Source organism: Actinoplanes sp. NPDC023936 (assembly GCF_040639325.1).
In the GTDB taxonomy this organism is placed as follows: domain Bacteria; phylum Actinomycetota; class Actinomycetes; order Mycobacteriales; family Micromonosporaceae; genus Actinoplanes.
Genome location: NZ_JBEZZR010000057.1, coordinates 1 through 41596 on the forward strand (window position 1 = coordinate 1; position 41596 = coordinate 41596).

Consider the following 41596-nt stretch of genomic DNA (forward strand, 5'->3'; position numbering starts at 1 on the left):
ATACCACTTCGCCACCCCTAAATGATCACAAACATGGATCAAAGTGGCTAGTCACCCGTAACCACCGTAGCCAAAAAGCAACAGGCTCCCTGGCGCGGGTGAGGGCGCACGGTGTCGTTCTGTGCGTCCTCATCCACGCTCACCCAGCCGATCGTGGACGGCCGTTGGGCCAGGGGCGGGCGCGGCAGGACGCGGGCACAGCAGGAGGGCGGGCACGGCAGGACGCGGGCGCGGCAGGACGCGGGCACGGCAGGACGCGGGCGCGGCAGGACGCGGGCGCGGCAGGACGCGGGTGCGGCAGGGGTGGGCGCGGTGGAGCCCCGGCCGCGTCACCCGGCCGGGGCTCCGTGATCGCTGGGGTCAGATCTTCAAGCCGTGCCCGTACGGGAACAGCGGCGCCACCGTGTCGTTCGGGACGTCCTCGCGTGACGCCTCCACGGCGGCCATCGACGACGGCAGCTCGAACGGCAGCGTGCCCGACGACGGCGACCGCCCGAACAGCACGTCCAGCAGCGCCTCGTCGCTGGACCCGAACGTGCCGGTCAGCGCGGCGGCCTCGGCGGCGAGCGGGGTGAGCACGGCCGGCCGGTCCAGCATCACGTCGATGACGGTCGGCAGCGATGTGGCGAGCGAAAGGATCGGCGCCAGCTCCTCGGCGGTCCACTCCAGGCGTCCCGCGTGGAAGAAGGCCTCGAAACCGCCGCCGCGTGGTTCGAACGGCGCGGCCCGGCGGACGATCGCCACGTCGGCCAGGGCCGGGTCGTCGACGACCTTGGCGTAGGCGGACGCCACCGCCGGGTCCACCCCGTCGAGGTAGACGGTGATGCCCTCGATGAGCGGCAGGTTCGACGCGGTGAGGACCACGACCGCGCGGCGCTGCGCCTCCAGGCCGGCGGTCCGGAAGGCGGGCTTGCCGGCGGTCGTCGCGGTGGCGGAGGGGTCGACGTACCGGCGGTCGTCGAACAGGCCCAGCCGGAACTTGTCGCGCAGGATCCGGCGTGCCGAGACGTCGATCCGGGCCTCGCTGATCCGGCCCTGCTCGACCAGATCGACGATCAATTCCGGGCAGTGCTCGCCGCCGAGTTGATCAGCGCCGGCCTCCAGGATGCGCAGGACCCGGGTGTGCCGGTCCAGGTGCTCGACACCCCAGGCGCGGGCCGGCATCGGGGTGCCCATGATCTCGGCGTCGGTGACCAGTCCCCAGTCGGTGCAGATCACGCCGTCGAAGCCGTACCGGCCGCGGAGCAGGCCCTCGAGGACCGCCTTGTTGAAGCCGAAGCCGACCTCCTCGTGCTCGGTGTCGACGGGCATCCCGTAGTACGGCATGACCTGCGCGGCCCCGGCCTCGAACGCGGCCGCGAACGGCTTGAGGTGGTACTCCCACATGCCGCCCGGGTAGACCTGCTCGCGGCCGTAGGCGAAGTGCGCGTCCTCGCCGTCCTTCTGCGGGCCGGCGCCCGGGAAGTGCTTCACCATGGCGGCCACCGAGTCCGGGCCCAGGTCCGCGCCCTGGAGACCGAGAATGTAGGCCTTGAGCAGCGCGGCGACGGTGTCGGCGTCGGAACCCAGCGTTCCGCTGGTGCGGGCCCAGCGCGGCTCGGTGGCGAGGTCGGCCATCGGGTGCAGGGCGACCCGGATGCCCGCCGCCAGGTATTCCTGTCGTGCGATGTCGGCGAATTCCCGTACCAGGGAAGGGTCTTTGGTGGCGCCCAGGCCGATCGGCTCCGGCCAGGCCGAGAAACCGCCGGCCGCGGCCGAGGTCGCGGGGTTGTCGATGACGCCGTGGCGAGGGTCCGTCGAGACGGTGACCGGGATGCCGAGCCGGGTGCCCGCCGCGATCTCCTGCACCCGGTTGTGCCACTCGGCGATCTTGCGGGGCGTGACCGGGCCGAACGTCAGGATGTTGACGTGGTTGATCAGCTTGTCCTGGATCAGCTCACCGGTCGACGGGATCATCGCGTCACCGGGCGGGAGGGTGCCGTCCGGGCTGACCCCGGCCATGGTGTGGAACATCAGTCCGGCCTTCTCGGCCAGGGTCATCCGGCCGAGCAGATCGGTGACCCGCTCCTCGATGGGGAGTTCAGGGTTCTGGTAGGGGTGCATGAGTTTCTCCTTTACCGGGCACCGCGGATTTACCGGGCGCCGCGAACCATGCGGACCAGGACCGATCCGGCGACCGCGACGACCGCGCCGAGCAGGAAGAGCAGGCTGTAGTTCGAGTTGTCACTGCTGCCGATCGCGAGGATCGGCGCGGCCAGGATCGGCACGAGTGACTGCGGCAGGGCGTTCGCGATGTTCATGACGCCCATGTCCTTGGCCGCGTCGTCCGGGTTCGGCAGCACGTCGGTGGCGAGCGCCAGGTCGACAGCGAGGTAGGCGCCCTGTCCGAGACCGAAGAAGGCCACCGCGATCAGGAAGACGGTGAAGTTGTTCGCGAAGGCGATCAGCGCGAGAGCGGCGGCGACCACGACACCGGCGCCGAGCACGAACGGCTTGCGGCGGCCGATGCGGTCGGAGAGCGTTCCGCCGAAGGACGAGCCGACGACCAGGCCGACGGTGCTGATCAGGGTGGCGACCAGGATGCCGTTCGCGACGTTGTCGGTGGTGTAGCCGTAGCGGTCGATCAGCAGGTAGCTCTGGTAGGTGCTGACGCTGGCCAGGCCCATCCAGATCAGGAACCGGCTCACGATGTTCCACGCGAAGTCCGGGTGGCGGCGCGGGTTGATGTAGAAGGTGCGCAGGAAGTCAGTGAACCGGTACGGCCCGAAGTGGCCCTTCTCGGCCGGCCGGTCCTTGAGGACGATCACCAGCAGCACCACCGTCGCCACGCCGATCGCCGAGGGAACCGCGAACATCAGCAGCGCGCTGCCGGCCAGGGCGGCCGCCAGGGCGCTGCCGACCAGGATGGCGACCGAGGTCATCAGGCCCAGAATCCCGCTGACCTTGCCGCGCTGCTGTGCCGGGATCTGGTCGGGCAGCAGGGCGGTCAGCGTGGAGAGGGTCGCGTTCACGCCGAGCTGCGCGATCGCCCAGCCCGCGGTCAGCACCGGGATGCTGGTGCCGAGCGCGACCACCATGAGCCCGGCGAAGCCGAGCAGCATGCCACCGAGCAGCCAGGGGCGGCGGCGGCCGAGCCGGGAGGTGGTGCGGTCGGACATCGCGCCGAAGAACGGGTTGCCGATCAGCGCCAGCACGGCGCCGACGCTCAGGACGGTGCCGAGGGCGGAAGCCTTGTTGTCCGGGGCGATCTGCGCCACCCGGATCGACATGGTGACCACGACCGGGGTGAGAATCGTGAGGTAGGCGCCGAGTTGCGCGAGAGCCATCGCGACGATCAGCCGGGTGGGCGCGTCCGGTGCCGGATGAGCCGGCGGCGGCGTCGCCTGCGTCGCCGAACGGGACTGAAGAGTGGTCATAGCGCACCTCGATCGGGGCTTTTGTTAACACCTTGTTTTCTGAAGGTATCGACTTGATTTGCGGTAAACCAGATACCAAAAGGCCTGCTCAGCGCCATGATTCACCTGTGTCTCACCTTTTCGGCGCGGCGATTTGCGCCGTTTGTAGCTCGGTGCGTGTGACGCCGGTCCCACTCCGGGGCGGATTATGTCCAGCTCCGGCAAAAGGCCTAGGTTGATTGCCATGACGCCCGTCGGCCGGACTCCCGTCGGCCGGCGCATCCATCTGGTGCGCCGCGACCTGATCCTCGCGGCGGTCCGCGAGGCCGGCCGGATCAGCCGTGCCGATCTGGTCCGCCGTACCGGCATGGCCCGGGTGACCGTCAACAGCCTCGTCACCGATCTGCTCGCCACCGGCGTTCTCGCCGAGGAGGCCGCCGCGCACACCGGCGATCGGGCCGGCCGGCCCGCGCGTTCCCTCACCCTGGGACCCGCCGCCGGCGGCGTCGTGGGCGCGGTCATCGGAGCCGATGGGGTACGGGTAGCCGAGGCTGACCTGGCCGGCGGGATACTCCGGGAGCACCACCACGACATCGACACCTCCGATCCGAACACCGCACTCGACGCCATCGCCGCAGTGATCGCCGGAACCGGCCGGGTCTGGTCGACAGTGGCCGGGCTCTCCGCGCCGATCAGCGGCGGCGTCGTGCAGAGCAGCAGCGTCCTGCCCGGCTGGGCCGGGATCGCCCCCGCCACCGAGCTGAGCCGCCGCCTCGGCCACCGGGTCATCGTCCGCAACGACGCCGACCTGTGCCTTCTCGGCGAGGTGGAGTACGGCGTCGCCGCCGGGCACCAGGACGTCTGCTATCTGCGGGTCAACTCCGGCATCGGCTGCGGCCTGCTGCTCGGCGGGGTGGTGCACCACGGCGCCACCGGGGTCGCCGGCGAGATCGGGCACGTCCAGGTCGACGAGACGGGCGTGCTCTGCCACTGCGGCAACCGGGGATGCCTGGAGACGATCGCGTCGCCGCGGCAGATCCTGGCCGCGCTGTCGGGCAGCTACGGATCGCCGGTCACCGCGGGCCACGCCGTCGAGCTGGCCCGCAGCGACGCCACCGCCGAGCGGGTCATGGCCGACGCCGGGCGGATGATCGGGCGGGTCGTGGCCGCCATCGCCAACGGCATCAACCCGTCCCTGGTCGTCCTCGACGGGCCGCTGATCGAGCCGGGCGGCCCGGTCGTGCTGGGCGTCGTCGAGTCGCTGCATCGGTACGCGCAGCCGGAGGTCGTGGAGAACACCGAGGTACGGGTGAGCGCGCTCGGCGGCCGGGCGGCGCTGCTCGGGGCGCTGGCGGTGGCGTTGCGGGGCACACCGGTGGCGCGGGGGAGCAGGGCTCTGCCCGACCCGGCGGTGCTCGCGGCGCCGGGCGGGGCGGATGTGGTTCCGGCGGGCGCCGAGCCGTCGCCCGGCCCCCTGTCGCCCGGCCCCTCGTCGCCCAGCCCACTGTCGTCCGGCCCACTGTCGTCCGGCCCTTCGTCGTCCGGGCGGGTCCTCGGGCCGCCGGCGAAGCGGGAACGGGCCGTGCGGCGGGACATCCTCGTGGCGGCGTTGCGGGGACGCGGGCCGACCGCCCGCAGCGACCTCGTGAAGATCACCCGGCTTCCGCGCGCCGCCGTCGTGGAGATCCTCGGCGAGCTGCGGCAGGACGGGGTCGTCGAACTCTGCACGCCCGCCGAACCGCGTTCCGGCCGGCCCTCCCCGCACTTCCGGCTCGCCGTCGGCGCCGGCCGGCTGATCGGGCTGGCCCTGGCCGAACCCGGCATCCGCGCCGTGGTCGCCGACGAGACCGGGCACGTCGAGGAGGCCCGGAGCGTTCCGTTCCCGATGGCCAACGACTCGCACCCGGCGCTGCGTGCCGCCGGTGATCTCGCGGCTGAGCTGCTCGAACGGTACGGTTCGGACGCGCGGATCGCGGTCAGCGTGCCGTCACCGGTTCACCCGGGCACCGGACGGTTCGGGGCGCGCAGCGTGCTGCCGATGTTCTCCGGCTTCGACCCGGCCGAGGAGATCGCCGCCGCGGTCGGCCGCCCGGTCCGGGTCGAGAACAACGCCCAGCTCGCCGCGCTCGCCGAGGTGCGGCGCGGGGCGGCCCGGGGCGCCCGGGACGTGCTCTATCTCAAGGCCGACCAGCACACCGGCGCCGGCATCATCGCGGGCGGGCGGATGCACCGGGGCGCGATCGGGTACGCCGGCGAAGTGGGTCACCTGAACGTCCGGGAGATCGGCCCGCTCTGCATCTGCGGGAGTCGCGGCTGCCTCTCGGCGTTCCTGGCGCCGGCGTACTTCGGCGCGCTCCTGGGGAACCGCCCCGGCCCGAGGCCGCCGTCCTCCGGGCCCCCGCCCGCCGCCCGGCCGGGGAACCCGGGTGCGGACCGGTTGGCGGCCGGGCCGGCGAGGCCGGGTGAGGACCGGTTGGCGGCCGGGCCGGCGAGGCCGGGTGAGGACCGGTTGCTGATGCTGGCCGCCGGTGGGGACCGGCCGGCTCAGCGGGCGCTGCTGGACGCGGGACGGTTGATCGGCCGGACCGTCGCGCCGCTCTGCGACGTGCTCAACCCGGGCGTCGTCGTGGTCGGCGGGCGTTTCGTCGAGCCGGGACCGTACGTGGTGGACGGCGTCCGCGAGGCGCTGCAACGCCACTGCGCCCCGAGCGCCGCCGCCGGGCTGACCGTGGTCGCCGCCGAGCTCGGCGTGGAGGCCGAGGCCCTGGGCGCGATCGAGCTCCTCCTCTGACGCCGAGCGTGACGCCGAGCGTGACGCCGAGCCTGACGCCGAGCGTGACGCCGAGCGGCTGACCGGGAAGGGCGACGGCTCGCGCGGGTGGGTCTGCGGGATGGGGACTGATCGGGATGGGGACTGACAGGAGAGGGGCGCAACCACGCACGCAGGCCGCGCGGTGTGTGGCTCGCGTTTCGGACGCGCCAGCGGCCGGCGAGCAACGCCGCGCCCTCGGCGGGAGCGACGGTCCGTACCCCCGACCCGCTGCGACATGGGTCGGAATTTCCGGGGTAAGGGGTGTGGCATGAGTGAACAGGAGCAGCGGGACAAAGTCCGGAAGATGGTGTCCGACGCCCGGATCTGCATGGTCACGACGATGACCGAGGACGGGCGGCACGTGAGCCGGCCGATGGCGTTGCAGGACGTGGAGTTCGACGGTGATCTGTGGTTCTTCACCTACTCCGATTCGGATCTGGTGGAGCAGATCAACCGGCATCCGCAGGTGAACGTCGCGTTCAGTGATCCGAAGCAGCAGAACTGGGTCTCGATCGCCGGTGCGGCGTCGCGAGTGGAGAACCGGGGCAAGGCCGAGGAGCTGTGGAGCGCGCCGCTGAAGGCGTGGTTCCCGGACGGGCTGGAGACGCCGAATCTGACGCTCGTCAAAGTGACAGCGCAGACGGCCGAGTACTGGGAGGCGGCGCACAGTTCGAAGGTCGTCACGATGCTCGGATATGCGAAGGCCGCGGTTACCGGAAAGACCCCGGATGCGGGGGAGAACGAAACAGTCAGGCTTTAGCGGGGCGCGTTCGACCGGGGTGAGGGCGGCGACTAGAGTTCGGTTGCGGCCCGCCCCCGGGCCCGGCAACGCTGCCGACGTGTTCGTCCCTGGGGCCATGACGGGCTATCCGCATCTCGCTACCCGATCCAGGGGGAAGAAAAATGCGTATCGGCGTGCTGACCGGCGGCGGCGACTGCCCCGGCCTCAACGCGGTCATCCGGGCCGTCGTCCGCAAGGGCGTCACCGCTTACGGCCACGAGTTCGTCGGCTTCCGCGACGGATGGAAGGGCCCGCTGGAGGGTCTCACCAAGCCGCTGGGTATCGCGGAGGTGCGTGGCATCCTGCCGCGCGGTGGCACGATCCTCGGCTCCTCGCGCACCAACCCGTTCAAGATCGAGGGTGGCGTCGAGAAGATCAAGGCGAACCTGGCCGAGCAGGGCGTGGACGCGCTCGTCGCGATCGGCGGCGAGGACACCCTCGGCGTCGCCACCAAGCTGCACGACCTGGGCGTGAACGTCGTCGGCGTGCCGAAGACGATCGACAACGACCTGAACGCGACCGACTACACGTTCGGCTTCGACACCGCTGTCAACATCGCGATGGAGGCCATCGACCGGCTGCACACCACCGCCGAGTCGCACCACCGCACCCTGGTCGTCGAGGTCATGGGCCGGCACGCCGGCTGGATCGCCCTGCACGCCGGTCTCGCCGGTGGCGCCAACGTGATCCTGCTGCCCGAGCGCAAGTTCGACGTGGAGCAGGTCGCGACGTACGTGACCAAGCGCTTCCAGGTGGAGTACGCGCCGATCGTCGTGGTCGCCGAGGGCGCGCAGCCGCTCGACGGCCAGATGGTGCTGGCCAACCAGGAGCTGGACAGCTTCGGTCACGTCCGCCTCGGCGGCATCGGCCAGTGGCTCGCCGAGCAGCTGGAGGCGAAGACCGGCAAGGAGGCCCGCACGGTCGTCCTCGGTCACATCCAGCGCGGCGGCACCCCGACCGCGTTCGACCGGGTGCTCTCCACCCGCTTCGGCCTGCAGGCGATCGACGCCGTGCACGAGGGCGACTTCGGCAAGATGATGGCGCTGCGCGGCACCGACATCGTCCGGGTTCCCCTGATCGAGGGCACCGGCGAGCTGAAGACCGTTCCGCTGGAGCGCTACGAAGAGGCTGAGGTCTTCTTCGGTAACTGAGTTTGTTAGAAAGGGGCCGGGGTTCTCCCTCGGCCCCTTTTTCCATGTGGAGGAGTCGCGTTGCCCAAGCACACCGTCGCGGTCATCGGCGCCGGCAAGATCGGTGAACTCGTCATCTCCGGGTTGCTCCGGTCCGGCTGGCCTGCTGATCGTCTGCTGGTCACCACCCGGCGTGCCGCACGGGCAGCGGATCTGTCGGATAAATACGGCGTCTCGGCGGTCGACAACGCCACCGCGGTGGCCAAGGCTGACATTCTGGCTGTCGCGGTCAAACCGCAGGATGCGGCGGCCCTCTTCGACGAGATCGGCGCGCAGATCCCGGCCGGCAAGCTCGTGGTGTCGCTCTGCGCCGGGCTGACCACCGACTTCTTCGCGGCCCGGCTGCCCGAGGGCACTCCGGTCGTGCGGGTCATGACGAACACCCCGGCTCTCGTCGATCAGGCCATGACCGCCATCTCGGCCGGTCCGCACGCCACCGAGGAGCATCTGGACATCGCCGAGGAGATGTTCAAGCCGCTGGGCGCGACGATCCGGGTCCCGGAGTCGCAGCAGGACGCGGTGACCGCGCTGTCCGGGTCCGGGCCGGCGTACTTCTACCTGCTCGTCGAAGCGATGATCGATGCCGGGATACTGCTCGGCCTGCCCCGGCAGACCGCGCACGAGCTGATCGTGCAGACCGCGATCGGCTCGTCGGTGATGCTGCGCGACTCCGGCGAGCACCCGGTGAAGCTGCGCGAGGCGGTGACCTCCCCGGCCGGGACGACGATCGCGGCGATCCGGGAGCTGGAGAGCCACGGAGTGCGGGCGGCATTTTTGACGGCATTGGAAGCGGCGCGGAATCGGGCCAGGGAGATCGCCAGCGAAATGCGCTGATCGTAACTTTTTCCCGCATTTGGAAGTTACCGTGAGGAAGGGTGTTCGTAGCGTCGCGTGACGGGCACATGATGGTGTAGGGGCATCCTGCATTTGGGTGTCGCGGCGACGCTCAGCATGCGTTTACGCTTGCGCGGCCCGGCATTCGTTATTCCAAAAGCGACTGTGGTGATTTCGATGATGAGGCGGCAGCCGAAGATCCGTCCGATCGAGCACATCGAGGAGCTCGAGCAGGCGGTCGATGTGCTGTGCCGGGTCTGGGCGGCCAAGACGCCGGTCGATCTGATCAACGCCTCGACGCTGTGGGCGATGGCGGAGGCCGACAACTACGTGGTCGGGCTCTTCCTGGTCGACGAGGACGGCGCGGAACCCGACGAGATGGTCGGGGCGGCGGTCGCGATCCGCGGCCGCAAACACCTCCACTCGCACATCGTCGGGGTGCTTCCCGGGTTGCAGGGCCTCGGGCTCGGCTCGCTGCTGAAACGGCACGAGGCCGATTGGGCCGGCCGGGAGGGCTTCGAGGTCATCCGCTGGACCTACGACCCGCTGGTGCGCCGCAACGCCTACTTCAACCTCGCCAAGCTGCACGCCCGGGTCGAGAAGTATCAGGACAACCTCTACGGCAGTCTGAACGACGGGCTCAACGACGGTGACGAGACCGACCGGCTGGTGATCGAGTGGGACTTCCGCGCGGACCCGCCGGCCGTCGCACCCGACAGGGTCGTCACGCCGGGGCCCCCGGACCGCTGGGACGTGACCGGCCGTCCCGAGGCGGTCGTCTTCCTGGAGGACGGGGTGCACTGCCTGATCCCCACCCCGGCCGACATCGAGAGCCTGCGCAGCACCGATCAGGATCTGGCGAAAGCCTGGCGGTTCGGCGTCCGGGCCGGTTTCAGCAAGGCCGAGGCCAATGGGTACGCCGTCACCGGGTTCAGCCCCGACGGGTGGTATGTGCTGCGGCACCGGTGAACTGGAGAACCTCTTCGGCGCAGCCCCAGGAGAGGGTCACGCCGCCGCCACCGTGCCCGTAATCGTGGATGACGTGGGGATGACGCTCGTCCGGCCCGATCCGGACCTCGTCGCGGACCGGGCGCAGGCCCACCCGGTGCTCGATGAAGCGGGCGCCGGCGAGTAGCGGCTCGGCCTCCGTGCACCGGTCCAGGATGGCCTGCCGGATCACCGGGTCCTCGGCCGTCGACCATTCGCCGTCGTAGAGGCTGCCGCCCAGCATCACCCGGTCACCCTGCGGCAGCACGTACGTGGTGAGCCCGTCGGCCGGTCTCGCGCCGGCCGGGGTCTCGTCGGCCTCGACGAAGAACGTGGTGATGCCGGGGTTGTCGAGCACCAGCAGGTCGCCGCGGACCGGCCGGATGGTCTCGCCCGGCACCAGTTCGCGCGCGCCCAGCCCGGTGCAGTTCACCACGATCGGCCCGAGGCCCGGCAGTTCGGCCGGCGTGATCAGCCGGTCCACCGTGATCTCGCCGCCGCTCCGGAGCAGCCGGGCGGTCAGGTAGGCCAGGTAGCGCGTCATGTCGATCAGCGGCACCCGGTACCGCCAGCCGTTGGTGTAGCCCGGTGGCAGCGCCGCGCTGTCGCACTCGCGCACGCCCTCCGCGCCCGGACCGGGCGGGGGGATCCGGCCGGCGCCCCGCCCGGCCTCGACGCCCCAGAGCATCCGGACCCCGGTGACGCCCGGGTCCTCGGCGAGCTCGCGGAAGACCTCGAGCGACTGGAGTGCCCAGTCCTCGGCTCGATCGTGCGCCACGAGATGCGGGCCCCAGATCGCTCCGGCGGCGCAGGAGGTGGTCCGGGCGGAGGAGAGGTTGCTCCGAACGAGCACCCGAAGGCCCGCCTCGGCGAGGCGCACCGCGCAGGTCAGACCGGACACTCCGGCGCCGAGCACGACCACGTCCGTCTCGCGGATCATCTAGACATATTAATCGAACCGGGCCGGTGATCGAAGATGATGAACATGAGATGAATGCGGAAGGTGACAATACGGGGACGTTGCGCTATCGAGAGCGGTGCGGTCCAATCGACTCTTGGAATGATTCTCAGACGGGAGCGGGCACGGGGCGATGCTGGTTCTGGGTGAAGTGCTCACGTCCCTGCTGCCGTCTTCCGCAGCGCTGCCCGCCGACGCCGGGGAGCGGCTGCTCGCCCTCACCACCGGCGCTCAGGTGATCCGCTCGGACCGTCCGATGTCGTACGTGATCTCGCCGGAACGGCTGACCGGCGTGGACTGTCAGGTGCCGACCGGGCCGCACGGCAGCGCCCGGGCGATCGGCACGGTCACCACCCGCGCGGTGCTGACCGGCGGGCACGTCCTGCAGTCGTCGGCGCGGACGACCGCCGTGCGCAGCTCGTACAACCGGCGGCTGCCCTGGTCGTACTATCTGGCCCGGCCGAGCAGCATCGAGATCATCGGGAAGTACCGGGAACGCGCGCTGACCGACGCCTTCCTCGCCGCGGCGCCGGCCTCGCCGATGCTGAACCTCGCCGCCATCGCCGGGCACACCGCCGACCGGGTGCGGAGCAGCGCGATGGTCGACTCGCGGGTGCCGTTCCGCAGCCGGCAGACCACCCTGCGCTGGGCCGCGGCCCTCGGCGCCGAGGGTGACGCGCTGACGTTCACCGTGGAGGGCGCCGACCACCGGACGGTACGGCTGCAGACGCACGGCGCCGAGCTCGGCGACGTGGTCGCCCTCTGCGAGGACCTGGCCCTGCACGACTGGCTGCTGACCACGCTCACCGGGTTGGTGACCAGGGCCGGGCTGACCGGGCCGAAGCCAGCCGTGGCCGTCGACCGGATCCGGCCGGCCGTCGACCATCTGCTGCATCTGTGGATGCCCGGCGCCCGGCTGGAGGTGCGGACCCGGCGGTTCTGGGAGGAGATGGAGCAGCGTGCCGGCTTCGGCCGGCAGTGGGCCGCATCGGTGCAGCGCATCCGTGACCATCTCGCGCTCAGCACCCTGCGGGAGCTCGGCCGGCTCGCCGGACCGGCGTCGTGAGCGGGCTGACCGTGCCGGCCGGGAACTCAGGACGCCGCCTCTCCGAGGTGCTGCGCAAAGTCCTGATCGCACTCGTCACCGGCGGCATCGCGTTCACCCTGACCAACCTGGCCCAGAAGGACCCGCTACTGTCGGTGACGCTCTCCGTGCTGGTCGGCGGATCGGCGCTGGTGGTCCAGTTCCTGGTGGAGTTCGAGACCCGGCTGCGGGAGGTCCAGATCGGTCAGGAGGACCAGGCCGTGCAGATCAAGGCCTGCGTCGACGAGCGGTTCCGGGCGATCAGCGAGGCGACCGAGCTGTTCGGCCTGATCGAGGAGTCCGCCGTGCAGACCGATCTGCTGAGCCAGCTCGTCCGGCACTCCACCAAGATCGGTACGGATTCGCCGCCGCTCGCGCACCGGCTGGCCCAGCGGGAACTGGCCCGGATGTCCGAGTTCCTCAAGGAGCTCGGCGACGGCGCCGAGGCGATCTACGACGGCGAGGACCGGGACTGGCTGCTCAGCCTCGCCAACTCCGCCGGGACCAGCATCGACGCGACGAGCCTGACCACTGTCGACGGCGGCGGGATGTGGTCCACCGACCTGGGGCAGCGATACCTGGACTCGCAGCGGGACGCCGTGCAGCGCGGCGTCAAGATCCGCCGGATCTTCATCCAGGACCGGCCCGAGCCGGGCGGGCAGACCGCGCTCGACAAGATCTACCGCCAGCACACGGACATCGGCGTCGACGTGCGCGTCCTCGACCTCTCCACCGCCACCGACCTGCGCCGGACCTCGCTCTTCGACTTCGTGCTCTTCGACGGCGTGATCAGTTACGAGGTGACCACCGGCACCTGGCTCGACGAGAACAACCCGCCGATCGTGGTGAACACCCGGCTGGTGCTGCGGCCCAGCCGGGTCGAGGAGCGTGGCGAGCGGTTCCGGGAGCTGTGGGAGGCCGCCCGGCCGCGGGTTTCCTAGCCCGGGACCGGACGCTAGAGAATCTTGGTGGTGTCGCCGTCGAAGACGTACGAGATGCGCTGCACCAGGTCGTCCGGGAGGCCGAAGCCCTCGCCCTCGGCACGCCGGCGGAGCTGGCGCTGCACCTCCTCGTCGACGTTCACCTGGCTCAGCACGACGCCGACCGCCGCCTCGATGTTCTGGAAGCGCCGGGCCAGCATGGAGAGCGTGCGGTACGCGCTGAACGGCTGCGCCGCCGGGTTGAGCCGCAGGATCGGCGGCATCTCCGCCCACGTCGCCGGCAGCCGGTCGCCGGCCGGCTGCGGCGGGGCCACCGGCCGGCCCTCGCACCGCAGCATGCCCAGCCGCAGAAGCTGCCAGACCGACGCCAGGTAGGGGCAGGACCACAGCCGGCCGCCGGGTCCCTCGGAGAAGATCTCCACGGCCAGGAAGATCGAGTGGCGGTTCTTGGCGTTCTCGGCGGGCGGCTGGAACCCGGCGTCGCGGGCCATCGCCGGCTGCGGTGAGGTGCCCGGCGGGCGGCTACCGTTGGTCAGCCAGCCGCTCTCCTGCGGCGGCGGCCACACCCCGTCCGTGCCCGGTGACGGATCGGGGACCAGCCGGTCCAGCACCAGCTCGGCGGGCCGGGCGTCCCCGGCGTCGGCGCAGGCGGCCTCCCGGGCCACGTAGTCGATGGTGAGCCCGTTGTCCCCGGCCGCCTCGACCAGCTGGGCGATCACCTCGGCCGGCGTGCTGAACGTGGTGAAGTAGTCGTCGACCAGGAAACAGGTGCTGATCCGGGGGCGTTTGCCGGGCCCGACGACGTCGGCGATCCGCTGCTCGGCGGCGGCGACCCACGGTTTGATCTCGCTGAAGTGCCGGCGCAGCTGGTCGATGCCGCCCTCGTAGTCCTCCATGTAGAGATGGCCGAGCTCGATCGAGACGTGCGCCAGCGGCACCTGCTCGACCCGCGGATGTGCCGACCGCTCCTGGAAGGTGGCCGCAGGCTCCGTCACCGCACCTCCCAGGCCTTGTCGTCGAGAAGCAGCTCGGACAGCCGCTTGAACGCGTCGGCGGTCCGCTCGTTCGCGATGCCGATGTTGTTCACGTCGTGCGCGGTGATCAGCTGCTCGCGCCACTGGAGCACCGGGTCGAGCGGCACCGAGTGCAGCAGCCAGAGCGGCCCGGCGCCCTCGGCCTGAGCCATGGTCTGCAGCTTGCCGTCCCACTCGGTGATCCACACGGCCTGCTGGGAGGTGAGGCCGGGACGGCTCGGGTCGACGAGCGCGGTCCGGACGAACCGCAGCGACGACAGCAGCTGCTCCCGGTCGTGGCCCAGGTCCTCGCCGGTGTCCAGGATGCCGTGGTCGCCGTGCACCAGGGCGGCGGCCGCGATCACGTGCTGCTTGGTCCACCGGTGGTAGACCAGCCAGCGGGTCGTCACGCCGGCCAGCTGCTGTGCGGCGGCCAGGGCCATCTGCAGCGCGTAGGACCGGCCGGCGCTCAGGTCGACGAAGCAGACGTCGAACTCGCCGTTCAGCCGGCCGATCAGGTTCGCGCAGCGGCGGACCAGCTCGGGGCTGCTGGGGAACTCGCCGACGCCGCTGTCGCCCGGCATCAGGATCAGCCGGCCGGCGTCGTACGGCCGGTCCTTGACGCTCTCCCGCTCGGTCTCGCCGAACACGTCGATGCGCCAGGGATCGGCGACCTTTCCCAGAAGGTACGAGTGCAGCCCGCCCTCCGGCACACCGAGCCGCCCCGCGTCGACGTCGAAGACCGAGCCCGCGGTCGGTGAGCCGAAGTCGAAGTCGAGGTAGCAGACGTCGTTGCCGGCGAGCGCGCACTGGTACGCGACGTTGCTCGTCGTCACCGAGCGCCCGGTGCCTCCCTTGTCGGAGGTCGCGAAGACCAGCATCGTCACGACTCGCCGTCGAGGTCGTCGCGGGCCGCGGCGAACCGGTCCAGGCTCAGCAGCACGTCGATGGCGAGGGCCGAGGCGGTGCCGGGCTTCTCGTCGCGGATCGAGCGGCCACGCTTGAGCTTGGCCGCCAGCGCCTGCAGTTCCGTCTGCATGGCGCGCCCGCCGTTCGGCGAGCCTTTCAGCAGCTCCTGGTCGTAGAGGTGCTCGGCCTCGCTGAGCAGGTCACCGGCCAGGTCGGCGAGATCGTCGCTACGCAGTGGTGGCTCGGTGATCACCTCGGCCGCGGTGATCAGGCAGTCGACGACCCGTTTCGTGTGGTACCAGGAGGGCTCGGTGTAGAGGCCCTCGTATTCCTCGAAGACCAGTTTCGGCTGGTCCCAGAGGCCGCGCCGGCGGTCGTCGAGCAGCCGGCGGGCGTCCAGGTGGCTCCAGATCTCGTCGGCCAGCGCGAGCATCCGGCCGCGCAGCTGCGGGTCGCCGAGCAGCCCGGCCAGGCTGATCGTGCGCTTGAGCAGCAGCGGCGCGAAGTCGGACATCATCCAGGTGAGCTGCGGCCCGCCGAGGTCGTCGCTGCCGCCCAGATTGATCGGGAAGCCGGGCGCGTGCAGCAGGTAGGACCGGTCGCCGGCGAAGACCCGGCGGTTGATCCGGGAGCGGTTCGCCAGCTCCTCCAGGACCTTGCCGACCCGGTCCAGGTCGGCGTCGCCGGCCCGCTTGCGGACCAGGTCCTGCACCACGATCGAGGAGACGTGCAGCGAGAAGTACTCCGACTCCTTCTCCGTGGTGCGCTGCCAGGGGATGTCCTCCAGCGGCCAGCGCCCGCCGCCGCTCGGCACGGCGATCTTCGACCAGTACGACTGGGTGAGGTCCCAGCGCAGCTGCAGGCCCTGTGCGAGGCGCAGCTGCTCCTCGTTGAGCAGGCCGAGCTGCCGGGTGCGGGTGGAGAAGAGCGCCTCGATGGCGTCCAGGGCGACCACCGTGAAGTAGATGTACGGCGCGGGCTCGGCGGCGCCCGGCAACTGGTCGCCGACCTCCTGGTTCGTGATGATCGCCGGTGCGTCGCGGACGACGCCCCAGCTCCAGCCGCACTCGAAGAGCCGGTCCGGGTGGTCCAGCTCGTCGGCCACGCCGGCGCCGGACCCCATCGTGACGTCGCGCAGGCTGGCCCGGATCTCCCGCAGCGTCTCCTGGATCTGCGGAACGATCTTGCGGGTGGAGAGGCCGCGCTGGTTCACCGTGCGGCACAGGGCCCGGCCGTCGCGTGAGTCCTTGTCGAAGATGTTGACGGTGAAGCTGCGCAGCAGGCCCACCATGGCCGCGGAGAGCCGCTTGCTCGCCATCGCCTCGATCCGGTCGATCTCGGCCCGCGAGCTGCGCCGTTTCAGGCTCTTGCGGAACTGCCGGGCGAAACCGATGGTCGCCAGCGCCAGGGAGAGCGAGATGGCGAACGAGTCGACGACCGGCTGGGCGAGCTGCTGCGGGTTCACCGACGAGAGGTCGTCGTCGGGCGTGCCGCGGAAGTAACTCTCCGCCGCGAAGATCGGCGTGCCGTTCTTGTCGGTGTACGTCGTCAGGTACGACTCGACGGCTTCGAGCAGGGTGAGCGGGATGTCCATCACGCCGCCGAGCGGTTTCAGCGCTGACTGGACGTCCTCGGCGACCCGCTCCGGGGAGTCGAGGGAGAACTGCTCGATCGCGGTGGCCGGGCCGAAGACGCAGAGCAGCTGCTCCGCGTCGCTGATCGAGTTCCGCCCGTCGCGACCGCCCCACACCCACTCGCCGTCGCGGTAGGAATGCTCGATCACCGCTTGCCAGATCTCGAGAAGCTGCTGCCGGGGTTGAACCCTCATAGCGCGGTCACCCACCACTCAATGGAGACGGCCTGGTGCGACGCCAGTTTACAAAGCGGACGCCAGGTGGTGATCCGCCCATTTGACTGAAGCGCGGATCGTAGCCGAATCGCTACAATCCGCGCTCGGTCCACAATGATCAATACCAGATCGCGATCCGGGACCCGTTCTCCTCCTCCGGAGGGCTGGGGTGGCTCAGCGCGCTGCCGGTGGCGACGCGGTGCGCGGTCCAGGCCACCGCGGCGGCGTCCAGGATGTCGTCCGGCGGGGCCTGGCCCGCCGGGCCGAGCTGGTCCGGCAGCACGATGCCGTTGCGGGCCAGCAGCTCCCGGCGCCGGGCCTGCCCGCTCCAGGTCTTCTTCGCGTACGGCAGGGGCTCGCCCGCCATCGTCCGGAACGAGAGCTCCGGATGCGCCTCGAAGAGCAGGCCGGGGTGGCGTTCCCAGATGGCGTTCGCCTCGAGCAGCTTGGGTCGCAGCGCCCAGGACTGGCGGCTCAGCCCGGCGCCGGTCAGCTCCCGGCACAGCCGGTTCGCCGAGGTGAAGTCCTGCTCCATCCAGACCGGCCGCGGCGGCACCCGGAACACGCTGGCCCGGCGGGGTCCGAGCGTGTCGGCCGCGAGCGTGTCGGCGGCCCGCCACCGATCCGGGAGCATGCCGAGTGGAATGTCCACACCGATCACTGCGGCGCCGGAGCTGCCCGCGACGATCTCGTAGAGCGTGGACGCGAGCACCGCGCGTCCGAAAGCGCCGTCCCGCAGCTCGACGCCGACCCAGCCGAGCGCGTAGGCGTCGACCCCGATGACGTGGATGCTCATGGGTGGGGATGGTCCATATCGGTCGCGCTTCGGGTGGGGGAACCGGGGCTGACGTCGACGATGGTCATGATCTAAGACTACGCGCAGTGCCCGTGTGAACGCACGCGGTCATCGGCGGCTTCTCGATGTTAAACAGACCTTAAAGGTCCTGACCTCCCTTGACTGTTGTTAATCGATGTGACTACGGTCTCTGCATCCCTCTCTTTGGAAAGTTTCCTAACTGTTGAGGAGACATCCCCGTGCAGAAAACCGCCCGTAGGGCGATCTTTGCCAGCGTGATCGTGGTCGCGGCGAGTGTCGCGGTCCCGCTCGTCTCGGCATCCGCCGCCACCGCCTGCGCTCCGGCCTGGAACTCGACCGCCGCCTATGTGAAGGGCAACGTCGCCTCACAGAACGGCCACAACTACACCGCCAAGTGGTGGACCCAGAACGAGTCGCCCGCCACGAACAGCACCCAGTGGGCGGTCTGGACCGACAACGGCGTCTGTGAGGGCGGCACCACCCCGCCGTCCTCGTCACCGAGCTCCTCGCCGAGCACGTCGCCGTCGGCGTCCCAGCCGCCGGTCTCGCCGTCGCCGTCCACCTCCACCACGCCGCCGGTCAACGGCAGCAAGTGGGTCGTCGGCTACTTCGCCGAGTGGGGCGTCTACGGCCGCGGCTACCACGTGAAGAACATCGACACGTCCGGCTCGGCGTCCAAGCTGACCCACATCCTGTACGCGTTCGCCAACACCACCGGCGGCAAGTGCTCGATCGGCGACTCGTACGCCGACTACGAGAAGGCGTACACCGCCGCGGAGAGCGTCGACGGCGTCGCGGACACCTGGGACCAGCCGCTGCGTGGCTCGTTCAACCAGCTCCGCAAGCTCAAGGCGAAGTACCCGCACCTCAAGGTGATCTACTCGGTCGGCGGCTGGACCTGGTCCGGCGGCTTCACCGAGGCGGCCAAGAACCCGGCCGCGTTCGCCGAGAGCTGCTACAACCTTGTCGAGGACCCGCGCTGGGCCGACGTGTTCGACGGCATCGACGTCGACTGGGAGTACCCGAACGCCTGCGGTCTCACCTGCGACACCAGCGGACCGGCCGCGTACGCCAACGTGATCTCGGCGCTGCGCACCAAGTTCGGCAACAACAACCTGATCACCTCGGCGATCTCCGCGGACGGCAGCAACGGCGGCAAGCTCGACGTGGCCGACTACGCCGCCGGCATCGCGAAGCTCGACAAGGTCTTCCCGATGACGTACGACTACTTCGGCGCGTTCAACGCACAGGGCCCGACCGCCCCGCACTCGCCGCTGACCTCGTACGCCGGCATCCCGCAGGCCGGCTTCAACTCCGACGCGGCGATCCAGAAGCTGAAGAGCAAGGGCGTTCCGGCCAGCAAGATCCTGCTCGGCATCGGCTTCTACGGCCGGGGCTGGACCGGGGTCACCCAGGCGGCGCCGGGCGGCACCGCGACCGGCGCGGCCCCCGGCACCTACGAGGCGGGCATCGAGGACTACAAGGTCCTCAAGACCAAGTGCCCGGCCACCGGTACGGTCGCCGGCACGGCCTACGCCTTCTGCGGCAACAACTGGTGGAGCTACGACACCCCGTCGACCATCGCCGGCAAGATGACCTACGCGAAGAACCAGGGTCTCGGCGGCGCGTTCTTCTGGGAGCTCTCCGGTGACACCACCAACGGTGAGCTGATCACGGCCATCAAGGGCAACCTGTAGTCAGCTGATGAGATGAGGGGCACCGGGCGCAGGCCGGGTGCCCCTCTTCCGTACGCTTTGCGCATGCGCCGAGAGTGGCATCAGCTCAGTCACCCCGGGGTGGGCAACCCGGCACTTCAGACGTCCCGCCCGTCCACCGACTCCGCCGAGGACTCCGCCCTCGGCCTCGACCACTGGCGCAGCCTGCCGCGCGTGCAGATGCCCCCGTGGCCGGACATGGACGAGGTCGCCGAGGTCTGCAAGGTTCTCGACAACGTCCCGTCGATCGTCGCGCCCTACGAGGTCGACCAGCTCCGGGTGAAGCTCGCCGAGGTCTGCGAGGGGCGGGCGTTCCTGCTCCAGGGCGGCGACTGCGCCGAGACCTTCGCCGACAACACCGAGAGCCACCTGCTCGCCAACGCGCGCACCCTGCTGCAGATGGCGGTCGTGCTGACGTACGGCGCGTCGATGCCGGTGGTCAAGGTGGCCCGGGTCGCCGGTCAGTACACCAAGCCACGGTCGTCGCTCACCGACTCGCTCGGGCTCCCCGCGTACCGGGGAGATCTGATCAACTCGCTGGACGCGAACGAGGCGGCGCGCGTCGCCGACCCGCAGCGCATGATCCGGGCCTACGCGAACTCCGCCGCCGCCATGAACATGCTCCGGGCGTACCTCTCCGGTGGTCTCGCCGACCTGAACGGCCTGCACGACTGGAACAAGGACTTCGTCCGCGCCTCGCCGGCCGGCGAGCGCTACGAGGCGATCGCCCGGGAGATCGACCGGGCCCTCGACTTCATCCGCGCCTGCGGCATGACCGACGCCGAGGCGCTGCGCACGGTCAGCCTCTACTGCTCGCACGAGGCGCTCGCCCTGGAGTACGACCGGGCGCTCACCCGGGTGAGTGACGGACGCGCCTACGGGCTGAGCGGCCACTTCCTCTGGATCGGCGAGCGGACCCGGCAGCTCGACCACGCGCACATCGACTTCATCAGCCGGATCGCCAACCCGATCGGCGTGAAGCTCGGACCCGGCACGTCGCCGGAGACCGCCATCGAGCTCTGCGAGAAGCTCAACCCGGAGAACATCCCGGGCCGGCTCACGCTGATCAGCCGGATGGGCAACGGCAAGGTCCGCGACGCGCTGCCGCCGATCGTGGAGAAGGTGACAGCGACCGGCGCCAAGGTCGTCTGGCAGTGCGACCCGATGCACGGCAACACCCACGAGTCCTCGAACGGCTACAAGACCCGCCACTTCGACCGGGTCGTCGACGAGGTGCTCGGCTACTTCGAGGTGCACCGCGGCCTCGGCACCCACCCGGGCGGCATCCACATCGAGCTGACCGGCGAGGACGTCACCGAGTGCCTCGGCGGCGCCCAGGGCATCGAGGACCTCGACCTGCCCGGCCGGTACGAGACCGCGTGCGACCCGCGCCTCAACACCCAGCAGAGCCTCGAGCTGGCGTTCCTCGTGGCGGAGATGCTCCGTGGCTGACCTGATCGCCGACTTGCGTTCGGATACTGTCACCCGGCCCACCGCCGGGATGCGCGAGGCGATCGCCACCGCGGCCGTCGGCGACGACGTCTTCGGCGACGACCCCACGGTCAACGCGCTGGAGAACCACGTCGCGGCGCTCTTCGGGCACGAGGCGGCGCTGTTCGCCCCGTCCGGCACGATGGCCAACCAGATCGCGCTGCAGCTCGTCGCCCCGCCCGGCGGTGAGCTGCTGGCCGGCGCCGACGCCCACGTGGTGACGTACGAACTGGGCGCGGCTGCCGTCTACGGGGGGATCTCCACCCGTACCTGGGGGTCGGACGGCGCCCTGCTCGACCCCGAGCGGATCGCCGCGATGATCCGGCCGGCCGGCTACCCGTCGGTGCCGACCTCGGCGATCGCTGTCGAGCAGACGCACAACCTCGGCGGTGGCGGCGTGGTGCCGCTCTCCGTGCTGCGTGACCTGCGCGCCGTCGCCGACGCCCACGGGATCGCCCTGCACTGCGACGGCGCCCGGATCTGGCACGCACACGTCGCCGACGGGGTGCCGCTCGCCGAGTACGGCGCGCTCTTCGACACCCTCTCGGTCTGCCTCTCCAAGGGGCTGGGCGCTCCGGTCGGCTCGCTCGTGATCGGCAGCCGGGAGCGGATCACCCGGGCCCGCGCGATCCGCAAGCGGATGGGCGGCGGGATGCGCCAGGCCGGGCTCCTCGCGGCCGCCGGCCGGTACGCCCTCGATCACCACGTGCAGCGGCTGGCCGAGGACCACGAGCGGGCGCACCGGATCGCCGAGGCCCTGGCCGAGTTCGGGGTTGTCGAGCCGGCTCGGGTGCGGACCAACCTGGTAGCCCTGGATCTGTCGAAATCGGCGCTCGACGCGCCGACGCTGGCAGCGGAGGCCGCCGAGCGCGGCGTGCTGATCGCCGCGATGCTGCCGCGCACCGCGCGACTGGTCACCCACCTCGACGTGGACGACGAGGCGGTCGACCACGCGATAAACGTCCTGAGCGAGCTGCTCGCCTGAGGGGCGGTCCGCCACGGGCCGATCCGCCACGGGCCGCTCTGTCTGCGCCGTTTTGTCGTGGGCCGCTCTGTCGCGGGCCGGGTTTGTCGTGGGCCGCTCTGTCGCGGGCCGCTCTGTCGTGGGCACGCGCAGGGTCGATGAAGTCGCACACAGCGACACCGTGCGTCCGCGTCGGTGCTCTGGCAGCGATGAGGTCACACGGACCGTAATTGTGCGACTTCATCGCTGCTGGTGCGGGTCATTGTGCGACCTCATCGCTGCTGGTGCGGGCGACGGTGTGCCCTCGTCGCGGCGCGGGGTCACCGTGTGCCGCCGTCGCGGCGCCGGGGTCACCGTGTGGCGGGGTTGCCGTCCCGCAGGGCCTTGAGCAGGGCGATGTCGGCCGCGTGGCCCTCGTGCTCCACGGTCGGGGTCTCCACGATGATCGGGACCCCCTCGGTGGCCGGGTGCGCGAACAGCTCCGCGAACGGCGCCGCCCCGATCGTGCCCTTGCCGATCGTCTCGTGCCGGTCCCGGGTGGAGCCGCAGGCGTCCTTCGAGTCGTTCGCGTGGATCAGCTGCAACCGGCCGGGGCCGGCCGCCTCGACCAGCGCGTCCAAGGTCTCCGTCATGCCGCCCGGTGTGGCCAGGTCGTGCCCGGCCGCCCAGGCGTGGCAGGTGTCGAAGCAGACGCCCAGCCACGGGTGCCGCTCGACCGCGTCGAGGTACCCGGCGAGGTCGTGCACCTTCGACGCCAGGCTGCGCCCGCCACCGGCGCTCGGCTCCACGAGCAGCCGCGGCAGGCCCTCGGCCGCGGCCCGGTCGAGCAGCGGCAGCAACGACTCGTGCAGCTGGTGCATGGCCTTGTCGGCGTGCGCCTCGTCGACCGAGCTGCCGGCGTGGTAGACCACTGCCGTCGCGCCGATCGCCTTGCCGCGCAGCAGCGCGTGTTCCAGTGTCGCCACCGAGCGCTCCACGGTCAGCTCGGTGGGGGAGCCGAGGTTCACCAGCAGGGACGCGTGAATGTAGGCGGGGAGGCCCCGCTCACCGCACCCGTCCCGGAACAGCGTGTCCTGTTTCGGGTCGCCGGCCGGCAACGCCCAGCCGCGCGAGTTCGAGACGTAGACCTGCAGCGTTTCCGAGCCGGCGGCGTCGACGTACGGGAGGGCGGCTTTCGCCAGCCCGCCCGACGTCTTCGTGTGTGACCCGATCCGGCGGTTCAGAAGCACTGCAGCTGCACCACGCTCTGCGGCGGGACCTGGGTGTTGCCACCCGGGTTCTGCCCGCGGACCGTACCGTTGGGGTTGAAGTTGATCTGCACTTGAAGGTTCATCCCCTGCAGTGTCGCCTGTGCCGCGGGACAGGGCTGGTTGGTCAGGTCCGGCACGGTGACCAGCGGCGGGCCGTTGCTGACGTCCAGGATGACGTCGGTGCCCTTCTCCACGCCGGTGCCGGGTTTCGGCGACTGGCCGAGGACGGTGTCCTTCGGCTGGTCGCTGTCCTTGTAGCGCTCGGCGCCGCTCAACCCCAGCCCGTTGAGCTCGTTGCGGGCCTCGTTGATGTTCTTGCCGGTGAAGTCCGGGATGGTGATCGGGGCCTTGCCCCGGCTCAGCACCACTGTCACAGTGGCGCCGGGCCTCAGCTGCTCGCCGGCTTTCGGGTCGGTGGCGAGGACCACGCCCGCGGCGGCGGTCTCGCTGTACTGAGCCTTGCCCTGCTTGACCTTCAGGCCGAGGGCCTCCAGCTGGCCCTTGGCCGCGGCCAGCTCGACGCCGACCAGGTCGGGCACCGGGTGCACCTCGGGGCCGAGGGAGAGGTTCACGGTGATGGTGTCGCCCTTGACGATCTTCTCCTGGGCGCCCGGCTGCTGGGCGACCACCGAGTCCTTCGGCACCAGGTCGCTGTACGCGCCGTCGCCGATGACGACCTTGAAGCCTTTCTCCTCGGCGTGTGCCAGCGCCTGTGCCTGCGGCATGTTCAGCAGGGTCGGCGTCTCGCTGTATCGCCCGGCGGTCACCCACCAGATGCAGCCGACGACGACCAGGGCCATCACGGTGATCAGCGAGGAGAGCACGACGCGGCGCCGGTCGGCGAGGAATCCGCCGGAGGGTGCGGCGGCCCGGCGGTGCGGCGCGGTGCGCGCGCCGCCCTGCTCCGGCAGCCGGGCCCAGGACGGCCGCTGACCACCCTGGTACGTCCCCGCGGGCACCGGCGGCACGAACGCCGTCGCGTCGGCGGAGGCCGGCACGGCCGGGACGATCGTTGTCGCGTCCCCGCCGAGCGGGCGGGACGGGACCTGGCGCAGCAGCGCGGTCTCCACGTTCGCCGTGCCGAGGCCGTCGCGAACCGCCTGCACCTCGCTGAGCAGCGCCCCGGCGTCGGTGGGCCGGGCGCCCGGGTCCCGGCGGGTGGCCCGCGCGACAAGCTTGTCGAGGACCGGCGGCAGGCCGGGCGTGAAGCCGGAGGGGGCGGGCACGTCGTTGTCGACGTGCTGCCAGGCCACCTCGACCGGGTCGGCGCCGTCGAACGGCACCTTGCCGGTGAGCATCTCGAACAGCACGATGCCGGCCGAGTAGACGTCGGTGCGCGCGTCCGCCTGGCCGGTCTGCACCAGCTCGGGCGCGACGTAGGCGACGGTCGCCATCAGCTGGCCCGAGTCGTCCACGGTGCTCGCCTCGATGGCCCGGGCCAGACCGAAGTCGGCCACCTTGACCACGGCGTCCACCAGGTCCGCGGTGCCGCCGCTGGGCGCCTCGGCGACCAGCACGTTCTCCGGCTTGACGTCGCGGTGGACCAGGCCGGCGCGGTGTGCGGCGGCGATCGCGGCGAGCATCTGCTCGAGGATCGCGAGCGCCTCGACCGGGGTCAGCCTGGTGCGCTGGCTGAGCAGGTCGCGCAGGGTGCGACCCTGCACGAACTCCATCACCAGGTAGGGGAGTCCCTGGTGGCGGCCCTGGTCGTAGACGGCGACGACGTTGGGGTGGGTGAGGCGGGCGATCGTCTTGGCCTCGTCGGTGAACCGGTCGACGAAGTGGACGTTGGTTGCCTGCGACGGGTGAATGATCTTCAGCGCGACGTCGCGGCCCAGTCGTTCGTCGGTGGCGCGGTACACGGTCGACATGCCACCACGGGCCACGCGACCGGTGATCCGGTAGCGCCCGTCAATCGTTGTGCCGATCAACGTATCGGCGACTGTGGTGTCCATCGGCGTGAAGTGTATGTGTCTTTCCAGTGGGGGTAGACCGGGATGTCATAGCTGAGTCCAAACGGGTATCTGAACGGCTGTGACCTGCGCCGACTTGTCCCGGCCGCCCCACCCCATCCGCCAAAAGATGATTTATCCGGCTAGTTCAGGTGAGAACGGCGGTGGTGATGCCCGCCGCCGCCGCTGCTCGGGGACTGACTGGGGGAGGCGCTGGGCTTCCCGGAGGTGCCCGGATCGGGCGAAGTGTCGGGATTTCCGGACGGTTGTGCGGGAGTCCCCGGCCCGGACGGCGACGGTGACGCCCCGGTCGGCGGTCCGATCGGCCCGGTCGGTCCGGCCGGCCCGGCCGGGGACGGCGCGGTCGGCGTGGGCACCGGCGGCGTGTGGCACGTGCCGCACGGCGTGCCGGTCCGGCGGGTCTTCTCCGGGGCGACGGCGACCGGCCGCGGGTGCCGGGAGGTGGCCGGGATCGCCGGGTCGGCGGCGGAGGCCGGGCCGGACGCGGACGCGGGCGCCTTCCCGGCCGTGGGGGCATTCCCGGTCGCGGCCGTGCTGCCCGTGCCGCCGGTGCTCGCTTCGCCCATCGGCGGGGCGGCCGGAGACGCGTTCCGGGTGGCGGCGGGAGCCGTGGGATCCGTACCCGGAACGGTCTGGTCCACCGGGATGGGCCGCTGTGCGGCCGGCTGCCGCACGGCCTCCGGAACGACGCCGCGCGGGGAGCTGAAGATGCTGGTGGCGATCAGGTACGAGCCCGCCGCGCCCAGCAGGGCGAGGAGGCAGAACGCCGTAACCGCGACAAATCGCCGCGGAGGGCGGGCATCGGTCCGCGGCGGCGACGAGGGCAGGTCGATCAGGGACCCCGGAAAGGTGGTCATCCCGGTCGAGGTGACGTCCGGGTCGCCGGGCGAGGCTGCCGCCCCCGGCGTGCGCCGGCCGAGGTCGTAGCCGACCGAGCGCCACGCCCCGGCCACTTCGTCGCGGATCCTGGGCCACAGGCTCATCAACAGTTCTCCGATCTGGTCTGGCACGCTGTACGAGTGAGCGAACCCGTAACCGCCGGCCCGGCCGGATGGATCACCCTGCCGGACCTATCCGAGAAGCTCGGCGTGTCGATCAGCAAGGTGCACCAGATGATCCGCGAAGGCTCCCTGCTCGCCGTCCGGCGTGACGGCGTCCGGCTCGTCCCGGCCGAACTCGTGGCCAACGAGACCGTGCTGAAGCACCTGCCCGGCATCCTTACCTTGCTGCACGACGCCGGGTACAACGACGAAGAGGCCCTTCGGTGGCTCTACGAACCTGACGAGGAACTCGGGGGCAACGCCGCGATCGGGCTCGGTGGTGACCGGGCCCGCGAGGTGAAGCGCCGCGCGCAGGCGGCCGGTTTCTAGACCGTTCGCCTGGTGGCGGCCTCGGCCAGGGCGAAGAGCACGGTGCGTGCCTCGTCCTCGATCGGGGCCTGCTTCAGCGCGTCCAGAGCCTCCGCCTCCAGTGCCGCGATCCGGGACTCGGTCGCCCCCAGGGCGCCGCAGTCCCGGATCATCGCGCGCAGCCGTTCCACCCCGGCGTCGTCCAGCGCCGGGTCGCCGAGGGCGGCGTCCAGCTCGGCGCGCTCGTTCTGATCGAGGGCTTCGAACGCGGACGCCACCAGGTACGTCCGCTTGCCCTCGCGCAGGTCGTCACCGGCCGGCTTGCCGGTCCGCTCCGGGTCGCCGAAGACGCCGAGCACGTCGTCGCGCAGTTGGAACGCCTCGCCCAGCGGCAGGCCGAACGCGGTGTACGCGGCGAGCACCCCGGGACCGCCGCCGGCCAGCGCCGCGCCGAACAGCAGCGGCCGTTCCACGGTGTATTTCGCGGCCTTGAACCGGGCCACCTTCCCGGCGCGCTCCAGCGAGGTGTCGCCTGTCGCCTGGGTGAGCACGTCCAGGTACTGCCCGACGGTCACCTCGGTGCGCATCCGGTCGAAGACGACACGGGCCCGGGCCACCGCCGGAAGGGGCAGGCCGGCGGTGTGCAGCAGCTCGTCCGACCAGACCAGGGCCAGGTCGCCGAGGAGCACCGCGGCCGAGTCGCCGAATCCGGACGCGCTGGCCCGCCAGCCGGACGCCACGTGCAGCGCCTCGTACCGCCGGTGCACCGACGGCTCGCCGCGACGGGTGTCCGACCGGTCCATCAGATCGTCGTGGATCAGGGCGCTGGCCTGCACGAACTCCAGCGTGCTGACGGCCGCGACGACGGCGTCCGAGTCGATCCCACCGGCGCCGCGGAAACCCCAGTAGGCGAACGCCGGGCGCAGCCGCTTGCCGCCGCCCAGCACGAACGCCGACAGGGTGCCGGCCACCTCGTCGAGCGCTGGATCGATCTCCCGGAGCCGGGCCCGCTGGGTGTCGAGGAACCCGGCGAGGGCCCGGTCGACCCGTTGACGGAGATCGGCGAGCTCGAGAGGTGAAGTCGTCACGGGCCTGACGCTAGTACAGTGCTCTTGTGTCTCTCGGCCTTCCCTCCCGCCTTCCCGGCACGCCGTCGATCGGCGCGCTGATCCGCGAGCCGGCGCCGACCTTCTCGTTCGAGTTCTTCCCGCCCAAGACGCGGGACGGCGAGCGCCTGCTCTGGCAGGCGATCCGTGAGCTGGAGTCGCTGCGGCCCAGCTTCGTGTCGATCACCTACGGCGCCGGCGGCACCACCCGGGACACCACTGTCGCCGTCACCGAGCGGGTCGCCACCGAGACCACGCTGCTGCCGATGGCGCATCTCACCGCTGTCAACCACTCGGTCGCCGAGCTGCGCAACGTGATCGGCCGGCTGGCCGGGGCCGGCATCCGCAACGTGCTCGCGGTCCGTGGCGACCCGCCCGGCAACCCGACCGGTGAGTGGGTGCGGCACCCCGAGGGCGTGCACTACGCCGAGGACCTGGTCCGGCTGATCCGCGAGTCCGGCGACTTCAGCGTCGGGGTGGCCGCGTTCCCCTACAAGCACCCCCGCTCGGCGGACGTGGAGAGCGACACCCGCGACTTCGTCCGCAAGTGCCGGGCCGGCGCCGACTTCGCGATCACCCAGATGTTCTTCGACGCCGACGACTACCTGCGCCTGCGTGACCGGGTCGCGGCCGAGGGCTGCGACACCCCGATCGTGCCGGGCGTGATGCCGGTGACCCGGATGGCGACGATCGAGCGGTCCGTGCAGCTCTCCGGCGCGCCGTTCCCGCCCGCGCTGCTGCGGCGGTTCGAAGCGGTCGCCGGCGACGAGGCGGCGATCCGCGAGCTGGGCGTCGAGACGTGCAGCGAGATGTGTGCGCGGCTGCTCGCCGAGGGCGTGCCGGGCATCCACTTCATCACCCTCAACCGGTCCACGGCGACTCGCGAGGTGTGGCAGCGGCTGGCGCCCGCCGAGGTGGCCGCCGCGGCATGAGGTGACCTGGGAGGAGTACGCCACCGCCTGGTCCCGGCTGCACGGTGGTTTCGACCCGCGACAGGCCTCCCCCGTGGTCCGGGGGTGGGTGCGTGGCGCGTACCGGATCGGGTCTTTTCTCGCCCGCCGGCGGATCTCGCCGTTCGCGGTGACCCTGGCCGGGGTGATCCTCTGCCTGGCCGCGCCGGTCGCCGCGCTGGCCGGGCCGGCCGGTGTCGGCCTGGCCGCGCTGCTGGTGCTGCTCGCCGCGATGGCGGACGGGCTGGACGGCGCGGTGGCGGTGCTGACCGGGCGGGTCAGCCGGGCCGGATTCGTCTACGACTCGGTGGCGGACCGGGTGGGCGAGGCCGGGTGGCTCGCCGCCTTCTGGGTGGCCGGAGCGCCGGGCTGGCTGGTGGTCGCGGCGGGCGCCGCGAGCTGGCTGCACGAATATGTACGGGCCCGGGCCGCGGCCGCCGGGATGGCGGAGATCGGCGCCGTGACGGTGGGGGAGCGGCCCACCAGAGTCTCCGTCGCGCTGTGTTCGTTCCTCTTCGGCGCTCTCGCCGCGCCCGCTGTCGTGGCCGGCGCCGCGGTGTGGCTCCTGCTACAGACCATCGGGTTCGGGCAATTGATTTTCGCCGTCCGCCGCGCCCTCGGGTGATCTTTTAATCGGTTGTCGGCGGTCGATGCCGTGCCTATTTTTTCCTCAGCTTCTTTCTTCGCTGGGGGTGACTTTCTCATGGGTGCGGTGCTGGTGCTGAACGCGGACTGTCTGCCGCTGCACCGGGTCAGCCTCCGGCATGCGATCCGGATGCTGTTCCGTCAGGTGGCGGTGGTGCACGAGGCGCAGCCGGACGACCACATAGGTGTGTACCCGGTGCCGACCGTGGTGCGGCTGGTCAGCTACGTGGTGACGCGCTGGCGGCGCGGTCGCGGACCGTCCTGGTCACGGGCCGGGGTGCTGGCGCGGGACGGGCGGGTGTGCGCGTACTGCGCCGGCCCGGCCTCGACGATCGACCACGTGCTGCCCCGCTCGCGCGGCGGCCGTAACGTCTGGGAGAACACCGTCGCCGCCTGCGGGAAATGCAACAACCGTAAGCGCGACCGGACCCCGGCGGAGGCGCGTATGCCGCTGCTGGTGACGCCGGTGGCGCCGCGCTGGAATTGTTTGTAGAAAAGGCCGGCAGCCGGCGGGTGTTTCACGGGGACCCGCCGGCTGCCCTTTTCCGCCGCTATTCGTCCGGTCTCGGATTATCCGGCGATAGACTTGACGTCATGGCTGCTCCCGAGCGCACTCAGCATGACATCACCGGCCTGCTCAACGCCGCCGGGCACACCCTGTCGAACCGGCTCGCCGCGGCGCTTGCCGAGGTCGATCTGACGCCTCGCATGCAGTGCGTGCTGCTCCACGCCATGGAGGAGGAGCGCACGCAGATCCAGTTGGCGGCGCTCTCCTTCATCGACAAGACGACGATGGTCAGCACCGTGGACGAGCTGGAGAAACGTGGCCTGGCCGAGCGGCGGCAGTCGGCCACCGACCGCCGCGCCCGGATCATCGCGGTCACCGACAAGGGCCGCCGGGCCGCCGAGGAGGCCCAGGTGATCGTCGACCGGGTGCATCAGGAGGCGCTGGAGGGGGTGGCCCCGGAGGGGCGGGCGGCCTTCCTCGACCTGCTCACCTCGCTGGCCGGCCCGGACGTCAACCCGGGTCCGCAGCCGATCCGCCGGGCCCGGGGCAAGTGATCCCCTTGGGGATAGTCCGGTAGTGGATTATCTGTTAGCGTAGCGCCATGAGTCCTCGTGGTGCGACGCTCGCCGTGCTGAACACGGTGAGCCTGATGATCGTTCTGGACAGCACGATCGTGGCCGTGGCGATCCCCGCCATCCAGCGCGATCTCGGCTTCTCCCCGGCCGGCGTGGCCTGGGTGATCAACGGATACCTGGTGGCGTTCGGTGGCCTGCTCCTGCTCGCCGGCCGCCTCGGTGACCTGCTCGGCGCCCGCCGGGTCTTCCTCTCCGGCCTGGCCCTGTTCACGCTGGCGTCGCTGCTCTGCGGCTTCGCCGGCAACGCCGAGCTGCTGATCGCCGGCCGCTTCCTGCAGGGCGCCGGCGGCGCGTTCGCCTCCGCCGTGATCCTCGGCATGATCGTGCGGCTCTACCCGTCACCCGGCCCGCAGGCGCGTGCCATGGGCATCTTCAGCTTCACCCAGGCGGGCGGCGCCGCGATCGGCTTCGTCGCCGGTGGCGTCCTCACCGACCTGGCCGGCTGGCCCGCGATCTTCCTGATCAACGTCCCGATCGGCGTCGGCGCGTTCCTCGCCGGGCTCCGGCTGCTGCCGCAGACCCCGGGTTCCGGTGTGCGTGGCGGTCTCGACGTGCCGGGCGCTCTGCTGATCACCGCCGGCCTCTCGGCCGGCGTCTACGCGATCGTCGACGGGGTCCCTCTGATCGGTGCGGTCGCGGTGCTGCTGCTCATCGCGTTCCTGGTACGCCAGAAGTACGCCTCCAGCCCGCTCGTCCCGCTCCGGCTGCTGCGCCGCCCGTGGCTGCTCGCCGCGAACGGCGCCGTCCTGCTGATCGTCGCCGCCGGCCTCGGCTTCCAGTTCGTGAACACGCTCTTCCTGCAGGAGATCATGGGCTTCGACGCGCTCCGGACCGGCCTGGCCTTCCTGCCCACACCCGTGATGATCGGCCTGGTGTCCCTGTTCGCGGCGGCCCGGCTGACCGCCCGCTTCGGCCCGCGCCCGGTCCTGCTCGGCGGCCTGCTCCTGCTGGCCGGCGGCCTGCTGGCCCTGTCCCGGTTGCCGGACGCGCCGTCCTACCCGCTGCACGTGCTCCCCGCCCTGACCGTGATGGGCGCCGGCATCGGCGTGGCACTGCCCGCCGTGATGATGCTGTCGATGGCCGGCGCGTCCGAGGAGGACACCGGCCTGGTCTCCGGCCTGAACAACACCGCGCAGCAGGCCGGGATGGCGCTGGGCCTGGCCGTCCTGGCCGCGGCATCGGCGGCGCGGACGTCCGACCGGCTGTCCCGGGGCGCGACCGAGGTGACGGCGCTGGGTGACGGTTACTCGCTGGCCTTCCTGCTGGCGGCGGCGTTCGTGGCGGCGGCTCTGCTGGTCGCCGTGACCGCCCTGCGCCACCCGCCCGTGGTCGCCGCGCCGTCTAAGGTTTCAGCCCTTTGAAAACCACGGCGAGGGTACGGTCCCGCAGCTGCTCGTCCCACCCGCCGTGCAACGCGCCCTGGGAGAGGCTGACCAGCAGCGCCATCACCTCGGGCAGCCGCACCTCGCCGGAGACGGTCCCGGCCTCCTGAGCCTGGCTCAGCAGGCCGGCGACCGCGTCCCGCAGGTTCCCGACCGCGTCGGGCAGGCGCAGGTCGATCCCGGACCGGGCGAGCAGCTCGGCCACCGACCGTTTCCCGGCGGCCTGTGCCACGAGACTCGTCAGGAAGCGGAACAGGCCGTCCGGGCCGCCGAGCTCGCCGGCCTCGGTGATCAGCTGGGCCAGCAGTCGTTTCATGATCGCGGTGAGCAGGTCGTCCTTGGTCGGGAAGTGCCGGAAGACCGTGCCGACGGCGACGCCGGCGCGGCGGGCCACCTCCTCGGTGGAGCCACCCGGGCCGAGCTCGGCGAAGACCGTCTCGGCGGCGTCCAGGAGGCGGGCCCGGTTGCGCTGGGCGTCGGCACGCAGAGGGCGATCCGCTGGCAAGATGAGTCTCCACTCACTATTGTTCGGGGCAGGAAGTCGAGTGCTGACTCACTTTAGATGAAGGAGTGCTGCCGTGACACCGAGGGAGATCTTCGAGCGGATGCGGGCCCGATGGCTGGGCGGGGAGAGCACGTTCGACCGGGAGATGCTCGCCGGCGACGTGGTGGTGGAGACGCCGTTCGCCGCGCCCGGGCAGCCGAGCCGCACCGAGGGGCGGGACCAGGTGCTGGCCTACACCGAGGCGGGGCGGGCGTCGTTCCCGGTGCGCTTCGAGGACTGCCGCAACGTGGTGGTGCACGAGACGGCGGACCCGGAGGTGATCGTCGTGGAGTACGAGCTGGCCGGCACCCACACGGCGACCGGGTTGAGCGCGTCGGCGCCGTTCATCGGGGTGCTGCGGACGCGGGACGGGAAGCTGGCGCACTGGCGGGAGTACCAGCACACCCTGGCGATCGCCCAGGCCGTCGCCTGAACCCTGGAAAGCCGGACGCCCGGCACGTCGTTGTGCCGGGCGCCTGGAGACTCGATGACCGGGGGTGAGGCACGCCGTTGGGCCCCACCGCCGGCAGCTCGCGTCAGCGCTTCGTGAGCGCCTTGCGGTAATCGCTGTTCAGCCGGCCGATCAGGCTGAGCGGGATGCCCTTCGGGCAGACCTCGGCGCACTCACCCATGTTGGTGCAGCCACCGAACCCGGCGTCGTCCTGCGCCTGCAGCATGTCGATCACCCGGCTGTCGCGCTCGGGCTGGCCCTGCGGCATCAGGCCGAGGTGGGTGATCTTCGCGGCGGTGTACAGCATCGACGAGCCGTTCGGGCAGGCCGCGACGCAGGCGCCGCAGGCGATGCAGGTGGCCGCCTCGAACGCCGCGTCGGCGTCCTTCTTGGGGACCGGCGTGGCGTGCGCGTCCGGCGCGGTGCCGGTCGGCGCGCTGATGTAGCCACCGGCCTGGATGATCTTGTCGAACGCGGTGCGGTCGACGACCAGGTCCTTGATCACCGGGAAGGCGGCGGCGCGCCACGGCTCGACGTCGATCGTGTCGCCGTCGGAGAACTTCCGCATGTGCAGCTGGCAGGTGGTGGTGGCCTTCTCCGGGCCGTGCGCCACGCCGTTGATGACCATGCTGCACATGCCGCAGATGCCCTCGCGGCAGTCGTGGTCGAACGCGATCGGGTCCTCGCCACTCATGATCAGGTTCTCGTTGAGAACGTCGATCATTTCCAGGAACGAGGCGTCCGGGGAGATGTCCTTGACGTCGTACGTGACCATCCGGCCCTTGTCGTTCGGACCGGACTGACGCCACACCCGTACTTTGATGTTCATTACTTGTAACTCCGCGTGCTCGGGTGGACGTACTCGAAGTTGAGGTCTTCCTTGTGCAGCGTCGGCTTGCCGTCGGCGCCGAAGTACTCCCACGCCGCGGCGTAGCCGAACTCGTCGTCGTGGCGCAGCGCCTCACCGTCCGGGGTCTGGCTCTCCGCCCGGAAGTGGCCGCCGCAGGACTCGCGGCGGTGCAGCGCGTCGATGCACATGAGCTCGCCGAGCTCGATGAAGTCGGCGACCCGGCCGGCCTTCTCCAGGTTCTGGTTGAGCTCCTCGCCCTTGCCGGGCACCTTCACCCGGGTCCAGAACTCCTCCTTGAGCGCCCGGATCAGGCCGATCGCCTTGGTCAGGCCCTCCTCGGTGCGCTCCATGCCGCAGTACTCCCACATGATGTGGCCGAGCTCGCGGTGGAAGGAGTCGACGGTACGGTCGCCGTCGTTGCTGAGGAACTTCGCGATCTGGTCCTCGACCTGCTTGCGGGCCTCGACGACCGCCGCGTCCGACTCGGAGACCTTCGGGAAGGGACCGGAGGCGAGGTAGTTGTTGATCGTGTTCGGCAGCACGAAGTAGCCGTCCGCGAGGCCCTGCATCAGCGCGGACGCGCCGAGGCGGTTCGCGCCGTGGTCGGAGAAGTTCGCCTCGCCGATCACGAACAGGCCGGGGATCGTGGACTGCAGGTCGTAGTCGACCCAGAGGCCACCCATCGTGTAGTGCACGGCGGGGTAGATGCGCATCGGCGTCTCGTACGGGTCCTCGCCCGTGATCCGCTCGTACATCTCGAAGAGGTTGCCGTACTTCGCCTCGACGGCCTTGCGGCCCAGCCGCTTGATCGCGTCGGCGAAGTCCAGGTAGACGCCGAGGCCACCGGGGCCGACGCCGCGGCCCTCGTCGCAGACGTTCTTGGCGGCCCGGGACGCGATGTCACGGGGCACCAGGTTGCCGAACGACGGATAGATGCGCTCCAGGTAGTAGTCGCGCTCGTCCTCGGGGATGTCGGCGGCCTTGCGGGTGTCCTTCTGCGCCTTCGGCACCCAGACCCGGCCGTCGTTGCGCAGCGACTCCGACATCAGGGTCAGCTTCGACTGGTGCGAGCCGGACTCCGGGATGCAGGTCGGGTGGATCTGCGTGTAGCAGGGGTTCGCGAAGAGCGCGCCCTTGCGGTGCGCCCGCCACGCCGCCGTGACGTTGCAGCCCTTGGCGTTGGTGGAGAGGAAGAAGACGTTGCCGTAGCCGCCGGAGGCGAGCACCACGGCGTCGGCGAAGTCGGTGGTGATCTCGCCGGTGACCATGTCGCGGACCACGATGCCGCGGGCCTTGCCGTCGACGATGATCACATCGAGCATCTCGTGCCGGGCGTTCATCTCGACGTTGCCGAGGCCGATCTGCCGCTCCAGCGCCTGGTACGCGCCGAGCAGCAGCTGCTGACCCGTCTGGCCCCGGGCGTAGAAGGTCCGGGACACCTGGGTGCCACCGAACGAGCGGTTGTCGAGCAGGCCGCCGTACTCGCGGGCGAACGGGACGCCCTGCGCCACGGCCTGGTCGATGATGTTCACCGACTCCTGGGCGAGGCGGTAGACGTTCGACTCACGGGCGCGGAAGTCGCCGCCCTTGACGGTGTCGTAGAAGAGCCGGTAGACGGAGTCGCCGTCGTTGCGGTAGTTCTTCGCGGCGTTGATGCCACCCTGCGCGGCGATCGAGTGCGCGCGGCGCGGGCTGTCCTGGTAGCAGTACGACTTGACCTGGTAGCCCTGCTCGGCCAGGGTCGCGGCCGCCGAGCCGCCGGCCAGGCCGGTGCCGACCACGATGACGGTCAGCTTGCGGCGGTTCGCCGGGTTGACCAGCTTGGCGGCGAACTTGCGGCGCTCCCAGCGGGTCTCGATCGGTCCGTCCGGCGCCGCCTTGTCGAAGACCGGCTCGCCCTCGTTCCAGAAGTCAGTCATGTTCACTTCACCAATCCGAACGTCACAGCGAACGGCACCGAGAGGTACATCGCGACCAGCACGACCGAGAGGACCAGCGCGGTGATCTGCGCGCGGCGCTCGTTGGTCTTGGTCTGCTGGCCCAGGGTGCGCACCGCGCTCCAGATGCCGTGCCGCAGGTGCAGGCCGACCATGATGATCGAGATGACGTAGAAGAGCGTCACGTACCAGCGCTCCGGCGCGAAGTCCGCGATCACGTTGGCGTGCGGCCGGGTCGGGTCGCCCTCCGGGTTCAGGTGGCCCGTGGTGAGGTCGAGGATGTGGTAGATGATGAAGAGAAGGACGATCACGCCGCCCCAGCGCATGGTCCGGGCGGCGTAACTGCCCTGGACCTTGGGCCGGTGCGCGTACTTGACCGGCCGGGCCTTCCTCGCCCGGATGGCCAGCTGCGTAGCCGCGTAGATGTGCGCGACGATGGCGACCAGCAGGCCGATCCGCATGATCCAGAGGAACCAGACGTCCGGTAGCAGAGGCGTGCCGATCGTGCGCAGCCAGTGCGCGTAGTGGTCGAAGTCCTCGTTGCCGACGAAGATCTTCAGGTTGCCGGCCGCATGCGCGAAGAGGAAGAGCACCAGCGCGATGCCGCTGACCGCCATGATCAATTTAAGAGCGACCGACGAGGGCCGCACAGACTTCCGCGGCGCGGGGCGTGCCGTTGCACCCGCTGCGTTGGTCGTCTTCGGAATAGGAGTGTCTACCGCCACAACCTGGACGGTAAGAAGTCCCGAGTCATTCGTCTAATGCATGCTCGGGCGGTTGTCCATGCCGGTAGTCTATTAAGGTGCAGCTGCAACAACTCAGGTACTTCGTCGCGGTCGCCGAGACCAGGCATTTCACCCATGCCGCCGATATTCTGGGCGTCTCGCAACCTACGTTGAGTAAGCAGATTCACACCTTGGAGTCGTCCCTCGGCGCGCCGCTCTTCGAACGGGTGCGCGGCGCGATCACCCTGACCGTCGCCGGCGAGACGCTTCTGCCCCTCGCGCAACGCATGGTCGCCGATGCCGACGCGGCCCTCGACGCGGTCCGGGACATCGTCGGCCTGCGCCGCGGCGAGGTCCGGCTCGGCGCCACCCCGAGCCTCTGCTCGTCGCTGGTCCCGCCGGTGCTGCGGACGTACCGCGCCGAGCACCCGGACATCCAGCTGCACGTGAGCGAGGGCAGCTCCCAGGACCTGATCGCCAACCTGATGGCCCACGCGCTGGACCTGGCGCTGATCGTGCAGCCGGAGCACGGCGTCGACCCATCGCTGGAGACCACCGACCTGCTGCGGGAGAGCCTCGTGGTGGCCTCGGTGATGGACGGCCCGGCGCCGACCGTGGCCCGCCAGCTCGACCTGGTCGAGCTGAAGCACACCCCGATGGTGATGTTCCGGAAGGGCTACGACATCCGGGACGTCACCCTGCACGCCTGCGAGCGGGCCGGTTTCACCCCGAAGTTCGCGGTGGAGGGTGGCGAGATGGACGCGGTGCTGGCGTTCGTCGAGGCCGGCCTCGGCGTCGCCCTGGTGCCGAGCATGGTGCTCGCCAACCGGCCGCTGCTGCGGGCGACCCCGCTCGCGCCGCCCGGCATGCGCCGGACGATCGCGCTCGCCCAGCGGCGCGGCGCGGTGCTGCCGCACGCGGCAGCCGCGCTGCGCGAGGTGGTGGTCGAGCACATCACGTCGGGCCGGCTTCCCTTCGGGGTACGCGCACTGTAGGAGCACTGTCCACATCGGTCTGCGCCGATTAGCATCCGGGGTGTGTGGCATGGCGAGTACCGGCATCCCCGGCTGGTCGAGGTCTACGACGCCGAATGCCCCTGGGGCTGGGACGACGACTTCTTCATGGCGGTGCTCGCCGAGCACACCGCGCCGCGCGTGCTCGACCTCGGCTGCGGCACCGGCCGGCTCGCGATCGCGATGGCCGGCGCCGGTCACGAGGTCACCGGTGTGGACCCGGCCGGCCCGGCCCTGGACGCCGCCCGCCGCAAGCCCGGCGCGGCCCGGGTCCGCTGGATCGAGGGCTCGGCCGCGTCACTGCCGGCCCACGCATTCGACGCCGCGTTTCTCACCGGGCATGTCGCGCAGTTCTTCGTGGATGATCAAGAATGGTCGGAGCTGCTGCACGCATTACGCCGCGCCCTGGTCGCCGAAGGGCGATTGATCTTCGACAGCCGGGATCCGGCAGCGCGTGTCTGGCGGCATTGGAATCCGGCGGAATCGCGGCGGTCGATCGTGCTCACCGACGGCGCGGAGGTCGAGGCGTGGACCGAGGTCACCGCGGAGGGCGACGGGGTCGTCTCGCTGCTCCACCACTACCGGTTCTCCGACGGTGAGGCGCTGACCAGCCGGGAGACGCTGCGCTTCCGCACCGAGGAGGAGCTGCGCGGGTCGCTGACCGGTGCCGGGTTCCGGGTGGACCGGGTCTACGGCGGGTGGGGCCGGGAACCGGTCGGCCTCGGCGGCGACGGCGAATTGATCGTGATAGCGGTCGCCGGTTCCCGGTCCTCTAATTTGGATCTTGGGCGATTCTGAAATCGATCTTAGGAATGTGCCGAGATCTGGCCGTCCCCATTGCGGAACGTGAATCCCGGACTAGTATCCGCCACGCACGATGGCGAAATCAGCGACGGGTAAGGGTGGCATGTCCGACAACGAGTGGCCAAGGGAGCTGCCTGCGGGCCACGGTGAGTGGAACGATCCTCCCCACCGTCCCCAGCGGGCGATTCTCGCGGCAGTGCTGGTCCTCGCCGTTCTCGCGGCGGCCGGCGGTCTCACCTGGCAGCTGATGAGGAACGGCACCGAGTCGCCGGACGCGGCGCCCACCGCGGCGCCGGCCCCGTCGGTCACGTCACCGAGCGTCGCGCCCTGCCCCGAGCCGGAGTTGAGCGTCGCCGCCGCTCCCGAGATCGAGCCGCTGATCAGCGAGGCGGCCGCCACGCTCAACCCGTCCGGGCTGCGCTGCCCGCCGGTCGTGGTCCGCGCCGAGGAGCCCGCGGCCACCGCCACCGCCACCGCCAAGGAGCGGCCCGGCGTCTGGATCCCGTCCAGCAGCGCCTGGCTGAGCGTCGCGGCCGGCGCCGGCGGGGCGTACACGGTTTCCGGCAAGCCGATCGGGTACTCGCCGGTGCTGATCGCCGCCCCGGAGGGGATCACCAGGCTGTACGCGAAGGACGGCAAGACCGCGTGGACCGGGCTGATCAAGGGCGCGACCGAGAGCACGTTCCCGACGATCACCATGCCGGACCCGCTGAAGAGCACGGTCGGCCTGCTCAGCGTGCACGCGGTGCACGCCGCGACGGCCCGGACCACGAAGGACAGCGGCATCGCTCAGCTGCGCGCGCTCACCCTGCGCAGCCGGCTCGAGGAGGCGAACGCCGACCCGGCCGAGCTGCTCGACCGGATGGGCCGGCAGACCGACGCGACCACTGCGGTCTACGACATCGGCCTCTTTCCGGTGCTGGAGCAGCAGCTGAAGGCGTACCAGAAGGTGAAGCACCCGATCTCGCTCGCCGGTGTTCCGCCGGCCGACGGCCGGGTGGAGGCCGACTATCCGTTCGCGATCCGCAAGGGCGCCGACAAGGAGCTGGCCGCCCAGCTGCGCGCCGCGATCAGCAAGCCGGCCGTGGCGGCGGCCGGCTTCCGGGCCGAGCCGACCGCCGGTGTGCTCCGGCTGCCGCAGTCGTCGGGCAAGCTGCTCGGCCCGGCCCAGCAGTGGGCGAACTACCGTGACCTGGCGTTCCAGGTGCTCCTGCTGATCGACTCCTCGGGTTCGATGAACGAGCCGATCACCGACCGGGCCGGCCGGTCCGGCACCAAGGCGTCGCTGCTGCGCCAGTCGGGTGTGAGCGCCGCCGAGCTGTTCGGCGACGACACCAGGATCGGGATGTGGTACTTCGGGACAGCCGCCCGCAACGGCCCCGCGCACACCGAGGTGGTCCGCTACGGGCCGATCGCCGGCGTCGTCGACGGGCAGACCCGGCGGGAGGCGCTGCAGGCGCGAATCGGGGCGTACAAGCCGGAGAGCAGCGCCGGGACGCCGCTCTACCAGGCGGTGCTGGACGGGGTCGAGACGATGCGCGGCGAGGCGACACCGGAGACCGCGAGCATCGTGGTGGTGCTCACCGACGGGGCCGACGGCGGCACCCGGTTCGCGATGTCCAACGCGGCGTTCCTGAAGAAGCTCGCCGCCGGCCAGGACCCGGCCAAGCCCGTCTCGATCATCGCGGTCGGCTACGGGCCGGACGCGAACATGAGCGCGCTGACCGGGATGGCCGACGCGACGGGCGGCAAGGCGTTCGCCGCCGAGAACCCGGCCGACCTGGCCTCCGCGGTGGCGCAGGCCTTCCTCGCCGCCCACGTCGTGAGGTGACACCGCAACGGGTCAGGCCGGTCCGATCCGGTCGGCGACGATCTGGGCGGACAGGGTGACCATCGGCAGCCCTCCGCCCGGATGCGCCGACCCGCCGACCAGGAACAACCCGCGCACCGGGCCCTGGTTCGACGGCCGTACCAGGCCACCCGCCGTACCGTAGATCGAGCCGCCCGGCGCGCCGGCCGCGTCCGCGAGGTCGGCCGGCGTGCGGATCTCGGTGAACTCCAGCCGGTCCCGCACATCGAGCCCGCGCCGGGCCAGCACGTCCAGCACGTGCCGTCCGTAAGCGTCGGCGAGCCCCGGCCGGCGCCAGTCCACGGCGGACCAGGCGGTGCCGTGCCGGGCCGCGTTGACCAGCACGAACCAGGCCTCGCATCCGGCCGGATGAACCGCCGGATCCTCGGCCCGGGTGACGAAGACGGCCGGGTCGTCGACCGGGCGGGCCCGTCGCGACGCCGAGCCGAAGATCGCGTCGAACTCGGCGTCGTAGTCGGGCGGGAAGAACACCGTGTGGTGCGCCAGCGACGGGGTCTGCCCGCGGACGCCGAGCAGCATCACGAATCCGCCCAGGCTGCGGTCGGTGAGCCCGGTCAGCCGGCCCGGCGACGGCAGCAGGTCGCGGTAGAGCACCGACGCGTCCACGTTGGAGACGACGGCGTCGGCGCGCACGAACTCGCCGGACTCCAGTGTCACACCCCGCACCGCGCTGTCCGCGTCGATCCGGGCGACGGGTTCGGCGAGCTTCACCCGTACCCCCAGATCAATGCACCGGGCGTGCAGCGCGTCGCCGAGCGTGCCCAAACCGCCGGGCAGATACCACCCACCGTGCGTGAGCTCCGCATAGGGAATGGCGGCGAGCGCCGCCGGCGCACGACGCGGATCGGTGCCGGTGTACGTCGCATAGCGATCCAGCAGCATCCGCAGCCGTCGATCCCGCAGATAGCTCCGCCCGAGCGACCGCAACGACCGCCCCGGCGCGATCGCCGCGAGATCACCGAGCCGCCAGGAGAGCCGCGCCAGCGACGCTGCACTCACCGGACGCCGCAGCACCGAATCCCACGAGGCATGCCAGATCCGCGCGGCCCGCCGCCAGAACCGATCCCAGTCCCCGGCCGCCTCCGCACCCAGCGCCGCACCGATCCGCTCCAGGAAGACACCGTGCACCGACGACGAGTCGAGCACGGTCCGGTCCGGGAACACGTGCCGCACCACCGGATCCAGCGCTCGCGGCCGCAGATCCAGCTCCAGGTCGTCGAAGACCTGCGGCAGCGTGAGCAGACTGGGCCCGGTGTCGAACCGATACCCGTCCCGCTCGTACACGGCCAGCTTCCCGCCGGCGCGCGCCGCCCGCTCGAACACCGTCACCCGATGCCCGGCCCCCGCCAGCCGCGCGGCGGCGGCAAGCCCTCCGACCCCCGCGCCGATAACCACGATGTCACTCACGCCCCCATGATCCGTCCCCTTCTGCGAGTGCGCCCGCCGGCCCCTCCGCCACCGGCCGGGCGCCCCGTCTCGCAGCGCCGGCCGCCCCATGATCAGCCAGTCCCCAGCAGCAACCGCAGCAACCGCAGCTGCCGTCCCGCCGCGCCCAGAAGCCCAGCCGTAGCGCACGCACATAATCCCCGCCGGATAACCGTGCCCACCTACGGCCGGCGGTCCCGAGCCGTAGCCCAGGCATGTGATCAAGGTGGGGTAGCCGTGCTTGGCTACGGCTGGCGGGTGCGTGGGGTCGGGCCGCTGGCGGGGACGGCGGTTCAGCGTGGATGAGGGCACACGCATCGTCATTGCGGACGCTCATCTACGCCATGGAGCCTGTTGCTTTTTGGCTACGGTGGTTACGGGTGACTAGCCACTTTGATCCATGTTTGTGATCATTTAGGGGTGGCGAAGTGGTATCGGC

At 70.9% G+C, this 41596-nt stretch carries 36 protein-coding genes; 20 read left to right on the forward strand and 16 right to left on the reverse strand.

Going from position 1 to position 41596, the window contains the following annotated elements:
• Positions 1-360: 360 nt before the first annotated feature.
• Both AB0F72_RS39415 and AB0F72_RS39420 read right to left on the reverse strand, forming a co-directional pair.
• On the reverse strand, positions 361-2103 hold the full coding sequence (locus AB0F72_RS39415; RefSeq protein WP_360443401.1) for a glycoside hydrolase family 3 N-terminal domain-containing protein: 1743 nt from the start codon (positions 2101-2103) through the stop codon (positions 361-363).
• A gap of 29 nt (positions 2104-2132) precedes the next feature.
• Positions 2133-3416: an MFS transporter gene (locus AB0F72_RS39420; RefSeq protein WP_360443404.1), complete on the reverse strand. Its 1284-nt coding sequence runs from the start codon at positions 3414-3416 to the stop codon at positions 2133-2135.
• A gap of 223 nt (positions 3417-3639) precedes the next feature.
• Here AB0F72_RS39420 and AB0F72_RS39425 point away from each other — a divergent pair, with 223 nt between their 5' ends.
• From AB0F72_RS39425 to AB0F72_RS39445, 5 genes are all read left to right on the forward strand, one after another.
• Complete coding sequence (locus AB0F72_RS39425) at positions 3640-6186, forward strand: ROK family protein (RefSeq protein WP_360443407.1); 2547 nt, start codon at positions 3640-3642, stop codon at positions 6184-6186.
• A gap of 289 nt (positions 6187-6475) precedes the next feature.
• Positions 6476-6967: a pyridoxamine 5'-phosphate oxidase family protein gene (locus AB0F72_RS39430; protein WP_360443410.1), complete on the forward strand. Its 492-nt coding sequence runs from the start codon at positions 6476-6478 to the stop codon at positions 6965-6967.
• A gap of 143 nt (positions 6968-7110) precedes the next feature.
• Positions 7111-8139, forward strand: coding sequence for a 6-phosphofructokinase (locus AB0F72_RS39435; protein WP_360443413.1), 1029 nt, complete (start codon positions 7111-7113; stop codon positions 8137-8139).
• 60 nt (positions 8140-8199) lie between these two features.
• Positions 8200-9012 (forward strand): pyrroline-5-carboxylate reductase, encoded by an 813-nt coding sequence (gene proC, locus AB0F72_RS39440; protein ID WP_360443416.1) that lies wholly within the window; start codon positions 8200-8202, stop codon positions 9010-9012.
• A gap of 177 nt (positions 9013-9189) precedes the next feature.
• Positions 9190-9981: a GNAT family N-acetyltransferase gene (locus AB0F72_RS39445; RefSeq protein WP_360443419.1), complete on the forward strand. Its 792-nt coding sequence runs from the start codon at positions 9190-9192 to the stop codon at positions 9979-9981.
• Here the strand turns inward: AB0F72_RS39445 and AB0F72_RS39450 are convergent.
• Positions 9944-10939, reverse strand: a complete 996-nt coding sequence (locus tag AB0F72_RS39450) for an FAD-dependent oxidoreductase (RefSeq protein WP_360443422.1) — start codon at positions 10937-10939, stop codon at positions 9944-9946. The genes AB0F72_RS39445 and AB0F72_RS39450 overlap by 38 nt on opposite strands.
• Before the next feature lie 151 nt (positions 10940-11090).
• Between AB0F72_RS39450 and AB0F72_RS39455 the strand changes: the two genes are divergently transcribed.
• Positions 11091-12023, forward strand: coding sequence for an SCO2521 family protein (locus AB0F72_RS39455; RefSeq protein WP_360443425.1), 933 nt, complete (start codon positions 11091-11093; stop codon positions 12021-12023).
• Positions 12020-12982 carry a DUF6879 family protein gene (locus tag AB0F72_RS39460; RefSeq protein ID WP_360443428.1) on the forward strand — a complete coding sequence of 321 codons (963 nt, stop codon included), beginning with the start codon at positions 12020-12022 and terminating at the stop codon, positions 12980-12982. Before AB0F72_RS39455 ends, AB0F72_RS39460 begins: the two co-directional genes overlap by 4 nt.
• Before the next feature lie 14 nt (positions 12983-12996).
• Here the strand turns inward: AB0F72_RS39460 and AB0F72_RS39465 are convergent, their stop codons facing one another.
• The 4 genes from AB0F72_RS39465 to AB0F72_RS39480 all read right to left on the reverse strand — a co-directional run bounded on the left by AB0F72_RS39465 (position 12997) and on the right by AB0F72_RS39480 (position 17549).
• Entirely contained in the window at positions 12997-13977 is a 981-nt protein-coding gene (locus AB0F72_RS39465; protein WP_360443431.1) for an SCO2522 family protein, read from the reverse strand.
• A complete protein-coding gene (locus tag AB0F72_RS39470; RefSeq protein ID WP_360443496.1) occupies positions 13974-14876 on the reverse strand; it encodes an SCO2523 family variant P-loop protein in 903 nt (300 codons plus the stop codon). The genes AB0F72_RS39465 and AB0F72_RS39470 overlap by 4 nt, the downstream gene beginning before the upstream one ends.
• Positions 14877-14878: 2 nt before the next feature.
• The gene (locus AB0F72_RS39475) at positions 14879-16732 is read right to left on the reverse strand and encodes an SCO2524 family protein (protein WP_360443434.1); all 1854 of its coding nucleotides are present in this window, start codon (positions 16730-16732) and stop codon (positions 14879-14881) included.
• A gap of 139 nt (positions 16733-16871) precedes the next feature.
• Positions 16872-17549, reverse strand: a complete 678-nt coding sequence (locus tag AB0F72_RS39480) for a DUF429 domain-containing protein (protein ID WP_014441584.1) — start codon at positions 17547-17549, stop codon at positions 16872-16874.
• 239 nt (positions 17550-17788) lie between these two features.
• Here AB0F72_RS39480 and AB0F72_RS39485 point away from each other — a divergent pair, with 239 nt between their 5' ends.
• The 3 genes from AB0F72_RS39485 (at position 17789) to AB0F72_RS39495 (ending at position 21761) form a co-directional block, all read left to right on the forward strand.
• Positions 17789-19267, forward strand: coding sequence for a glycosyl hydrolase family 18 protein (locus AB0F72_RS39485; RefSeq protein ID WP_360443437.1), 1479 nt, complete (start codon positions 17789-17791; stop codon positions 19265-19267).
• 63 nt (positions 19268-19330) lie between these two features.
• A complete protein-coding gene (locus tag AB0F72_RS39490; protein WP_360443440.1) occupies positions 19331-20737 on the forward strand; it encodes a class II 3-deoxy-7-phosphoheptulonate synthase in 1407 nt (468 codons plus the stop codon).
• A gap of 4 nt (positions 20738-20741) precedes the next feature.
• Positions 20742-21761: a GntG family PLP-dependent aldolase gene (locus tag AB0F72_RS39495; protein ID WP_360443499.1), complete on the forward strand. Its 1020-nt coding sequence runs from the start codon at positions 20742-20744 to the stop codon at positions 21759-21761.
• 329 nt (positions 21762-22090) lie between these two features.
• Here the strand turns inward: AB0F72_RS39495 and AB0F72_RS39500 are convergent, their stop codons facing one another.
• The 3 genes from AB0F72_RS39500 to AB0F72_RS39510 all read right to left on the reverse strand — a co-directional run bounded on the left by AB0F72_RS39500 (position 22091) and on the right by AB0F72_RS39510 (position 25946).
• Positions 22091-22969: a deoxyribonuclease IV gene (locus AB0F72_RS39500; RefSeq protein WP_360443443.1), complete on the reverse strand. Its 879-nt coding sequence runs from the start codon at positions 22967-22969 to the stop codon at positions 22091-22093.
• Positions 22960-24945: a Stk1 family PASTA domain-containing Ser/Thr kinase gene (pknB, locus tag AB0F72_RS39505; protein ID WP_360443446.1), complete on the reverse strand. Its 1986-nt coding sequence runs from the start codon at positions 24943-24945 to the stop codon at positions 22960-22962. The genes AB0F72_RS39500 and pknB overlap by 10 nt, the downstream gene beginning before the upstream one ends.
• A gap of 140 nt (positions 24946-25085) precedes the next feature.
• Positions 25086-25946: a hypothetical protein gene (locus AB0F72_RS39510; RefSeq protein ID WP_360443448.1), complete on the reverse strand. Its 861-nt coding sequence runs from the start codon at positions 25944-25946 to the stop codon at positions 25086-25088.
• Positions 25947-25982: 36 nt separating this feature from the next.
• Here AB0F72_RS39510 and AB0F72_RS39515 point away from each other — a divergent pair, with 36 nt between their 5' ends.
• On the forward strand, positions 25983-26333 hold the full coding sequence (locus AB0F72_RS39515) for an Rv2175c family DNA-binding protein (RefSeq protein WP_360443451.1): 351 nt from the start codon (positions 25983-25985) through the stop codon (positions 26331-26333).
• On the opposite strand, the gene AB0F72_RS39520 is transcribed toward AB0F72_RS39515, so the two are convergent.
• Positions 26330-27400: a polyprenyl synthetase family protein gene (locus AB0F72_RS39520; RefSeq protein ID WP_360443454.1), complete on the reverse strand. Its 1071-nt coding sequence runs from the start codon at positions 27398-27400 to the stop codon at positions 26330-26332. The two genes, AB0F72_RS39515 and AB0F72_RS39520, sit on opposite strands and share 4 nt — an antisense overlap.
• Before the next feature lie 26 nt (positions 27401-27426).
• On the opposite strand from AB0F72_RS39520, the gene metF reads away from it, so the two are divergent.
• The 5 genes from metF (at position 27427) to AB0F72_RS39545 (ending at position 31517) form a co-directional block, all read left to right on the forward strand.
• Positions 27427-28350 (forward strand): methylenetetrahydrofolate reductase [NAD(P)H], encoded by a 924-nt coding sequence (gene metF / locus AB0F72_RS39525; protein ID WP_360443457.1) that lies wholly within the window; start codon positions 27427-27429, stop codon positions 28348-28350.
• A gap of 1 nt (position 28351) precedes the next feature.
• On the forward strand, positions 28352-28993 hold the full coding sequence (locus tag AB0F72_RS39530; RefSeq protein WP_360443460.1) for a CDP-alcohol phosphatidyltransferase family protein: 642 nt from the start codon (positions 28352-28354) through the stop codon (positions 28991-28993).
• Positions 28994-29071: 78 nt separating this feature from the next.
• Positions 29072-29506 carry an HNH endonuclease gene (locus AB0F72_RS39535; RefSeq protein ID WP_360443463.1) on the forward strand — a complete coding sequence of 145 codons (435 nt, stop codon included), beginning with the start codon at positions 29072-29074 and terminating at the stop codon, positions 29504-29506.
• A gap of 101 nt (positions 29507-29607) precedes the next feature.
• Positions 29608-30075, forward strand: coding sequence for a MarR family transcriptional regulator (locus tag AB0F72_RS39540; RefSeq protein ID WP_360443466.1), 468 nt, complete (start codon positions 29608-29610; stop codon positions 30073-30075).
• A gap of 47 nt (positions 30076-30122) precedes the next feature.
• Positions 30123-31517 carry an MFS transporter gene (locus tag AB0F72_RS39545; protein ID WP_360443469.1) on the forward strand — a complete coding sequence of 465 codons (1395 nt, stop codon included), beginning with the start codon at positions 30123-30125 and terminating at the stop codon, positions 31515-31517.
• Here the strand turns inward: AB0F72_RS39545 and AB0F72_RS39550 are convergent.
• A complete protein-coding gene (locus tag AB0F72_RS39550) occupies positions 31498-32043 on the reverse strand; it encodes a TetR/AcrR family transcriptional regulator (protein ID WP_360443472.1) in 546 nt (181 codons plus the stop codon). The genes AB0F72_RS39545 and AB0F72_RS39550 overlap by 20 nt on opposite strands.
• Positions 32044-32116: 73 nt before the next feature.
• Between AB0F72_RS39550 and AB0F72_RS39555 the strand changes: the two genes are divergently transcribed.
• The gene (locus tag AB0F72_RS39555; protein WP_360443475.1) at positions 32117-32515 is read left to right on the forward strand and encodes a nuclear transport factor 2 family protein; all 399 of its coding nucleotides are present in this window, start codon (positions 32117-32119) and stop codon (positions 32513-32515) included.
• Positions 32516-32618: 103 nt separating this feature from the next.
• Here AB0F72_RS39555 and AB0F72_RS39560 read toward each other — a convergent pair whose 3' ends face one another.
• From AB0F72_RS39560 to AB0F72_RS39570, 3 genes are read right to left on the reverse strand one after another with little or no spacing between them, the layout of a single operon-like run.
• The gene (locus AB0F72_RS39560) at positions 32619-33362 is read right to left on the reverse strand and encodes a succinate dehydrogenase/fumarate reductase iron-sulfur subunit (RefSeq protein WP_360443478.1); all 744 of its coding nucleotides are present in this window, start codon (positions 33360-33362) and stop codon (positions 32619-32621) included.
• Entirely contained in the window at positions 33362-35302 is a 1941-nt protein-coding gene (locus AB0F72_RS39565; RefSeq protein WP_360443481.1) for a fumarate reductase/succinate dehydrogenase flavoprotein subunit, read from the reverse strand. Before AB0F72_RS39565 ends, AB0F72_RS39560 begins: the two co-directional genes overlap by 1 nt.
• Positions 35303-35304: 2 nt before the next feature.
• Positions 35305-35970 (reverse strand): succinate dehydrogenase cytochrome b subunit, encoded by a 666-nt coding sequence (locus tag AB0F72_RS39570; RefSeq protein ID WP_360443484.1) that lies wholly within the window; start codon positions 35968-35970, stop codon positions 35305-35307.
• A gap of 146 nt (positions 35971-36116) precedes the next feature.
• Between AB0F72_RS39570 and AB0F72_RS39575 the strand changes: the two genes are divergently transcribed.
• From AB0F72_RS39575 to AB0F72_RS39585, 3 genes are all read left to right on the forward strand, one after another.
• Positions 36117-37040: a LysR substrate-binding domain-containing protein gene (locus AB0F72_RS39575; protein WP_360443501.1), complete on the forward strand. Its 924-nt coding sequence runs from the start codon at positions 36117-36119 to the stop codon at positions 37038-37040.
• Between the two features lie 42 nt (positions 37041-37082).
• Positions 37083-37856 (forward strand): class I SAM-dependent methyltransferase, encoded by a 774-nt coding sequence (locus AB0F72_RS39580; RefSeq protein ID WP_360443487.1) that lies wholly within the window; start codon positions 37083-37085, stop codon positions 37854-37856.
• Between the two features lie 202 nt (positions 37857-38058).
• Entirely contained in the window at positions 38059-39693 is a 1635-nt protein-coding gene (locus AB0F72_RS39585; RefSeq protein WP_360443490.1) for a substrate-binding domain-containing protein, read from the forward strand.
• A 12-nt stretch (positions 39694-39705) separates the two neighbouring features.
• Here the strand turns inward: AB0F72_RS39585 and crtI are convergent, their stop codons facing one another.
• Positions 39706-41139, reverse strand: a complete 1434-nt coding sequence (gene crtI / locus AB0F72_RS39590; RefSeq protein WP_360443493.1) for a phytoene desaturase family protein — start codon at positions 41137-41139, stop codon at positions 39706-39708.
• Positions 41140-41596 lie beyond the last annotated feature (457 nt).

Excerpts from the sequence above, each read along its gene's own strand:
- AB0F72_RS39445 (WP_360443419.1), top strand. The coding sequence starts at position 9,190 with ATGATGAGGCGGCAGCCGAAGATCCGTCCGATCGAGCACATCGAGGAG.
- AB0F72_RS39565 (WP_360443481.1), bottom strand. The coding sequence starts at position 35,302 with ATGACTGACTTCTGGAACGAGGGCGAGCCGGTCTTCGACAAGGCGGCG.
- AB0F72_RS39450 (WP_360443422.1), bottom strand. The coding sequence starts at position 10,939 with ATGATCCGCGAGACGGACGTGGTCGTGCTCGGCGCCGGAGTGTCCGGT.
- AB0F72_RS39510 (WP_360443448.1), bottom strand. The coding sequence starts at position 25,946 with ATGAGCCTGTGGCCCAGGATCCGCGACGAAGTGGCCGGGGCGTGGCGC.
- AB0F72_RS39455 (WP_360443425.1), top strand. The coding sequence starts at position 11,091 with ATGCTGGTTCTGGGTGAAGTGCTCACGTCCCTGCTGCCGTCTTCCGCA.
- AB0F72_RS39545 (WP_360443469.1), top strand. The coding sequence starts at position 30,123 with ATGAGTCCTCGTGGTGCGACGCTCGCCGTGCTGAACACGGTGAGCCTG.
- AB0F72_RS39425 (WP_360443407.1), top strand. The coding sequence starts at position 3,640 with ATGACGCCCGTCGGCCGGACTCCCGTCGGCCGGCGCATCCATCTGGTG.
- AB0F72_RS39490 (WP_360443440.1), top strand. The coding sequence starts at position 19,331 with ATGCGCCGAGAGTGGCATCAGCTCAGTCACCCCGGGGTGGGCAACCCG.
- AB0F72_RS39470 (WP_360443496.1), bottom strand. The coding sequence starts at position 14,876 with ATGCTGGTCTTCGCGACCTCCGACAAGGGAGGCACCGGGCGCTCGGTG.
- pknB (WP_360443446.1), bottom strand. The coding sequence starts at position 24,945 with ATGGACACCACAGTCGCCGATACGTTGATCGGCACAACGATTGACGGG.
- AB0F72_RS39480 (WP_014441584.1), bottom strand. The coding sequence starts at position 17,549 with ATGAGCATCCACGTCATCGGGGTCGACGCCTACGCGCTCGGCTGGGTC.
- AB0F72_RS39475 (WP_360443434.1), bottom strand. The coding sequence starts at position 16,732 with ATGAGGGTTCAACCCCGGCAGCAGCTTCTCGAGATCTGGCAAGCGGTG.
- AB0F72_RS39430 (WP_360443410.1), top strand. The coding sequence starts at position 6,476 with ATGAGTGAACAGGAGCAGCGGGACAAAGTCCGGAAGATGGTGTCCGAC.
- AB0F72_RS39540 (WP_360443466.1), top strand. The coding sequence starts at position 29,608 with ATGGCTGCTCCCGAGCGCACTCAGCATGACATCACCGGCCTGCTCAAC.
- AB0F72_RS39535 (WP_360443463.1), top strand. The coding sequence starts at position 29,072 with ATGGGTGCGGTGCTGGTGCTGAACGCGGACTGTCTGCCGCTGCACCGG.
- AB0F72_RS39420 (WP_360443404.1), bottom strand. The coding sequence starts at position 3,416 with ATGACCACTCTTCAGTCCCGTTCGGCGACGCAGGCGACGCCGCCGCCG.
- AB0F72_RS39435 (WP_360443413.1), top strand. The coding sequence starts at position 7,111 with ATGCGTATCGGCGTGCTGACCGGCGGCGGCGACTGCCCCGGCCTCAAC.
- AB0F72_RS39560 (WP_360443478.1), bottom strand. The coding sequence starts at position 33,362 with ATGAACATCAAAGTACGGGTGTGGCGTCAGTCCGGTCCGAACGACAAG.
- AB0F72_RS39415 (WP_360443401.1), bottom strand. The coding sequence starts at position 2,103 with ATGCACCCCTACCAGAACCCTGAACTCCCCATCGAGGAGCGGGTCACC.